Genomic DNA, 57671 nt, shown 5'->3' on the forward strand with positions numbered 1-57671 from the left:
CTAGCATTTCATAGATTCCGAGTTCGGCAGTTGAACCGAAGCGGTTTTTTAATGAACGCAAAATACGATATACATGGTTTCGATCACCTTCAAATTGCAAGACTGTATCGACCATGTGTTCCAAAATTTTGGGTCCGGCGATGGTCCCGTCTTTGGTAATGTGACCAATTAAAATTACGGGAACATTGGTTTCTTTGGCAAATTTAATGAGTTCGGCAGTCGTTTCTCTGATTTGTGAAATGCTTCCAGCAGACGATTCAATAAAATCTGTATGTAAGGTTTGAATGGAGTCGATGATGACAATTTGAGGTTCGATTTCCTGAATTTGTCGGAAGATATTTTGGGTTTTGGTTTCGGTTAAAATGTAGCAACGATCACTGTTGGGGTTGATGCGTTCGGCGCGCATTTTGATTTGCTTTTGTGATTCTTCGCCCGAAACGTACAAGGTTTTATAAGGTAATTTTAGCGAAATTTGAAGCAGTAAAGTACTTTTTCCAATTCCGGGTTCGCCACCTAAAAGAATTAAAGAACCGGGAACGATTCCGCCGCCTAACACCCGATTAAGTTCGCCATCACAAGTATCCATTCGAACTTCTTGAGTAGCGTCAATTTCTTTAATTAATAAAGGTTTGGTAGCTTTTTTTACTGAAGCTGTTTCGGTTTTCCAAGCTACTTTTTCTTCCTTTTGAATGATTTCTTCAACAATAGTATTCCATTCTTTACATGAATTGCATTGACCTTGCCAGCGCGCATATTGGGTTCCGCAATTCTGACAAAAGAACGAAGTTTTGATCTTGGCCATTGTATGATTTTATGCTAAAAGCTGCTGTTTATTTTTTAATTTGTCGACGTAATTCGTCTGCTTTTTCGAGCATCATGTCTTTAGTCAAGTCGCCAATTGGTTCCATAGTAAAGGCATTTTGATACGATTTTGCAGCGCGTTTGAAATCTTCCGTTGCCTCATAGTAACGTGCCATATAATATTCACCCAACATAGTTTTTGGGTAGTATTTGTTGGCAACTTGAGCCAATTGTTCGAATTCATTCATAGCTTTGTTTTTCACAATCGCAGCTTCAATGGCTCTAAAATCGTTGATTCTAACCGGAGTTTTGATGCCAAGAGTTTTTTCAGAAAGTTCGTATTTGTTTCTTAAGTAATCAACATAACCCGATTCGAGTTTGACAATTTTTTCTTGAAATTCGGAAGTTGAAATAGGTTGGTAGGTAGAAAAGAAATGATACAATGCTTTTGGAATAGAATGCAATACCAATGAATAGTGAGATGAGTTTGGCACTTCATCAAATTTGTAGTACAAATGATCGTTTTTAACTTCGCTGATGTTTTGGTTGAGTACTTTGGTGGCTTCTTTCATTTTCTTAACATCTCCATCGGCTACACTTAAATAGTAGAACACGTTTTTTTCCATAGAACTCAGACGATTGGGAACGTTTACTTCCATTCCGACAGGCAATTCAGGACTAATAGAAATGTATCCGTTAAAAAGTGGAGTGTCTTTATAGAGGAAAAAGTTCAAAAATCCAGCGGTTAAATCATGGCCGGCAATGACTTTAAAAGGAGCATATCCGTATTTGTTTTCCATGTAAGGCAAAACATCGCCACCAATGAATTCGAAGAAACTCGCGCCTCTTCCTTCGGGTAAACCGGTTTCTTTTTCAACTGTGCAATCATCAAAACGTTCGTCGTTTTTATTCTGAGAAATACCTACGATAATCATCTCGGGTAAATCATCCCAAAAATTTCCGTAAGAAATTGCACCTTGAAACGGTTGCATTAAATAGTCGCCGTCTAATAAAACCAGTAACGGATAAGTTCGTTTGGAGTTTTTGTCGAATGATTCGGGTAAAGAAATGAGAATTTCTCTTTTTTCTTTTAAGCTTTTCGATGTAATAGTATCGGTTATGATTTGGGAATAGCTAACAGAAGATGCTACTAGCAACAGTATCAGAACTATTTTTTTCATAATTATAGTGGTTGAATGAGTTGAAAAATCCAAGCAATATAATAATTTATTTTCTATTTAAGATGGGAAGTAGTAAATAACAAATTAATCCCAAAACGATGGTAAGTAAAGTTTGTGAAACCCAAACTAAATAACCAAAAGCGGTTCCAACATCTTCTGGGATTCCATAAAGGACAAAAATCAAGGAAACAGCAAGAGGATAAGCGCCAATTCCGCCATTAGTAAAACCAACGGCCAAGCTACCAAATATGAATCCCATTATAACTACATCAAACGGAATGTTTACGGTTTCTTCAAGTGCAAAAATGGCTACATAAAACATTGCTAAATAGCAAATCCAGATCAGAAACGAATGAAGTATATACCACCATTTTTTCTCCATGTGGTACACACTCATAATTCCTTCGGTTAATCCAGAAAGCTTCTTTTTAAGTTTTTTGATAATACTCCATTCGGCATAAATCCAGATTAAAATAAAAACCACAAAAAGAACTATCCCGATGAGGCTAAAATACAAGATGGAATGTAAGGTAATGTCTTTACTAAGTAGGAATTTGTACAAAGTGTCAAATTGCAAAATGAATCCGATTATTACAAATATGAAAAACAGCATTAAATCAACTATTCGCTCGGCAACAATAGTTCCGAAGGCTTTGTCAAATGGAATGTTTTCGTATTTTTTTAATAAGGCAGCACGTGAGATTTCGCCCGAACGCGGTATGCTTAAATTGACCAAATAGGAAATACAAACAGTGAGAAAGTCATTCTTAAATTGTGATTGATAACCCAAATGATTGAGGGCAAATTTCCATCGATAGGCTCTAAACCAATGACCTAAAATAGCGATGACTAGTGAAAGATAAATATAATTGTAATTGGCTTTTTGAAAGCTAATCTTTATTTTATCGATTTGATCGGAAGTTAGGGTTGTATATTGATAATAAATGATGCCAACTCCTATCAACAAAGGAATTAAGAGTGTCAGCCATTTACGAGCACTATTTTTCAAGAGATTATTTCAATAAATTGTTAGTTTCATCTGGAAAAACTAACCAAGGCTTGAACGTTTTAGCTTCTTCAAAATCTAAGGTAGCATAAGAGATGATAATGATAATATCACCAGGATGTACCTTTCGTGCTGCTGGACCATTCAAAGTAACTTCTCCCGAATTTTTGGCGCCTTTGATAGCATAGGTTTCAAACCGTTCTCCGTTATTGATGTTTACAATGGACACTTTTTCTCCTTCAATAAGGTTGGAAGCTTCCATTAAAGCTTCGTCGATAGTAATACTACCGATATAGTTCAAATCTGCGCCAGTTACTTTGACGCGATGAATTTTTGATTTTACAACTTGAATTTGCATGGGGCAAAGTTAAATTAATTTAGTGAAATAGTATCAATCAATCTGATTTTGTTAACAAAAACAGCGATAAAAGCGCGGTATTTTTTGGTTTTACTTTTCCTTTTACAAGGCAATAACGTGGCTTCATCGGCAATTTCAAAATACTCTAACTCAAAAGTTGTATTGTTTTGAAAGGCTTTTGTAACAAATTCAGAAACCTCCTTAGCAGATTTCGTGCCAAAAAGAGATTGGGCTTTTTTAATGGTTTTGTAAATGATTGAAGCTTGGTTTCGTTGTTCTGTGGTTAATCGTTCATTTCGAGAACTCATCGCCAATCCGTTGCCTTCTCTAAAAATAGGACAGCCGATTATAGTTACCGGAATTTTTTCTTTTTCTACTAGTTTTTTTACAATTTGTAATTGCTGAAAATCTTTTTCGCCAAAATACGCATTGTTGGGTTGAACAATTTCAAATAAACGTTTAACCACCGTCCCGACACCATCAAAATGACCAGGTCTGAATTTTCCTTCCATTTGATTCTCTAAACCATCAAAATTATAGTGTTGTGAAGTTGTGTTTCCTTCGTAAATATCCTCAACTGTTGGGGCATAGACTATAATTGAATCTGAGACACTTTTGATTTTTTCAATATCAGTATCGAGTGTTCTTGGGTATTTTAATAAATCATCAGGATTGTTAAATTGGGTTGGATTAACAAAAATACTAATTACAGTGATTTTGTTGTTATCTAATGATTTTTTGAGTAACGATAAATGACCATCGTGTAATGCTCCCATCGTTGGAACAAACCCAATCGAAGTGTTGATTGTGCGTAGGTGCGATAAATGTTGATTCAATTCGGCTTTTTTGCTAAAAATCAGCATGCTTTTTTTATTAAAATAGGGTACAAACTTACTACTTTAGTAAATAACTGCATAAAATTTTGTAATTTTGCCTGTTTTTTATTTCCAATAAACAAAAAAATACAATATGGAAGACAAGAGGATATTATATGTATCATCTGAAGTGGTGCCTTATTTAGCAGAGAACGAAGTTTCTTTAATGTCGTATGAAGTGCCAAAAATGATCAATGACTTAGGCGGACAGATTCGAATTTTTATGCCTAGGTATGGAAATATAAATGAAAGAAGACATCAATTACATGAAGTAATTCGGCTGTCAGGGATGAACTTAGTGGTTAATGATCTTGATATGCCTTTAATCATCAAAGTGGCATCCATTCCGAAAGAGAGAATTCAGGTTTATTTTATTGATAATGATGAATACTTCAAAAGAAAAGCAACATTTTCTGATGAAGACGGAGTTTTGTACCCTGACAACGATGAAAGAGCTATTTTCTTTGCCAAAGGAGTGGTTGAAACGGTGAAAAAACTCAATTGGGTTCCCGATATCATACACGTTCACGGTTGGATGGCAGCTCTATTGCCTATTTACATGAAGCATTATTACAAGAATGAAGCACTATTTTCAGAAACAAAAATTGTGAGTTCGATTTACAGTCAGTCATTCGAAGGAACTTTAGACGCTGAAATGATCAACAAAATTAAATTTGATGGGATTCCGCAAGAAGCCATCAGTGAGATTGAAATCCCGAACTATGAGAATATCTTAAAAACCTCAATTACTCATTCAGACGGAGTTATTATTGCTTCAGAAAACCTTTCGCCAAGTTTAACAAAATTTATAGAATCTTCAGGAAAACCTTTTTTACCTTTCGCCTCTCAAGATGGGTTTGCTCAGGCTTACACATCATTCTATAAAAACATATTATAATAGTAGTTACTAGCATGAAATTTAACGCATTTTTTAAAACAGTTGTTTTGTTATTGACCATAGGTTTTATGGTTTCTTGTGATAAAGATTTTAATGAAATTGGAGCCGACTTAATTGACGACATCCACTATGATTTTGATAAACAAGAGTTTTCTGCTTTGGCTTACAATGTTTCAACTGGTCCAGTTCAAACCAGTAATTTGCCAATCAATTCTTTAGGTTATTATAAGAATACTGTTTTTGGAGCTACAACTGCTTCTTTTTTAACTCAAGTTGAATTAGCTTCTGCCGACCCAAAATTTTATGGGCGATTCAATACAGATGGTGTAACCCCGAATCCGAATTTTAAAGTTGATTCAGTTTATATTCACGTGCCTTATTATTCTAATTTGGTGAGTACAGACGCTACTACAGGAGATAGTACTTATACCTTAGATTCCATTCACGGACAAGACAATGAATTGAAATTAAGCGTATACCGTTCTCAATATTTCTTGCTTGATTTAGATCCTACCACACAGTTGACTGAACCACAACGTTTTTACAGTGATCAGTCTAATATTATGGCCTCTACAGTTTCGAGTTCGAGTAATCTCTTGGGGCAAAACAATGGTTTTAAATTTTCTCCTAATCAAATCAAATTTTTAAAGACCGATTCAAGTGGCAACATCATTACACCAAATGTAGTGAGACAGCGTTTAGCTCCTGGAATTTATATGGATTTGGATGCAGAAAAGTTTAAATCGGCTATTTTTTACGCTCCAGATGGGAAATTAGCAGACAACAATGTTTTTAAAGATTATTTTAAAGGGATTTACTTCAAAGCAGAAAATGTTGCTGAAAAAAATGCTTTAGCTCGTTTGAATTTTGCTCAAGGTAAGATAACAATTGTGTATCATGGTAAAGATTCTGAGTCAGGAACAGAATACAAGCGAAAAACTATGGTTCTTAATTTAGCGGGTAACTCGGTTAATTTATTTGACACTAATTATGTGAATCCAATAACTGCCAATCCTATAACAGGTGATGAAAGACTTTATCTAAAAGGTGGGCAAGGGTCGATGGCAGTGATTAATATTTTCGGTCCTGATTCTGACGGAGATGGTGTTGCAGATGAATTAGAAGACATCAAAACCAAAGGATGGCTTATCAATGAAGCTAATTTGGTTTTTAATATTGATAAAGCAACTATGGAAGGCGTTTATGGGTCAACTGACTCAGATGACAACGTTGAATTTGAACCTAATCGAATTTTGCTGTATGATTTGAACAATAAAAGAGTATTAGTTGATTATTCTTTTGATATCACAACAAACACATTTTATCCAAAATTTAATAAATTTGTTCACGACGGAATTATTAAAATTGAAAATGAACGTGGTTCCCAATACAAAGTTCGACTAACCAATCACATTAGAAATCTTGTGAGTAAAGATTCTACCAATGTAAATCTTGGTTTGGTAGTCACTGAATCAATAAACAATGTTAGTAATGTGAAGCTAAAAAATAGTTTTACTGCTTTTGGAAAAGAAGTGAAGTATATTCCAGCGATGTCTGTAGTAAGTCCGTTAGGAACTATTTTATGGGGGAATAACATTCCTGTGTCTCATCCAGATTACAACAAAAGACTTAAATTAGAGATTTATTATACAAAACCTGATTAATTGATAATACTATGTGTGGAATAGTTGGTTATATTGGTTACAGAGAAGCTTATCCTATTGTAATTAAAGGATTAAAGCGTCTGGAATACAGAGGTTACGATAGTGCCGGAGTGATGCTTTTTGATGGAACTGACTTAAAAGTTTCTAAAACAAAAGGCAAGGTTTCTGATTTGGAAGAAAAATCTTCTAAAGAGATAACTACTAACGGAACTATAGGAATTGGTCATACTCGATGGGCAACTCATGGTGTCCCGAATGATGTCAATTCACATCCACATTTATCAAATTCAGGAAATCTAGCAATCGTTCATAACGGAATTATAGAAAACTATGAACCGTTAAAAAAAGAACTTTTAAAAAGGGGTTATACTTTTACGTCAGACACTGATACTGAAGTATTGGTAAACCTGATTGAAGATGTTCAGAAAAAAGACAATTTAAAACTTGGTAAAGCGGTTCAAGTGGCCTTAAATCAGGTGGTTGGCGCTTATGCTATTTGCGTCTTTGATAAACAAAAACCAGATGAAATTGTTGTGGCTCGCTTAGGAAGTCCGTTGGCTATAGGTGTTGGAGAAGAAGAGTTTTTTATTGCTTCTGACGCTTCACCATTTATAGAATATACCTCTAATGCCATTTATTTAGAGGATGAAGAAATGGCAATTGTGCGTTTACACAAACCGTTAAAAATCAGAAAAATTAAAGATGATTCATTGGTTGATCCTTATGTTCAGGAATTGCAAATGAATTTAGAGCAAATAGAAAAAGGTGGTTACGACCATTTTATGCTAAAAGAAATTTACGAACAACCTAACGTAATAAAAGATACTTACAGAGGAAGACTTCATGCTAATAGCGGTATTATTCAAATGTCAGGAGTTGAAGATAATTTAGAAAAATTCCTTCATGCCGATCGCATTTTAATCATCGCTTGTGGAACTTCTTGGCACGCTGGCTTAGTGGCAGAATATGTTATTGAAGAGTTTGCGCGAATTCCGGTTGAAGTGGAGTATGCTTCTGAATTCCGATACCGAAATCCAATTATTACTAATAAAGATGTGGTAATTGCTATTTCGCAATCAGGTGAAACTGCCGATACTTTGGCTGCAATTAAATTAGCAAAAGAAAAAGGGGCGTTTGTATTTGGAGTTTGTAATGTAGTTGGTTCATCTATTTCAAGAGAAACTCATGCTGGTGCTTATACACACGCTGGTCCCGAAATTGGAGTTGCGTCAACCAAAGCATTTACTACACAAATTACCATATTAACCATGATGGCGCTGCGCTTGGCTAAGGCTAAAGGAACTTTGTCTAATTCTGATTTTTTCCGTTATTTACAAGAATTAGAGTTGATTCCAGAGAAAGTTCAAGAAGCTTTAAATACCAACGATATTGCCAAAACAATTGCGTCTATATACAAAGACGCAACAAATTGTTTGTATTTAGGAAGAGGTTATAATTTCCCAGTAGCATTAGAAGGTGCGTTGAAATTAAAAGAAATATCTTATATCCACGCAGAGGGTTATCCAGCAGCAGAGATGAAGCACGGTCCAATTGCGCTGATTGATGAGAAAATGCCAGTAGTTGTTATTGCTCCTAAGCAAGGACACTATGATAAAGTGGTAAGTAACATACAAGAAATAAAATCGAGAAGCGGAAAAATTATTGCCATAGTTACCAAGGGTGATGTACAAGTAAAAGATTTAGCCGATCACGTAATTGAAATTCCTGAAACTTCGGATGCTTTATCTCCATTAATTACTACAATTCCTCTGCAGTTGTTGTCGTATCATATTGCTGTTATGCGCGGTTGTAATGTAGATCAACCAAGAAATTTGGCAAAATCAGTGACAGTAGAGTAGTTTTTTTACATAAATTATACAAAGGCGAGATTTTTCTCGCCTTTGTTTTTTGTTGAAATATTCTCAACAAAATACTATGTACGCATACTATTTTGTTAAAAATCACCAAATCAATCTATTCTGTTAAATTTTCAATAATTATTGAATATTCATTATTTTGATTGTTCATTAATTATATTGAAAAATTAGGGCAAGTTTCTTATGAATATTAAAAAATATTTGTATTTTGGCTACTTAAACCAACAAAATTATTACCTAATGAAGATTTATTATTTTATTTTGACATTGTTCTTTTGTAGCATATCGTTTGCTCAAACTACAATTTCAGGTTCGGTCAATGATGACAAGGGCCAGCCAGTTCCCGGAGCTAACATCAAAATAGTCGGGGATAGTGCAGGAACAGTATCGGATGGTGATGGAAAATTTAGCTTAAAGACATCCAAAAAACCACCTTTTAAAGTTGAAGTTTCTAGTATCGGATTTGCTACTCAGTCTTTAGACGTATCATCAAGTGGCCAAACTCTAAATGTAGTTTTAAATTCTGAGAATACGCAACTTGATGAGATTGTAATATCCGCATCGCGAGCACCTGAAAGAGTTAGGGAATCTCCAGTTACTATTGAGAGAATGACGCCAAAAGACATCAAAAAAACGGCTTCACCAACTTTTTACGATGGTTTAGAAAATTTAAAAGAAGTACACATGAATACCAGTAGTATGTCTTTTAAATCAATAAATACTCGTGGTTTTGCTACTGTAGCCAATACGCGTTTTTTGCAGTTGGTTGATGGTATGGATAATTCATCTCCATTGTTGAATTTTGTTTTAGGAAACTTAATCGGTGTTTCTGAAATTGATGTTCAAAGTGTTGAATTACTTCCAGGTGCGTCTTCTGCATTGTATGGAGCAAATGCTTTCAACGGAATTTTATTCATGAACAGTCAAAGTCCTTTTACTAAACAAGGTATTTCTGCTTATGTGAAATACGGACAAACCAGTCAAAAAGCCGCTGGTAACAGAGATTACGCAGACTATGGAGTTAGAGTTGCTAAGGCATTTACTCCTCATATTGCCGCTAAAGGTAATTTCACTTACATGAGAGGAACAGATTGGTATGCTACTGATTATCAAGATTTAGCAAATCCAGGAGCAGATAGATCTTTTTATAATTATAATGGAGTGAATGTATATGGAGATGAGGTTTCTACCAATTTAAATGGCGTAGCAGATGGGCTTTTAGCAGCAGGTGCTATTACTCCTGCTCAATTTGCAGTTTTTAACAATATTTTACCTAATTATAATGTAAGTAGAACTGGATATAACGAAGTAGATTTAACGGATAATAAAGTAGCAAATGCTAAAATCGACTTCTCGGTTCATCTAAAACCATGGGCAACTGCAAGTAAAGATTGGGCCAAAGAAATTGAATTCATCTGGCAAAGTAAATTCGGTTTTGGTAATACAGTTTATCAAGGAGCAAATCGCTATTACCTAAACGACTTTTTTATGGAGCAACATAAATTGGAGTTAAAAGGTAATAATTTCTTCCTAAGAGGATATACAACTACAGAAAACGGAGGTAATTCGTATGATATGTTGTTCACGGGTATTAACATTAACAGACAATGGAAATCAGATGCTACTTGGTTTGGTCAATATGCAGGTGCGTATGTCCAGTCAACTTTAGCAGGTCAAACGCCAGAACAAGCTCATGTTACTGCTCGTAACGTAGCGGATACAGGCCGATTAATACCAGGAACAGATGCTTTTAATTCAGCATTTAAAACAGTTACTTCTAATCCAGATGTGCTTTCAGGTTCTAAATTAGTAGATGAGTCTAGAATTTATCATTCAGATGGTAACTACAACTTCAAAAACCTCATCAAATTTGCTGAAATTCAAGTAGGTGGTTCTTACCGTTTATACGAATTGAATTCATTCGGTAGAATTTATACCGATAAAGACAGCCAAATTAATTACACGGATTATGGTGCTTACACACAAGTACAAAAGAAATTAATGGAAGACCGATTGAAATTAACAGGTTCTATTCGTTACGATAAATCTAAAAATTTTGATGGGAATTATTCCCCAAGAATTTCAGCTGTATATTCAGCAGGAGCAAAAAAACAGCACAATTTTAGAGGTTCGTTCCAAACAGGTTTCCGTAATCCAACTACACAAGATCAATATATTGGTTTCAATGTTGGTAATGCAGTGCTTTTAGGGTCAGCTCCAGACAATTTGATTCGTTACTCAGAAGATCTTCCTGTTTCGGCTAATGGCCAAGCGTTCTCTGGTTCTCCAACAGTAACGATGAATGGAAATAACGCGTACTTTAATTCATATACAGCAGCTTCTGCAACAGCTTTTGGTGCAGCAGTAGCAGCAGCAGGACCAACCAATCAAGCTCAGTTATTTGCAGCGATTGAGGCAGCAGCTCCTTTATTAGTTAAGACAAATGTTGATTATGTAAAACCTGAAACGGTGCGCGCAATAGAATTGGGATATCGTGGAGATTTGAAAGGTTTCAACATTGATTTGAATGGATACTACAATACTTACAATGACTTTATCGGTAACTTAACTGTAGTTGCTCCTTATTATGGAACTGCAAGCCAAGGAGGAAGTTTTGCAGCTCCAAATGCTGCTTTCCAATCTGCTTTTGCATTGACTCAAAATGACAGAAGAGCTTATCAATTGTATACAAACACCAATGTTGAGATTAAATCATTAGGTTTTGGTGTTGGAGTTTCAAGAAAAGTGTACAAAAATTTCGAGTTGAGTGCAAATTACAACTACGCTGAATTTGATTTTGATCAAGCCAAAGACCCAAGTTTTGAGGCAGGTTTCAATACTCCTAAACACCGAGTAAAAGCGTCTCTAGGGAATGAAAAATTATTCAAAAACTTCGGATTCAATGTAAGCGGAAGATGGAACAGTGAGTACTTATATCAATCTTCTTTTGCAGACGGTATGATTTCAGAAGCTACTGTAATTGATGCTCAAATCAACTATTCAATTCCAGCTTTAAAATCAATTATTAAACTTGGAGCATCTAATCTAGGAGGGAAAGAGTACAGGCAAATTTTAGGAGCTGGAGCTATTGGTTCACAGTATTTCGCTTCTTTAACAATAAACCCATAATAACAAAAAAATATACGTTATGATAAAAAATATAAAATGGCTATTATTGGTTTCTATGACCTTTGTAGCTTGTAGTGAAGATGATGATGTAGTAGTTCACAATTCATCTGATGGCTTGCCACTTACTGCTGGTACAGCCGATTTTTCCAAATATGTTGCCGTAGGAAATTCATTAACCGCTGGTTTTAGTGATAATGCACTTTTTATTGAAGGACAAAATGCAGGATATACTAATATTTTGTCTCAACAATTTGCCTTAGTTGGCGGTGGAGAATTCAAAATCCCATATATGGCAGACAATGTTGGTGGATTGCTTTTAGGTGGAGTTCAAATCCAAGGGCCAAGATTATTCTTTAACGGTGTTGGACCTGTTCCTGTTGCTGGAACACCAACTACCGAAATCACAAATCATCTTACAGGATCTTACAATAACATGGGAGTTCCCGGAGCAAAAAGTTTCCATTTGTTATCTAATTCTTATGGGAATCCTGCCGGAATTGGTTCTTATGCAAATCCGTATTTTGTGCGTTTTGCTTCGTCAACATCTGCGACCATTTTAGGTGATGCTGTTGCTCAATCTCCAACGTTCTTTTCTTTATGGATTGGTAATAACGATGTTTTATCGTATGCTACTTCAGGAGGAACGGGAGTTAATCAAGCAGGAAATTTGAATCCTGCAACTTATGGGCCAAACGATATCACAGATCCAAACGTGTTTGCAAGCGTTTACAATACGTTATTAGATGGAACAAATGGTTTGACTAAAAATAATGCTAAAGGAGTTGTAGCTAACATTCCGTATGTAACATCTGTTCCTTTCTTTACAACCGTTCCAACCAATCCGATTCCAGGTTTGCCAAGTGCTAATGCGACTTCATTGAATCAATTATTTGGTGGAATTAATGCTGCATTAACCGCAAATGGGTTGCCAACTCGTTATGCTACTTTGGTTGCGGATGATGGTAATCCAGCTACTGTAGAGGCAAATCCTTTGTTAATTGTTGATGAGTCATTAATCGATATTTCAGCTCAAATTACAGCCGCGTTAACTCCAGTATACGGTGCTCCAACCGCTACTTTTTTAGGTAATCTTTACGGAAGAACACGTCACGCAAGTAATGCTGCTGCTACAAGAGATTATATTTTATTAACTGCTAGAGGTGTTATTGGCACAACTACAACTTCAGCTCCAGCACCATTTAATACTGTAGGTGTTTCGTATCCGATGCAAGACGGTACAACTTTAACCGCTGCCGAAACATTAGAAGTTAAAACCGCTACCGATGCTTACAACGCTACTATCTTAGCTTTAGCAAATTCTAAAGGTCTTGCTTTTGTAGATGCCAATGCTATTTTAGCTGATGTTGCTAATTTCGGTATTTCAGCTAATGGGTTTACAGTTACTTCTGCTTTTGTAACTGGTGGAGGTTTCTCTCTTGATGGTGTTCACCCAAGCCCAAGAGGTTATGCTTTAATTGCAAACAAATTCATTGAAGCTATCAATGCTAAATACGGCTCTAACCTTAAAGGAGTGAGTTTAGGAGATTACAGAATATTGTTTCCAGCGTCTTTATAAGTATAAACAATAAATAAATTCATAAAAAACCATGCGTCTAAACGCATGGTTTTTTTGTTAATACAATAACTATTTCTTACAAAAATCAATTCTATTAACAAAAATTCAAAAAAAGTTAAAAAAACTATCCTTTTAGTATTGATTTTCAAATTAGAAAAATTATCTTTGCACACGAAAAAATCGACTAGATTTTAATTACAAAACGCTATTTAATAAATACATAAGCATGTCAAAAGTAATAGGTAAAGTTGCACAGATTATTGGACCAGTTGTTGACGTAGTATTCGATACTAAAGAAGCTGAATTACCAAAAATTTATGATTCATTAGAAATCACCAACTCAAACGGTACAAAATTAATTCTTGAAGTACAATCTCACATCGGTGAAAATACAGTTCGTACGATCTCTATGGACTCTACAGACGGTTTGTCTAGAGGAACAGAAGTAGTCGGAACAGGTGCGCCAATTCAAATGCCAATCGGAGCAGACGTTTACGGTCGTTTATTCAACGTAATCGGTGATGCTATCGATGGTCTTGGAGATTTACCAAAAGACGGTGCAAACGGAATGCCTATTCACAGACAAGCACCAAAATTCGAAGATTTATCAACTTCTTCTGAAGTATTATACACAGGAATCAAAGTAATCGACCTTATCGAGCCTTATGCAAAAGGAGGTAAAATTGGTTTGTTCGGTGGTGCCGGTGTAGGTAAAACAGTATTGATTCAGGAGTTGATCAACAATATTGCAAAAGGTCACGGTGGTCTTTCAGTATTCGCAGGAGTAGGTGAAAGAACTCGTGAAGGAAATGACTTACTTCGTGAGATGTTAGAGTCAGGTATTATCAAATACGGTGAAGAATTCATGCACTCTATGGAAAATGGAGGTTGGGATTTAACCAAAGTGGATAAACTAGGAATGAGAGAATCAAAAGCTACTTTCGTATTCGGTCAGATGAACGAACCACCAGGAGCACGTGCTCGTGTAGCTTTATCAGGTCTTTCTATCGCTGAGTACTTCCGTGATGGCGCTGGTTCTGATCAAGGAAAAGACGTACTTTTCTTCGTAGACAACATCTTCCGTTTTACACAAGCAGGTTCTGAGGTTTCGGCTCTTTTAGGACGTATGCCTTCTGCGGTAGGTTACCAACCAACCCTAGCAACAGAAATGGGTGCGATGCAAGAGCGTATTACATCAACTAAAAAAGGATCTATTACATCAGTACAAGCGGTTTACGTACCTGCGGATGACTTAACCGATCCAGCTCCAGCAACTACGTTTGCTCACTTAGATGCAACTACAGTATTGTCTCGTAAAATTGCTGAGTTAGGTATTTATCCAGCGGTAGATCCACTCGATTCTACTTCTCGTATCTTGACTCCGCTTATCTTAGGTAACGAGCATTACGACTGTGCTCAAAGAGTAAAAGAAATTCTTCAAAAATACAAACAACTTCAAGATATTATTGCTATCCTTGGTATGGAAGAGTTGTCAGAAGAAGATAAATTATCAGTATCTCGCGCACGTCGTGTACAACGTTTCTTGTCTCAACCGTTCCACGTTGCTGAGCAATTTACAGGTATTCCAGGTGTATTAGTTGATATTAAAGATACCATCAAAGGATTCAACATGATCATCGATGGTGAATTAGACCACTTGCCAGAAGCAGCCTTCAACCTTAAAGGAACTATTGAAGACGTAATCGAAGCAGGTCAAAAAATGTTAGCAGAAGCTTAATTCAATTAACAATGGATAATTAACAATTGACAACATTATCAATTATCAATTATCAATTATCAATTAAAACAATGATTTTAGAAATAGTATCACCCGAAGCTACATTATTCAAAGGCGAAGTAAACTCAGTTTCATTGCCAGGTGTAAGTGGTTCGTTTCAACTACTCAATAATCACGCGCCCATCGTTTCTATATTGAAAAAAGGCGAAGTGAAAATTGAAGCCAAAAGTTTCCATTTCGAAAAAGAAGTAGCTCAAAAGTTTACTAAAATAAACGATCAAAACTACACGCTTTCTATCGAATCAGGAACGATTGAAATGAAAGACAATAAAGTAATTGTATTGGCCGACTAATACAATTTAGATAAATCATAAAAAGCTCAACTTTTAGTTGGGCTTTTTTTATGCAGCCATTCCAGCTGTCCATTCCAAGCTTTTTTACCTCAAACTATTTTTATTGTGATCTAAAAGAGCTTCCTTCGGTCGCTTTTTATACCACATAAAAATTAGTTTTCGCTCGCAAAAGGCTTTCCATTACCATCTAGGCTGAACCATCTACTTTCTTTAGAACTTCTCAATTTATCTTAGTGCCTTTGCGTCTTTGCGAGAAAATAATAAAATATATACTCAAAAGCTATAAATTTGCATCATGAAGAAACTCCCGCAATCGTTACACCTAAAACTGCAACTCCGAGAACAAAACAACGCATTACGTCAGTTGCCGGTTGCTAATGATTTAATCGATTTTTCTTCCAACGACTACCTAGGTTTTGCCCGCTCCGAATCCATTTTCAATCAAACACATCAGTACCTTTTAGAGAACGGAATCAAAATAAACGGAGCCACAGGTTCGCGTCTCATCTCTGGAAACCACAATTTGTATTCTATTACAGAAAACCATATTGCCCAATTTCACCAATCCGAATCGGCTTTAATTTTTAATTCTGGTTACGATGCCAACGTTGGGTTTTTTTCTTCCGTTCCGCAACGCAACGACATTATTTTATACGACGAGCTATGCCATGCTTCCATTCGCGATGGCATCCAAATGAGCAAAGCCAAGTCGTATAAATTCCAGCACAATGACTTAGACGATTTAGAAAAGTTAATTCGTAAACTCTCAACCGACAACTCACAACCGAAAACTGTTTATATTACTACAGAAAGCGTCTTCTCTATGGACGGCGATTCGCCCAATCTAGAGCAACTCGTTCAACTTTCCGAAAAGTACCATTGTCTTTTAGTCGTCGATGAAGCTCATTCTTTAGGTGTTTTTGGTGAACAAGGTGAAGGTTTATTTCAAATTTCAAACCTACAAGATGCTGTTTTCGCAAGAATTGTCACTTTCGGAAAAGGATTAGGTTGTCACGGCGCTGCTATTTTAGGTTCATCCGAACTCAAAAACTATTTGGTCAATTTTGCACGAAGTTTTATTTATACTACAGGTTTGTCACCACATTCTGTGGCTACTATTTTAATTGCCTATCAACATTTACAAAGTGAAAAAGAGGCTGTTAATCAACTAAAAAATAACATCCAACTCTTCAACCAACACAAAACCCAACTCGGATTAAAACCGCTTTTTGTCTACAGTAAATCGGCGATTCAATGTGCCATCATTCCGGGCAACGAAAAAGTAAAACACATCGCTACTCAATTACAAGACAACGGTTTTGATGTCAAAGCCATTCTATCACCAACTGTTCCCGAAGCTCAAGAACGACTCCGCTTTTGCATTCACAGCTATAATACAGAAAAAGAAATTTCTGAAGTTTTAAAACTATTGGCTTCTTTAGTGTTTTAATATAAAGTTAAAATCATTGCGAACTTCACGCATTCTTAGCGAACTTTGCGGTTAAATAAAAACTATGAAACTATTCATCACCGGAATCGGAACCGACGTAGGCAAAACCATCGCCTCATCCATTATAACTGAAGCGCTCGAAGCCGACTATTGGAAACCCATACAAGCAGGCGATTTAGACAATTCTGACAGTCATAAAATCCAACGCTATATTTCAAACGATACAACAACAATTCACGAAAACAGCTATAAACTAAACACGCCAGCAAGTCCACATTTAGCAGCGAGTATCGACGGAATCACCATCGACTTAAAAAAGATCTCCGAACCCAAAACCAAAAATCATCTAGTGATTGAAGGCGCAGGCGGACTTTTAGTTCCACTTAATGATAAAGATTGTATCGTCGATTTAATTCAAAAGGATTATAAAGTCATCATTGTTTCTAGGCATTATTTAGGAAGTATCAATCATACGCTACTTACTTTTGAAGCGTTAAAAAGCCGAAACATTAAAGTAGCCGGAATCATTTTTTCGGGTGATGAAAACCAAGCAACAGAATCCATCATTCTCCAAAAAACAGGAGCAAATTTTATAGGTAGAATCGAAAACGAACCGTATTTTGATCAAAATGTTATTAGTTATTACGCCGATAAGTTTAGAGATACTCTTTTGAGTTTGTAAGATGTAAAACAAGAGAAAAGATAATTTCAATGTGTATCTTTGTGTATCAATTTTAGGAAGAGCTAAAGTCTTTTTTCTTTCCTCTTTCTTCTTTTTTCTAAAAAAATGAACCTTTCCCAACGAGATAAAAAACACAACTGGCATCCGTACACGCAACACAAAACAGCACCTGATTTTCCCGCTATAGTCAAAGGAAAAGACGCTTTGCTTTGGGATGAAAACGGGAAAGAATATATTGACGCAATCGCTTCATGGTGGGTGAATCCGTACGGTCATTCCAATCAAGTTATTGCCGATGCGATTTATCAACAATTAACCACGTTAGAACACGTTCTTTTTGGTGGTTTTACACATCAGCCAGCCGTTATTCTAGCTGAAAAATTAATGGAAATTTTACCATCCAATCAGCAAAAAATATTCTACTCGGATAATGGTTCAACCGCAGTAGAAGTGGCCATTAAAGTAGCTTTGCAATACAACTACAACAAAGGAATTAAAAGAACCAAAATTCTTGCTTTTGAAGAGGCGTTTCACGGTGACACTTTTGCCGCAATGGCCGCTAGCGGAATTTCGTTTTTCACCGAAGCCTTTCAAGGTTCACTTTTAGAAGTAACGCGCATTCCGGTTCCAACACATGGAAATGAAAACGCTAGTTTAACCGCATTAGAAAATGCAGTAAAGACTAACGAATATGCGGCTTTTATCTACGAACCAATGGTGCAAGGTGCAGCTGGAATGGTCATGTACACTCCCGAAGTTTTAGAACAATTAATTTCTATTTGTAAACAAAACGACGTTTTCACTATTGCCGATGAAGTCATGACAGGTTTCGGAAAAACTGGAAAAACGTTCGCATCCGATTACCTTTCGATTCAACCTGATATGATGTGTTTGTCAAAAGCACTAACGGGCGGAACCATTCCGATGGCGATTACCACTTTTACGGAAGAAATCTTTGATGGTTTTTATAATGATGATACCAATAAAGCCTTGTTTCACGGGCATACATTCACAGCCAATCCAACCGGTTGCGCTGCCGCTTTAGCCAGTATTCAATTGTTGCAAACGGATGAAATGAAAGCCAATATTCAACGAGTGCACCAAAGCCATTTGGAATTTCAGAAGAAAATAGAAAGCCATTCTAAAGTAAAAACTACTCGTGTTCTTGGAGTCATTTTTGCTCTAGAAATCAAAACCGAATCAGCCGAAAGTTACTACGGAAATCTGCGCAACAAACTCTATAATTTCTTTATCGAAAACGGAATCCTATTACGACCAGTAGGCAACATCGTCTATATTTTACCGCCTTACATTATCACCGAAAATCAATTGCAAAAAGTCTATCAAACCATTGAAAAGGCATTAGAAATAGTGTAATTTTGTAAGCTATCGTAATTAAATCGGTGAGAATCTGCGTTTGAAAATCTGTTTTATCCGCGTTCCAAAAAAATGAAAACCAAAATCGCCATAACCTCTCTTTCTTCCATTTCTCCTTTAGGCAATCAACCCGAAGGAATTTGGAATAATTATCGTAATGACTCTACACTCATTTCATCTAAAGAAATCAATGGTAAAAATCAATTTGTAGCGGTCATACCGAACGAAATCAGAAATCAAATTGATATTCTAAAAAGCGAGGACGCGAAATACAAATCGTTAGACGAAACAGTTTTGCTCGCCATTTTAGTGTCGCGACAAGCCATCAAAAATGCAGGTTGGAAGCAAGGTGATGATTTCGGAATCAACATTGGTTCTTCTCGCGGCGCCACTCAATTATTTGAAAAATACCACAAAGAATTCCTCGAAACGGGTAAAACCGCCACTTTGGCATCGCCGACCACAACGTTAGGTAACATTTCCTCTTGGGTCGCTCACGATTTAAAAAATAATGGTCCCGAAATTTCACATTCGATAACGTGTTCAACGGCTTTACACGCTATTTTAAATGCAGTTGCATGGATGCAATCCGGAATGGCAAACAAGTTTTTAGTAGGCGGAAGTGAAGCTCCGTTAACCGCTTTTACTTTGGCTCAAATGAATGCGCTAAAAATTTATTCTAAAGAAGAAGGTGAATTTCCATGCAGAGCATTCGATTTGAATAAAACTAAAAACAGTATGGTATTGGGCGAAGGCGCAGCAGTTGCTTGTCTCGAGTTGGGTGAACCAAAAAATGCACTTGCCTACATTGAAGGAATTGGCTACGCCACCGATACTTTAGAGCACAATATTTCGATTTCAGACGAAGCCGAATGTTTTCAGAAATCAATGAAAATGGCGCTTCAGAATACTCCTTTACATGATGTTGATGCCATTGTAATGCATGCTCCAGGAACATTAAAAGGAGATATATCCGAATACAAAGCCATTCAAAAAGTTTTTGGAAATAACCTTCCAATGCTTACAACCAACAAATGGAAAGTCGGACATACTTTTGGCGCTTCGGGAATGCTGAATTTGGAATTGGCGATCATGATGATCAATCACAATCACTTCATTTCAGTACCTTTTGCCGAAAAACAAAACCTGCGAAAATCGATTAAAAAAGTGCTCATAAATGCAGTTGGTTTTGGTGGAAACGCTGTCAGTATTTTGATTTCGAAATAACATTGGTACTTAATCTTCTGCTATACAATTATTTACCTTTTTAAATAATTGTTATCGTTTTAAAAAAAACACCAATGTAAACCAACAAAAAATCGTTTAACTGCTCTGATTTTTATTTTTTTATTTGCGATGATGTAGAATTTTACTCCTAGATTTGAGTAAATCAAAACTATATCGTATGAAAAAAATTACCCGAAAACTACTACTTATAGTACTCATTCTCTGTACTTTTTCACAAATTTCTGTTGCTCAAAACCCATGGAATGGCAAAGTGGTTTTGCAAGGATTTTGGTGGGATTATTGGAATAATAATTATCCCAACGGTTGGTCGAATTATATAGCCGATTTGGCGCCGAGACTCCGAGATATGGGAATTGACGCCGTTTGGATTCCGCCGTGTCAAAAAAATGCAGGAACCAACAGTAACGGTTACGGACCATTTGATTTTTATGATTTAGGCGATAAATATCAAAAAGGAAGTACCAAAACACGTTTGGGAAGTAAAGATGAATTGCTACGACTGATTGCGGTTTTACACGCCAACGGAATTGATGTAATTCAAGACGTTGTGCTCAATCATTCGGGTGATGCGGGTTCTGCTACTGGCGCCGGCGGACAAGATCCGAATAGTTATTCGGTGCAAACCAACAGCGGTTACAAAAACTTCCGATTTGTAAGCTACAACACGCCAGCAACTGATGAAACTGCTGCTAATTATCTAGCGAGAAGTGGTCGTTGGTCTAAAAACTGGGAAAATTTCTACCCGAATCAATTCAATGTTGCCAATACCAACGAATGGAATTCTATATTATTCGGACCGGATATCAGTTACGAATCGAATGCCTATGGTACAAGTTCCAACGCAACCTACAATCCAGCCCAGTCCTCTGATTATATGCGAAATGGTGCTCGAAATTGGTTGATTTGGTTCAAAAAACAAACCGGAAGCGATGGATTTCGATTCGATGCCGCCAAACATTATCCGTATTGGGCATTACAGGATTTTATTTATAATCTAAAATACAATGCTGGTTGGGCCAATGGAGGTGCAAATATGTTTGCTGTGGGTGAAAACATCAATAACGCTGGAGCAATGGATTCGTGGATCAACAGCGTGCGAACTAGTAACGGTGGAACGGAAGATTTGGTAGGAACTTTCGATTTTAGTTTAAGAGAAGGAATCAAAGCAATGATTGATGGAAATGGCGGATTTAACATCGGAACCATTCCGGGTTACCAACAAGGAAATCGCTACAGAACAGTGCCTTTTGTAAATAATCACGATACATTTCGTCCTCAAAAAGATGCCAACGGAAATTACATCGGTTGGGATACAGGAAACGAAATTGGTGGTCACATCGATCCGTTTAATGTTCGTTTAGGAGCTGCGTATGCAGTCGCTTTTGCTGTGGATGGCTCGCCTCAAGTGTTTTTTGAAGATTTATTCAACATTGGAAGTACAGGTAAACGCTACTCGCATTTGCCAACAAGTACAGTTGATTTACCCATTCGTGATGATGTGGCCAATGTAATTTGGTGTCATCAAAAACTCAATTTCAAAAAAGGTTCGTATAAAGTGCGTTGGCAAGCAGCCGATTTATTAATCATCGAAAGAGGATACAATGTCGGACCAGAAAACAGTTACGCTATCATTGCTGTGAACGACAATTATTCGTCTTGGCAAAGTGCAACTATTCAAACCGATTTTGGGCCGAACCGACAATTGCACGATTATTCTGGAGCCAATTCGGCTGATATTTGGACTGATGCGACAGGAAAAGCAACCATTTGGGCGCCACCTTGTGATGGAAGTAATATTAGAAGAGGATATTGTATTTGGGGTCCAGCCGGAATTACTGGCGGATTTGCTCCTGCACAACGCAGCACTACACAAGAATGGGAAATGGCTAATGATTTGGGTGATGCGCACGCAAGTTCATTAAAACAAGGTGGAGCAATTCCGGCAAGTTCAACGGCTTTGCGAACTGTTGGAAAAGTTTTTGATGAAGCAGGAAAGACCATCACGGTAAATTTATTTCCAACCAATACGACAAGAAATCTAACAATGAATTTGTACAATAATGCGGGTTCAATAGTTTCAACAGTTAGTGGCTTAGGAAATTTGACATTAACCTACACGCCAACTGCAACTGGATTTTACACCGTTAAGGTTAAAAACACAAGTGGTACAAATCCCGCGCAAAATGTTTTTGTAAAAGTGACGTATACCGCGCCAAAAATTCCGAATACCGCTTCGTATGCCGCTCGTATGATAGGAGAAGAAGAGGATGAAATCGTAAAGAATTCGATTTCTGAAGTAACGGCTTATCCTAATCCATTCACCAATTCAACAACTATTGCTTTTTCATTGAAACAAAAATCAAAGGTTACAATGAACGTATATAATTTATTGGGACAAAAAGTTGCCACTTTAATTGATGGAGAGCTTGAAGAAGGAAATCAGGAGCAAATTTTAGAAGGTAGCAAATTACAATCAGGCACATACATCGTTCATCTTCAAACCGAATCTGAGGATAAACGAATAAAGGTAGTTTTAGTTAATTAATTAAGTTTTTATGCAGTTGAAAACCACTTATCCGAATGGGTGAGTGGTTTTTTATTCGTGTTACTTAAGCTTCTGTAAATGTTTTTCGCCACAGATTCACAGATTAAAATCATTGCTAATCTGTGAATCTGTGGCAAAATTTCATCAATTAATTCGCATAAAATTAAATTTACCAAAAAAATATTTACTTCAAGTCCAGATTGATTTAGTTAGATTCCAATTCTTTCACTTTTTCATAAATCAAATCGCTTTCCCAGCCTTTCCGGAGTAGGTAATCGCAGAATTTCTTTCTCTTTTTTAAAGTGTTTTTTTCAGTTATAGATTCCCAACATTTTTCAGACAACTGGTCAAAAGTGGTTTCGTATTCGTCACTTGGAATTTCATTAAGTGCTTTTGTGATTAAATAATCCGATATTTTTCGGGCTTTTAATTCGATTTTGATGCGGTTTTTCCCCCATTTTTTTTGGTGAAATTTACTGATTGAAAATACAGATGCAAATCTCTCTTCATTCAAAAAATTATGTTCAATTAAGTGAACAATCACTCTATTTCTGTCGTGTTCAGAAATATCAAAAGTCCGTAATTTTTCTTGTACTTCAACATGGCATCGCTCTTGGTAGGAGCAATAATATTCTAGTTTTTGTAAAACTACTTCTACAGAACTGATTGACTTTGAGTTCAAAACGGTTGAAAAGATGAGAGTTTGTTAATAATTTGATAACGCAAATGTATTGAAATTGTGCAAATTAGAAGTAAATTTGTAGGCTGATTTTTGGGGAAAAATCAGTTCAAACAAAAACAAAATTATTATCATTTTTGATATGAAGTTTAAACTACTACTTATTGCACTGATGTGCAGTGTTTTTTCTTGGGGACAAATATTAACTTTTGATTTTGCAGGTTTGGCTGGAAGTGAAGCAACTTCCAATTCCAATTTTAATGACCCTAATATCGGTGTTTCTACGATTTCAAGAGGCGCAGGTTTGACAGCAGGAGCCAATGCAGACCGATTTAACGCAACAGGCTGGGCATTAACCTCCATTGCAAATGCAGTTACAGGAAATGATTACATGGAATTTACCATAACTCCGAATGTAGGTTATGAATTTTCGGTATCTTCTGTTGTTATTCAATTACAAAGATCTGGAACTGGTCCGAGTGCAATAGTTTTAAGAAATTCACTTGACGGCTATGCAGCTAATTTGGATACTCAGTACGCAATTGTTGATAACACAGCTACTCAAACATTTACTTTTACATTTTCTCAAGCTAATTCATCAACAGCAGTAACCTACAGAATGTACATGTATGCTGAAGCTGGAGCAGGAACTGGTGGGCCAGGAGATGGTGTAGGAAACGATATTGTAGTAAATGGTATAGTTACATCAACTGCACCTTGTACCACACCAACCTCACAAGCATCAACGATAACAAATTCCAACACAACTGTTGGCGGAACTGATGTTTCTTGGACGCCTGGTGCTACTGCAACAGGTTCAATTGTGGTAATTCGTCCGTCGGCATCGGCTAATGCTGTTCCTGTAAATGGAACGAATTACATTCCCAATACTGCTTGGGCCAGTGCGGGTCAAATTGATGTAAACAATAGAGTGGTGTACAGAAGTAATGGTTCAACAGTAACAGGAATTACTGGGTTGTTGCCCGAAACACAATATACCATAACCGTTTATGCTTATAATGGTAGCGGAACCAATATCTGTTACAATACCACGACTCCTGAAAGTATCACTTTTATTACTTTAGCGGCTGAGGCTACCGCACATTCTGCTACTTTTACTTGTTCTACTTTTAGTGCTACTCAAATTAATCTGTCGTTCAGTGCTGCGAATACTATTGGTGGTGATGGATATATTATTTTGTACCGAATCGGAGCTGCTCCAACAGGAGTTCCAACTGATGGTGCTATACATCCAGCAGGAACTGTTTTTGGTGATGCTATAGTTCATGGATATACTTCAAATACAGGATTAGCAGTAAATTATAATGCAACGGGTTTAAATACTGGAACGACTTATTATTTTTCCTTAGTTCCGTACAGTGCTTATTTGAGTGATCCTTCAACTCTAAATTACAGAACCTTACCTACAATTCCAGTAACCAATTGTTCTACATTGATTGGTCCAGAAATGAATGTTCGTGGTGTAGTTGGGACTAATCCTACCATTCCAGATAATGATATAACTCCACAAGGAACAGACAATACGCTTTTTGCTACGGTTGTTGTTGGAAATAATCAGGCGAAAAACTTCAGAATTGAGAATACAGGTAATTCGGTGTTGAATATTACTAATATTTTCATGGTGGGAGGAAACACTTCTGAGTTTGTGGTTTCTGGAATTACACTGCCCACTACAATTGCTGCTGGAACTTCATTAGATTTTACGGTGACTTTCACACCAGCGGGTGCAGGTATTAGAAGTACTACACTTCGCATCGACAATAATGATACCAACGAAAATCCGTATAATTTTGTCATTCAAGGAACGGGAACGCTAGTGGCTTTGGTAGAAATGAATGTCAAAGGAAATGGACAAACCATTCCTGATAATAGCATTTATCCTGTAGGAACCAATCATACCGCTTTTGGTATAGCAACTGTAGGTGTAACCACTGTAATTCGTACTTTTACCATCGAAAACATAGGGTCAACAGCTCTGAATTTAACAGGAACACCTTATGTAACAGTAACTGGGCCGCATGCCTCATTATTTACCGTAATTGCGCAACCTTCTTCCAATGCTATTTCAGGCGGAGCATCCTTAACGTTTGATGTTGAGTTCAATCCGAATTCACCAGGAGCCAAAAATGCTACCATAGTTATTGCCAACTCTGATACTGATGAAAATCCGTATAACTTTAACATTAGCGGAACTGCAAAGGGAACTAACAATATTTATACTTATGGTAATGGTAACGACGTCGCAAAAGGATCTACTACTACTGCTTTGACCAATTTAACTAACTTTGGTTCAGTAGCGGTCACAACTGGTGTCAAACAAAATACCTTTGTGGTTAGTAATTTGTCAGGAGTAACCACTTATTTGAGTAATGTTACGCTTTCTGGTGCTGATGCAGCTATGTTTAGTGTGACTGCACAACCAACCAATAATGGTTTAGGAAGCGGAAACAGTACATCATTTACTATTAACTTTACTCCTACTTCTTCTGGAATCAAAAATGCTACGGTTACATTTAATGTTTATACTGATGCAGCTAGAACGGTTGCCGAACCGATTGATCCTGTTTATACTTTCGCAATTTCAGGTAATGGAATAGTGTTTTCTCCTTGTACCAATAATGCAGTTCAAACTTTAGCGGTTCAAGATTTTGAAGTTGTACCGGCTACTCCAACTTATGGATATGCTTATACAACCGATGGGACTGTTAATCTTGCAGGAGGAACGTTTGATAATGGATCTGGACCAAGAAACGCATTTATCGGCGCACGCGCTTTTCAAATGGCAGGCATTGGCACAACGGCATCTGGCAATGTAGTAGAATCGGCTGTTGTTACAATGTCGCCAATAGATGTTAGTCAGTATAATAATATTAATTTATCACTAAAAGTAGGCGCATTCAGAACAGGTACTACTCAAGGTTTGGATGTAAATGAATTCGTCCAGGTTGAGACTAGCGTTGATGGTGGAGTAAATTGGTCGACCGAATCGGTATTGAGAGCGTATTCCAATTCGCGTTGGGATTTTAATGCTACTGGAGTTTTTAATGCTTATTACACAGGAACTAATAATGGCGCTACAGTTGACACACGAAACGGTGGAGCTGAATTGCCTAATGGAATTGCAACGTATTATGTTAGAAATCTTCCTTCGTCAACGAATTTATTAATCAGAATTACCTTAGCAGTTGACCGTGCTGACGAAATTTGGGCAATTGATGATATCAAAATTGAAGGTCAATTACCTGTAATTACTACTTGGGACGGTACGGCGTGGTCGGCTGGTGTGCCAAATGTCAATACGAAAGCGATTTTTGATGGTCCTTACAACACGGCTACAAACGGTAATGTTCAAGCCTGCGAATGTGAGATAAAATCGGGTAGAACGGTTCAAATTACTGCTGGAAATTACATCGAAAGTCAAAGTGATATTATCAACAACGGAACACTTACAGTAGCCAACAATGGTAGTTTGGTTCAAGTGAACGATGATGCTGTGAATACGGGAACCATTTCTTATGAGCGAATAGCGTCTTTGCGAAGAAGCGATTATGTATATTGGTCGTCTCCAATTGAAGGTTATAATGTAGATAATATTTCTCCTGCTACTCCATCCAATTTAATCTGGAGATGGAATACAACCACTAATAATGTCAACGGTGGTTTGGGAACATGGGTAAATGCTGCTGGAAGCACAATGGGCTCGGGAGAAGGATTTATTGTTCGCGGACCTAATACATTTAATGATGCATCACTTCAAAATTTGACGGTTACCTTTTCTGGAGGAAAACAAAATAATGGTATTGTTTCAGTTCCTATTTCGCGTGGGGCAATGACGGCTGCTACTTTAGGAACTTACACGAGTGCCAATGGAATTCCGTTTACTGTTAATGACGATAACTGGAATCTGGTTGGAAACCCATATCCATCAGCTATTCGTGCTTTAGATTTTTTAAATGCCAATACCAATATTGAAGGTGCAGTTCGTTTGTGGACGCATGGAGCATTGCCAGCAGCAATCACCAATCCGTTTTACGGAAGTTATCAGTACAATTATACGGTAAATGATTACATTGTTTATAACGGAACCGGAACCGTAAGCGGACCAGCCGGATTTAATGGCTATATTGCTGGTGGACAAGCGTTTTTTGTGCTAATGAACGAAGGTAATGCAGCAACGAGCACGGTTCAATTTACAAACTTGATGCGAAGCAGAACGTACGATAATAGTCAGTTTTTCCGAACATCAAATCAAACAAATGCGGGTGAAGAGAAAAGTAGAATTTGGTTGGATTTAGTGAATTCAAATCAAAATTCGGTACGAACTTTAATTGGTTATGTTGATGGCGCTACAGTGGGAAGAGACCGGTTGTTTGATGCTTTTGCTCCAACCACATCGTCTCAAAGTATTTATTCTTTGATTGACAATGAACGTATGCACATTCAAGGAAAACCAACACCTTTTGATGAAAATGATAACGTTCTGTTAGGAGTTGTTGTTCCGCAAACGGGCGATTACAAAATAGCAATTGCCGCTACAGATGGAATTTTTACAGAAGATCAAAATGTGTTTTTAGAAGACAAAGAGTTGAATGTGATTCACGATTTGAAATCTGCACCTTATTCGTTCTATTCTGCTTCTGGAACTTTTAATGATCGTTTCGAATTGCGATATACTTCGGATGCGTTAACTACCACCGAATTTGATGCTGCAAACAATGTAATGGTCGTTTCCAATGAGTTGAATGTTGTAGTTCGTTCAATATCTGAAAGCATTAGTCAGGTTGAGGTGTATGATGTATTAGGTAGACAAATTTTAAGTTTTAAAAATACAGATGCTTCGCAAGAAATTACCATTTCAAAAAACAATGTAAAAAATCAAGCGGTTATTGTAAAAGTTCAACTTGAAAGCGGACAAGTAGTAACCAAGAAAATAGTTTTATAATTGAATTTGTTCAATAAAAAAAAGCTCCTTTATTAGGAGCTTTTTTGTTTTTTATAGATTTTTATTTGTGTCGGTAATCGCGCGTTCGTTTTTATAATCAATCCATTTTTGTCCTTTTATTCTTCGCATCAGATTATCAAAATGACGCATGATAAAAACATTGTAAGCTGCTTTCGAAAGATTGCCAATTTTTCTTGGGAAAGCTCTTAAACTCATTGAGAATCCTGGAGTTACATATTTCATATAATGCCAATAACCTTCAGGCATGTACAGCATTTCCCCGTGATTGAGTTCGCAAACCAAACCTTGTGCTTTTTTCAAAGCGGGCCATTTCTCAAAATCGGGATGATCAAAATCGATGTCTTCTCTAGATATTAACGCATGAGGAACTTTGTAGAGAAACGGAGTTTGATTGGGAGCAAAAAGTACGCATCTTTTTTTTCCGTGAAAATGAAAATGAAGAATGTTAGAGTAGTCAATATCATAATGCATGAAAACACGTGAATTTTCTCCGCCAAAAAACAACATTGGCAATTGTTTTACCAATCGTAATCCGATATTAGGCCATTTGAAATCATTTTTGAGAGCCGGAACTTCTTTCATTAAATTATACAGAAAGATGCGGTAATTAGTGGGTTCTCTCAATAACAAATCGATATAATCCGTCATCTTCATTTTGGCGTGTGCTTCGTTGAATCCGTCTTTGTAAGATACAGGACGATCGTCATAGAGCGGAACTATTTTTTCGCCAGCAATTTCTTTGATGTAGTGAAGATTCCATTTTTCAAAAGCAGGCCAATCTTGAGTCAATTGCTCGATAACTAAAGGCTTCTGTTTTTTAACATAATTGTTGTAAAAATCTTCTTTTGAAATTGTTTTTACGCGTTCTATTTCTGTCAGGTTCAAAGACATAGTATTGCGGATATAAAGAATAAAAAAATGCTCCTACTAAATTGTAAGAGCAAAATTAATAAAGCTTTATGAAATTGTAAAACTATTGTGTAGTTATATAAAAGTTAAAAAGTTATTTTCCTTTTACTGAGGCTTCAATATTTTTCTCAATTTTATGCCCAGGTCTAGACCATTTTGGTTTTTCACCTAACGATTGGTATTGTGAATCTTCAGCTTCTACTGTAGTAGGTTGCATCAGTTTTATGAATGGTTTTTGAGGCTGTAATCCTAATAATTCAAACATTTTCATGTCTTCATTTACATCAGGATTAGGAGTTGTAAGTAATTTATCTCCAGCAAAAATCGAATTAGCGCCAGCAAAGAAACACATGGCTTGACCTTCACGAGACATTTCAGTTCTACCTGCAGAAAGGCGCACTTGAGTTTCGGGCATTACAATTCGAGTTGTGGCTACCATTCGAATCATTTCCCAGATTTCAACTGGTTTTTCATTTTCCATAGGAGTTCCTTCCACTGCAACAAGCGCATTGATTGGCACTGATTCAGGTTGCGGACTCAACGTAGAAAGTGCCACTAACATTCCGGCTCTGTCTTCTATGCTTTCTCCCATGCCAATGATTCCACCGCTACAAACAGTTACATTGGTTTTTCGTACGTTTTCGATGGTTTGTATACGATCTTCAAAACCTCGTGTTGAAATGACTTCTTTATAATATTCTTCAGACGTATCTAAATTGTGATTGTAAGCATACAAACCAGCTTCTGCTAATCGTTTGGCTTGATTTTCGGTCAGCATTCCCAATGTACAACATACTTCCATATCCAGTTTGTTAATGGTGCGTACCATTTCTAAAACTTGGTCAAATTCGGGTCCGTCTTTTACATTTCTCCAAGCTGCGCCCATGCAAACACGTGACGAACCGCTTGATTTGGCACGTAAAGCCTGAGCTTTTACTTGACTGACCGACATTAAGTCGTTTCCTTCAATATCGGTATGGTAACGTGCAGCTTGAGGACAATACCCGCAATCTTCTGGGCAAGCTCCTGTTTTTATGGATAGTAATGTAGAAACCTGAACTACATTTGGGTCGTGATGCTCTCTATGGATGCTTGCTGCTTCATACAGTAAATCCATTAAAGGCTTGTTGTATATGTCGATAATTTCTTCTTTCGTCCAGTTATTTCTAATGACACTCATTTGATGAAAATTTAATTCATCAAAATTAAGTATTTAGTTTGTAAGAAACAATAAAGAAGGAAGTTTAAAAATGCCTAATCATTCAAAGCCGTTTTACTTCTCCAATATTGCATGCTGATGAAGACAATTACAATTGCCGAGGCCAATCCTTCAAACAATAAGCCAAAGCAATATTCGGTTACTGTCGGATTTCCGCTGAACAGAAAACCAGGTGATAAACTGTTTAGAAATGATTGTCCGCCGTTAGCATAAATGTATAGAATGAGCCCAATAAAGCTCATTACAACTCCGTTAATGGCTGTAAAACCTGCTGAAACCACATTGTGAATGTAGCCAAATTTGTTTTCGTTGAAGTTTGCTTTTATGGTTCGATATACTCCATAATACACAATAAAAACATTAAAAAACCTCAAGAGGTGATTGTCTGATAAGCCCAAAGCTTGCATTACTAAAAAATAAGCTGATATTCCTAAGAAAATCAGAAAACCGTTGGTGATTTCTTTTGATAGTTTCATTGGAGTAATAATTGAGGTTAATACTAAGATTTTGGACTATCAAAGTTAATTAAAAGATTTTCAGCAATTTAAAATTTAACAATAAATAATAAATTCCTTTAAAAATTTAACATTTGTGTTATTTTATAAATGAAGAAACAAACTGAATGGTGAAAACTTTATCTTTTTCAATTTGTTCTTTTAAATGTTCAAAGGATTCGAATTTTTTTTCTTCACGTATGAATTTCAAGACAGAAACTGTGAGTTTGGTATTGTAAATTTCTTTATCAAAATCTAAAATGTAAACCTCTACAGATTGTTTCGTTCCATCAATAGTGGGTCGAGTTCCGATGTTCATCATTCCAAAAAAATCAGTTCCTTCAATGCATATTTGAACTATATAGACTCCATTTTTTGGAAGCAATTTATACTCTTCTTCAATAGAAATGTTGGCTGTAGGAAAACCAATAGTTCGTCCTAACTGATTTCCTTTTACAACGATTCCTGTAAAATTGTAATGATAACCTAAGTAACTATTTGCAGTTTCGATGTCTCCATCATGCAATGAATTTCTTATTTTGGTTGAACTAACAGCGTTGTTGTTAATTTCTTCTGCAGATATTTGCTCTACTTCAAAATGGTATTTGATTCCAAATCCGATTAAATCATCAAGATTGGCCGAACGGTTTTTACCAAATCGATGGTCGTATCCGATGACAATCTTTTGAACGTTCAATTGATCAACTAATATTTTTTTTACAAAATCTTCGGCAGAAAGTTTTGAGAATTCCTCATCGAAAGGATGGATAATTAAATGGTCAATTCCGATAGTTTCAAACAATTTTTCCTTTTCAGATATGGTATTTAAGAGTTTAATGGAATTGTCTTGTTGAAGCACCATTCTTGGGTGTGGAAAAAAGGTCAACACTACACTTTCATAATTTTCTTCATTTGCGATTTGTGTAATTTTCTTTAAAATTTTTTGATGACCTATGTGTACACCATCAAAAGTCCCAATCGTTACGATGGTTTTGTTTTTTGAAGTAAAAGAAGCAGTAGAAAGATGAGTTTTCAAAAGTTGATTTTTTACAAAAGTAATTTTTATTTTAAAAAAAAGAGGATTGAAAATGAATTCAATCCTCTTTTTATAATTGTTAGAATAAATTATTCTTTGATAAAGCGTAATGTTTTGCTTTCTGAACCATTTGAAACAGTGATTAAATAAACACCACTGCTATAGTTAGAAGTATTTACAGTTAAATCATCAGCTGAAACAATACTTTTTTGACCAACTATTTGTCCTAAATAATTGTATACTGTAACCTCTTTAATTAATTCAATTCCATTAGGAACAGCAATGTTCAAGATGTCTTTAGTTGGGTTAGGGAAAACGTATACATCATTTAATGTTTCGAAAGTTTCATTTCCTAATGCATTAACTGTAAAGAATTTGCTTTCAGTTGTTCCAAAAGACGCTCCACTAGCAACAATAGTTGCTCCATCAGTAGATTTAATATCGTAAAAACCAGCTCCATAAGTACAGCAGATACCATCACCATAAGAATCATTGATTGTAAATGTATAACAACCTCCACTAGCTAATGTCCAGTTTTGAGTAAACAAAGCAGGTAAGCCAGTTGTGTTAGCAGTAGCGTTACCACTATAAAGTGTTGTTCCTGCTTGGTTTTTTAAGTTCCAAGTAGTTTCTGAACCGTATTGATCTCTTTGAAGTCTAAATACAAAGTTGTTAAAAGTATAGTTAGCTGGACCAGTAGGAATCTCATAGTAAGTGGTAACTTCGTTATTAGTAGCTCTTTGATCGGCAACACCATTTGCAGTTGTGATAGCAGCAGTCAAAACTCCATTTGCAGCATTTACAATAGGCATATCAAAAGTTGCAAATTTGTTAGGTGCTAAACTTCCAGACCAATTGTAGTTGTTACTTGCACCACCATCAATACTGTAAGCAATAACAGCTGAAGTTAATGTAGCAGTTCCTCTGTTGTAAATAGTAACTTTTAATGTTGCTCCTGAACCTGTTGCACAACCAGAAGAGCCAGAAGCAGAACAAACAGTCTCAAGTTTTAATTCAGCATCATTGGCAAACAAAGGGATTGGTAAGTCTTTAGTTGATGTTTTTAAAGTTACTCTTCTAGGCGCATTATTCATTATAACAGTAAAACGATCTTTTTGATTGATTGTAAAGATGTTCATACAACTATCATCAGTGTAGTCCATGTAGTTTTGAACCATTTCGTTTCCGGTGTTTGAGCAGTTTGCTACAGTTGGACACCCAAAGTTGGCAGTATGAGCAGTAGGAGTATCAGCACAATAGTCGGTTCCACAGTTAGAATCTCCCCAAATATGGCGTAATCCTAAAAAGTGTCCAACTTCGTGAGTCATTGTTCTTCCTTTGTCATAAGTAGTGTCTCCGTATAGACCAGTTGGGAAAAGAGTTCTAGAACCAAAATAAGAATAATTAGCAACAACACCATCTGTGTTTGCAGCTCCTCCAGAAGCATTTAATCCTTGTAATCCAGAGGCATTTGGAAATTGAGCATAGCCTAATAATGATCCGTCAGCAAATTGAACACTCCACATGTTCATGTATTGTGTTGGATCCCAGATAGTGGTTGGTTTTACTGTTGAGTTGATAGCATCAGTAGTCCAAGATGCTTGACAAAGATTTTGTCTGTCAATACCATTAGTTGGATTACCGTTTGGATCTACTTTTGCTAAAGCAAACTGAATCATTGTGTCAGCGCCAACTGCACTGTTGTTAAAACCTGGAGTTCCAGCCATACGTCTGAAATCTTGATTCATTACAGTGATTTGCGATTCTACTTGACCATCAGCAATATTTGGAGCAGTTCCAACGGCTTGACCATTGTGAATAACGTGAACCACAACAGGAATTGTAATAACTCCACCGCTTTCAGAACTCACGGCCTGCATCGATTTATAATGTTCAATTAAAGGAGCTAACCACTCTTCGAATTGAGCGTCAGTCATTCTTTTAGGGTCATTTTGTTGAAGGTATTGCTCGTACTCTGTAGAAGCACATCGTACTAAACCTTCAGGTGAAACATTGGTAATTTGTTTCCCGAAAACGGTTTTTGGTTTAGCTTCTTGACTATATCCTACCGATAGGAAAAGTAAAGAAAGCAAAGAAAATAAAGTAATTTTTTTCATGATTTTAGTTTGTGATAATAAAGTAAAACTTGTTATAGCTTGTAAAAATATAAAAAAAAAGCATTTAGTAAAATATAATAAGAACAAATTTTATGTTTGTCGGTTTGTTTTGATTTTTTCATCTAATTGAAAATCAGTCGTTAAATAATGATGTTATTTCTCTAATAGGGATATGAAATTGGATGTAAAATTTAAGTTTGACATTATACAAGGATAAGCAGCTTAAGTTTTGTCGTATCATTTTTTGTAATTATTTATAATTGAGGTATATTTGTTTAACTAAAAATTGAAGTAAATGAAAAAAACTATTTTTTATGCTCTCTTTTTGATTTTGATTTTTTCTACAAGTTTTGGACAAAATTCATTGTGGACAAAAACGACCGATGAAAGAGTAAATGTGTTGGAAAAGATGGATAGAATGTCAATTCCAACTAAGTACGATTTGTATGCACTTGATTTCGCTACAATGAAAAGTCAATTGTTACAAGCGCCGTTAGAAAATCTATCAGGAACATCAAATGTAATTGTAAGTTTTCCTAACGCAGATGGAGAATTGGAACGATTCAAAATTTTTGAAGCTCCAATTATGGATCAAGCTCTAGCTAATCGTTATCCAGATATAAAATCCTATTATGGTAAAGGCGTTGATGATCCATTGTCAACCATACGTTTTAGCACAACGATTTTTGGATTACACGTTATGTCTTTGTCCGGAAAATCAGGCTCTTATTTTATTGATACCTACACCAAGGACTTGAACAACTACATTGTCTATAAAAAATCAGATGTAGTAAGAACAACGGCTCATTTTAATTGTTTGGTTCAGGATGATTATGATGTGATTGCTGATAAAACTTTAGAAAATAATGCCGTTTTTGCTAGTGACGGACAGTTTAGAGTGTATCGTTTAGCAATGGCATGTACAATTGAATATGCAGCATATCATGTTACTGCTGCTGGTTTAGGCGCTGGAACTGATGCTCAAAAAAGAGCTGCAGTTTTAGCAGCAATGAATGTTACAATGACTCGTGTAAATGGTCTTTATGAACGTGACATGTCATTGCGAATGAATTTAATTGCAAATAATGACGCTATTATTTTCTTAACTACTGACAGTTTTGATAATAATAATGCTAATGTTCTTATCAATCAAAGTCAAACCGTAATTGATGGTGCTATTGGCTCCGCTAATTATGATATTGGACATACCGTTAGTACTGGTGGTGGAGGTTTAGCGCAGTTGAATTCTCCTTGTACAGCTAACAAAGCAAGAGGAATTACTGGTTCGCCTGCTCCAGTTGGAGATCCTTTTGATATTGACTATGTGGCTCACGAAATGGGACACCAATTTGGTGCTACTCACACGTTCAATAATTCTTGTGGCGGAAATATTTCGACAAGTACTTCTGTTGAGCCAGGTTCAGGAAGTACAATTATGGCGTATGCCGGAATCTGTCCTCCAAATGTTCAGTCCAATTCAGATGCTCATTTTCACGCCGTAAGTTTAGCTCAAATGGCAACTTTTGTGGCTGGAACTGGGAATTGTGCTCCAAACAATCCTAACGGAAACAATGCTCCAGTAGCTTTAGCTGGTTTGGATTATACCATTCCTTACGGAACAGCATTTATTTTAAAAGGTAATGCAACTGATGCCAATGGTGACTCGTTAACGTATTGTTGGGAACAAACTAATACACCCGTTTCTACTCAACCACCATTAGCAACCAATACTTCTGGACCAAATTTTAAATCCAATCCGCCATCACCTTCTCCTGATCGATACATGCCTGTGTTTTCTGAAGTGTTGAATGGAAATTTAACTCCAACTTGGGAAGTGGTTCCGAGTGTTCAAAGAACACTTGCTTTTGCATTGACTGTAAGGGATAATCGAACTCCAAATGGAGGTCAAACGGGTAGAGACAATATGAATGTTATTTTTGCTAACAGTGGACCATTTAGAATTTCATCACCAAGTGCAGCTAACGCATCATGGGCAATAGGTTCTACTCAAACTATTACATGGGATTTAGCCGGAACCAATGCTGCTCCAATCAACACAGCCAATGTTAAAATCTCTTATTCTACAGATGGAGGAGCTACTTTTACTACTTTAATTGCAAGTACTCCAAATGATGGTTCTGAAACAATCACGGTTCCGAATGTATCTACTACTACAGGTAGAATCATGATCGAAGCCATTGGAAATATTTACTACTGCGTTTCAAAAAATATTCTTTTTGGATATTCTTGTGATACCGCTACTGAATCGCCTGGAACAGCAATTGCAGATGGTTTAGGGGCAAATAACCCTGGAGTTGCAACTGTTAGAACATTGAATGTTTCTTCTTCTGCTACCATTAATAATATGAAAGCGATGTTCAGTTCCAATCATACTTGGATTGGTGATTTAGTGGTGAAATTAAAACACCCAGATAATACTGAAATTATTTTATGGAACAGAGGTTGTAATAATCCACAAAGAACTGGTATTAATGTAACCTTCCAAGATGGTGCTCCAGCTCCAGTTTGTGCTAGTCCAACTGTTGGAACTTGTAGTTCAAGCCAAGCGTTGAGTGCTTTTAACGGAAAACCAGCAGGTGGAGTTTGGACATTAACGGTTCAGGATTTCTATAATGGTGATACTGGAGTTGTTTCGTCTTGGGGAGTTGATTTTGGATGTACTTTGGCAAGCGAAGAGTTTGTGTCCAATGATTTCAACATCTATCCTAATCCAAATAACGGAAGCTTCTCAGTTCAGTTTAATTCTTCTACTGGTAATGATATCAAAATCAATGTTCACGATATCAGAGGTAGAGAAGTTTTCAGCCAAACCTATGCCAACACCGGATTGATTCAACAAAACCTAGAGTTGAAAAATGTTTCAAGCGGAGTGTATATGGTTACTGTTTTGGATGGAGAAACCAAAATGGTTAAGAAAATTATTGTAGAGTAATTTTAATTTTAAATAAAAGAAAAGTCCTGCTCAATCGGCAGGACTTTTTTATTGTATCGAAGCTTGAATCGTTTTGATAATTTGTGGAACTTCGTTAACTGTAAAGCTTAAATTGAAGGTGATGCTTTTATCTTTTTGAGTCAGATTAAGATTCCCATCAGTTACTTTGTAATATCCGGTTTGTCCTCGGCAAAAACAAAAACGCCCAAACAACATTTTGCTTTGTTGTAAATCATTTCCAGAGATAACTAGATTACTGTCGCTATTTTTAATTTCAAAAATGATTTCTTCTCTGTAATTACCATCTTGTAAACCCTCAGGAACGTCTCGGTTGTATTGATAAACAATGACAGAAGTTTCTTTAGAATCTACTAATTGATTGTACATTGCGCCCGTTCCATCGGTTTGGATGTTCATGCTTTTGTTTGGAAAAATTTCAATAGTGCATTTTCCATCGGTTGGACAATCGGATAGTAATGTAGTGGTTTTTGTCATTGTGCCAGCTTGATTGTCAACGGTACTTTTTTTACAACTACAAGAGTTTAAAAAAAGCGAAAGCGAAAAAAGTAATACTGTTTTCATAATACTCGATTTTAGTGAATGCAATCAAAAAGGTTGCCAATTATTTTCCGTTGAATTCATTCATGGTGTTGTTCAATCCAGCCAAAGCAAACGAATTGATGATTTCTACAGCCTTATCCAATCGTTCGGGTAGTTTGGCTTTCTCTTCTTCGTCCCATTCGCCTAAAACATAATCGACTTGTCTTCCTTTTTTGAAGTCGTCGCTGATGCCAAAACGAAAGCGAGGATATTCAGTTGAGTTCAACAAAAGCTGAATGTTTTTTAATCCGTTATGTCCGCCATCACTGCCTTTTGATTTTATACGAATGGTTCCAAAAGCCAAATTTAAATCGTCGGTAATGACTAATATATTTTCCTTGGCAATTTTTTCTTTTTCCATCCAATAGTGAACGGCTTTTCCGCTGAGGTTCATGTACGTGTTGGGTTTCAAAAGAATCAAGGTTCGCCCTTTGATTTTGTATTCGGCTACGTCGCCTAATTTGGCAGTTTGAAAAGATAAACTTTCTTTTTTGGCCAAGTGATCGAGTACTTTAAAACCAATATTGTGGCGTGTATTGACATAGTCGGCGCCGATGTTGCCCAAACCAACAATGAGAAACTTCTTCATAGGATCGATGATTTCTTTTTCTTCTTTTTTAAATAATGATGAAAACCAGTTCATGATGCAAAAGTAGTATAATTGTTAGAAATCTTAACTTTTGTGTACGACGTTTCTGTTTCTAACCCCGATTGAAGGAAATGCCGCGCATGACGGAAAGCGGGAATACGGATTACAAGAAAGCCCAAGCCTTTCGTTACAAAATAAAAAAAGCACCAGTAACAACTGATGCTTTTGTATTTGAAAAAAAATTGAATTATTTTTTCTTTTTTGCTCCTTTTTCTGCTTTTGCAGCTTCTTGAGCCGCTTTCATTGCAGCACGTGAAATTCTCACTTGAGCAACAACAGTGTTGTCTGGGTGCATTAATTTGAAATTGTTCGTTTCGATTTTCGTAACGTACAATTTGTTACCCATTTGCAATTCAGAAATGTTAGCTTCAACAAAATCAGGTAAGTTTTTAGGTAACGCTTTAACTTTAAGTCTACGTTGGTTCAAACGTAAAACACCTCCTAAAAGTACACCTGGCGATGTTCCAACCACGCTCACAGGAACTTCCATGATGATTTCTTTGTCATCACTTAATTGGAAGAAATCGATGTGATTAATTCGGTCTGAAACTGGGTGAAACTGAATGTCTTGTAAAATTGCATTGTACTTTTTACCTGCTAAAACCACTTCAACTGTGTGTGCGTTTGGAGTGTAAACCAAGTTTTTAAATGCTCTTTCATCTGCTGCAAAATGTACTGGTTGACTTCCTCCGTAAATAACGCAAGGAACCATTCCAGCATCACGTAAGGCTTTCGTTGCCTTTTTGCCTACGCTTTCTCTTTCTGATCCTTCAATCGTAATTGATTTCATTGTAAAAATATATAGTTAATAATAAAAAATTCTTCTTTTTTGCTTGTCTTTCTTCTTTCAGCGAAGCGGTCTTTCTTCTTTCTTCTACATCAAAAACTTCCCACTGATCGAGTTGTTGTTCTGTACCATGTGCATTACTTCTGCAAACAAAGGCGCACAACTCACCACTCTTATTTTTTTCGACTCTTTTTTCAACGGAATCGAATCGGTTACGATTAATTCGCTCAATTTAGAGTTTTCAATTTTTTCGTACGCATCACCCGATAAAATCGCGTGAGTACAAATGGCTCGAACACTTAAAGCGCCTTTTTCAATCATCAAATCGGCTGCTTTGGCTAAGGTTCCGCCTGTGTCAATCATGTCGTCTACCAATACCACATTTCTTCCTTTTACCTCACCAATCAACTCCATTGTGTCAATCACATTGGCTGCTTTGCGTTGTTTGTAGCAAATTACCACATCCGATTCTAAAAACTTAGAATACGCATACGCTCTTTTTGATCCACCCATATCCGGCGATGCAATGGTTAAATTTTCTAAATTCAAACTCTTAACATACGGCAAGAAAATGGTAGAAGCAAACAAGTGATCAACTGGTTTTTCGAAGAAACCTTGAATCTGATCGGCGTGTAAATCCATCGTCATGATTCGGGTTGCTCCAGCTGTTTCTAGTAGTTTTGCTACTAGTTTAGCTCCAATCGGAACACGTGGTTTGTCTTTTCGGTCTTGTCTAGCGTATCCAAAATACGGAATTACCGGAGTTATGTGTCGCGCTGATGCTCTTTTTGCCGCATCAATCATCAACAGTAGTTCCATTAAATTGTCGGCCGACGGAAACGTAGAGCAAACAATAAAAACGCGTAATCCTCGAATGGATTCTTCAAACGAAGGCTGAAATTCGCCATCACTAAATTTAGAGAACGTAACTTTACCTAGCGGAACGCCGTACTTTTCAGCAATTTGTTCGGCTAAGTGGACACTTTGGGAACAAGCAAATATTTTTGCTTCTGGTTCTTGATGTGACATTGTGTGTGTTGTTTAATCCCGATTGGTTCATCACAATTTGCTCCAGTTTTTACTCTGAAACCCGCTGTTGTAAACGTCTCGGTTGTAGTTAGTTAGTTGTGTGTCGTATTAACGAGGTGCAAATTTAGGAATAAAATCCAAGTACGAAAGGAAAATTTGTAGTATTTTTTTATGAAATGAGAAAAATTTATATAAATTTGCAGTCCTTTAAAATACCAAATGACCGGATGGCAACTATTTTAATTAATTTTTTCTAAAAATTAGCTAAATAATCATCAGGCAAAACGCCCGGATGGCGGAATTGGTAGACGCGCACGACTCAAACTCGTGTTCTTAGGAGTGTGGGTTCGATTCCCACTCCGGGTACTTTAAAAATCCTTAACAAGCTAAAATACTGCTAGTTAAGGATTTTTTGTTTTTAGAATTGTACGGTAATTGTATTGTTGGTTATTAGTCAGTTAAATTAAGTAGTTGTTTATACTCTTTTTTTAAAGTAAATTTTGAGCTTGCAATAATTAAAGCAATATTAGGAAAGGGCAAAATGCATAATACTATTAATATGCTCCATATCATCAAGTCATATTTTGAGACAAGTGAGCATAAAACTAAAGCCAAAGCTACATTAAAGATATTTAGAAAAAGAATGTAGTTATCATATTTACTCTCAATAGATAGTATTTTATAGTATCTTTTGTCTTGTAACCTCTGCTCTAAGTTTTGAGAATAAGGATTGTAGTTTTTGCTTAAGCTTTCTATTTGTGATTCAGCAGTATTTTTAAAATGGTTCTTTAAATTGTAATTTATTAGTAACATAAACGCTCCAATATATAGGCATAAGTTTTTCCTATTTTTTATTCTCTTCTTTAAATCGAGGTTATTGTTCACATCTGATTTGATGATGTTTGGAGTATTTATATTCTCTTCTTTATTTTCAGAATTTTTCATAATAAATAGTAGTTAAATAATAATATTTAAGTTATCACACGTGATAACCAACATAGCAAAAATAACACAAATTTTGAGTTGTCGTATATGATAATTTAAAATTGGAAAAAGCTCTAAGATATAAAGTAGGTAAACGCATTAAGCAAATCAGAAATGAGAAGAATATTTCTCAACAGGATTTGGCTGCTAAGTGCAACTTTGAAAAGAGCAATTTATCAAGATTGGAAGCAGGAAGGACAGACCCTAAACTTTCTACTTTAGAGAAAGTAGCTATTGGTTTAGGTGTACCAATGTATGAGTTATTTATGTTTCAAAAAGGCAAATCTGAATAATTATTATCTTCCCTAAATTCTCCATCATCTACATCATCATCATTTTCAACATTAATATCCATATTGTATAAAAGAATGTTACTCATAATATCATTATTGATAACTTTTTCATCAATTAAGAATTTGATGTAACCATATATATAAGGACTTAAGCAGTTAACTTTCTTCTTTATCATTTTTGTTCTGTCATACTCTGAATTACAATACTTCTTCATGTTGCAGTACTCTAATTCTTTGTAGCATGTACATCTTGGTTTTTCAATGTTGACTTTTTCAGGATATAGTAAACCTAAATTTACCTCTTTACAAACTATGGGATTGTTTTCAATTTCTGACCAATCCCATTTTTCTAAATTTTTTTCTACAATCTCTACACTCCAATCTATATATTGGTTTTTAGAAATAATCTTAAAATCAATATAGCTCTCAAAATCTTGAAAATCCTCTATTGTAAAAGGATAAAGTTCAAAAAGAGTATCTCTGACAAACTTTGATTTAATCTCGTGATTTAGGTCTTTAAATTTCAATTATTGATAGATTAAAGTTTAATATATAGGTTTACCAAATTAAAAAAATATCTATTAATATAATTGTTTACTATTCTATTTTTTAGGTTTACATCATAAAAGAGGTTATTTACACAAGCACACTCTTTTAATAATCTCCATTATCTGATAAACTATAAAATCCATTCTTGGTAATAATCAAGTGGTCAAGTAGCTGTATGTCTAGGATTAAAGAAGCAGATTTAATTTTCTTTGTTATTGTAATGTCTTGAAAACTTGGTTTCAACTTCCCTGATGGGTGATTGTGAGCTAAAATTATTCCTGTGGCATTACATTTTAAAGCAACTGCAAATATTAATCTTACATCTACTATGCAACCTGTTATACCTCCTTTGCTCAGAGGATATATTCCTAATATCTCATTAGAATTGTTTAAGAGAATAACTTTAAATTCTTCTTGAAGTTCAATAGTTTTCTTTGACCATGAACTTAAGATGATTTCATAAGCTTTTTGACTTGATGTTATTTTATGCTTTTGATTGTTCTTTGTTGAATAGGAAACTCTAATTTCTGCTAGTTCATTCATAAAATATAATTTTAAGTTAAGAAGTAAAAATAAGCCCATAACTCTGTAAAAGTCATGGGCAGTTTAGTTACTCTTGATGCGCAAAATGACCATTGGTTGAAAATGCATTTCCTGTAGGTGCTTTGCTCATGAAATCATCAATAGTAGTTTTACTTTTGTCTACATATTGATTAGTTGAACTCTCCTCAACAAATTCAAATCTGTGAGTAAGAGTAATGATTTCTCCAGTTTCCTTAATGGTATATTCATAAGGATCACAATTGATTTTTTCAATTTTGCCTGGCAATTCACTGCCAATTAGTGATTGGCAAGTTAATTCGTCAAAAGTTGAGGATATTGTGGCTTTCCTTGCTGTTACATAGAATTTTCCTGTTTCAGCGGATTTTACCATTTCAATTCCTCCTTGAAGTTCTAAAACAAAGAATACTTTTCCTTGTTCTGTTTGTCTTTGTTGATAGTTTACAATTCTTACCATCTTTTTAAGTTTTTGAGTTAAACATTAAAACTTTGTAAGTACAATCATAAACCTAAAGAAAACTATAACTATCACCTTATGTTTTCTCAGGCTATAAAATTTTACTTGCTAGTGATGGGTGGGGGTATTGAGATTGAGTTTTAGGTGGGGGTGTATTTGGATAGGGTAGCTAAAGCTTTTATTAAAGCACTAAAAAAAAATTTTTTGTGGATTTTTTTTAAATACCTTTACTGAAACCTCTATTAAATGAATGTAAAAAGAACTGCATATTGTCCATGTGGCAGTGGTAAAATATATAAAAAATGTTGTGCTAATATTCCTAAAAAAGACAGAGTATTTGAAGACGAACTTGTTAATTATATAAGAAATTCAAATGCTATAAGGCTTTTAGAATTTGTTTCTCATTTACAGTTAATACCTGAGAATAGCACTAAAATAATTAGATTAGAAAGGATACAACATAAGATTATTGAAAATCTCCACAATAAAAATTTTCACATCGATAATGATTATAATGTTTTCAAAAAGATTGTTGACAAATATTATCCTGACGATTACAATGAAGACCCATCAGAAAGTTGTTTTTCAGAAAACTTAATGTTTTTCAATGGAAACAATATAGTTTTTCCTGGTATAACGAGTAATGCAACAGAGGTAAATCAATTAATAATAAACACAGTATATCATAGAGAAAATGATATTTCGCAGGATTGTAAAAACCACATCAATATTGGTTGTGATTTTTCTTTACAAGTTCATGATAACATTGCAAAAAAGCTAAATATAAAGAGGTATATGTTTATTGATGATTATAGAGGTAAGATTACTTTTCCTCAAAAGCATGAGATGGATAAGCATATTGGACTTTTTACCTTTTCGAAGATAGAAATAGAGCAAAGAGCTTCAGAAATGAATTTAAAATTTAATCCAATTTTGGATTTTGTAATAAATCAAGAAGCATTGAAAAACGTGAAGCCTCATGATACTGAATTTTTAAAACATCCTTTTATTGACTTTGATGACAATTATTATTTGGCTCTTCCTTCATCTCAAATGTATAGTTTAAACGTTTTTTTAAAAGAAAGGTTTGTTCAATATAATAAAGTTGATGAATTCAAAAGAGCTCTAACTGCTATTAGTAAAGGAGAAGGCGAGCTTGTGTTTACAAAGATGGGATGGAAACATGCAATGAACTATCAAAAATTGATTGATGCTGAATTTGAAGTTTGGAAATTTGATGAAGACAAGTATGCGATAGTTAATTATATAATTGGTTCAGATAATTTGGGTAAAACTCAAAAAATTGAAAACTTTATAGATGAGAATGGAGGTGACAATCAATTCATGGTAATTACTATACACTCACCATTTGATTTAGAGAGTCCTTATGGTGTAAGGCAAGAGATAGTTAAAAATGCAAAATATCAAATGATTGTCGGATTGCAAGATTTGAAAAGAGCAATGGTTATTTGGAAATTGAAGCAACTTGATTTATGGAAGTACCTTAAGGCGAAAGAAAGGGCTGAAAGTAAAAATTTAAACCTTTCACCGGCTTTTTCTTTACTAACATATATGTCGTACTATAAGAGAAATGAAAACTCTTTTTTTCATAGCGATGACAAAAAAGTTGACTATTTGCATTTTACATTTGATATTCAAGGAAACAAGGTTATAGAATCTTTACAAAAAGAGGATAGACATCTAGCATTAATTTTTACTGATGATGGTTTGATGTATACTCCAGTTAGTAAATATGATGTACTTGCACATGCGCCAATTTATTTTTCAGATACAGTTGTAAACGGAGAATTAAAACTAATTATAGAAAAGTATGAGTTTCCAATATGGATTGTTAATAATATTGCCTATGATTGGGAGTGTAAAAATTTCTTGGATGCTATTGCTTATTGGCTAAATGAATTTTCACCAACTTTAAATTCTTTCTTTATAGGTTTACCAAACATGCCATTGACTATTAGTATATCTCTAGACGAAGGGTTTAATAATTACACTTCTGAAGATTTTTTAAAAAATAAAAAATCAAAAGTTAATTTTCAATTTACACTAAATGAAAAAATTAATCAACTTTCTATTCTTATCCCATCTGTATTAAATAATTTGATAAAAGAAAACAATAACAATGGTGAAAAAATGCTTATGCAAACTGTTTTAAAAGGTTTAACGGAGTTAATAAATGAAAACTTTAATGTAAAAATAGAAGTAGATATACAGAATATTATTGATAAACATATGTCTTCAGAAATGGCTAAAATGATTGTTGCAGGTAATACCGCTGAAAATATTAAATTAGACAATAGGTTTATTCCTAGTAGAACTTTTTTTCTTGATAAGGCCGATACATCAATTGTTTTAGAGGAAATGGTAGAGTGGATGCAAGTTGATATCCCTGAAAAAATACAAACTAGAAAAGAGAAAATTGATGTTTGTGTATTTGGGATAAATACCTTAATTGAAAAAGTAAGAGAAATTATTTCAAAGTTTGACTCCATAAGTCTATTGGAATTTGTTGCTCTTAGAAACGAGGTTTTGTTAAACGGGACATCATTCAAAAAAATTAGAACAGTGACATTTTATGAATGTTTTAAAAACTATTTGGATACATTGAATGAGTTTGTTGAAGAGGATGCAAAAAACATTAGAACAGGTTTGTGTTTGAGATGTTTGATTGAGTTTATAGTTGCAGAACCTCATTATGGAAATAGTGTTCCGAACAATGATGATGTAGATATGCTAGTTGCTCTAGTAGATGAAATAATTTTTTTAGGTACTACTAAAGATATATTGTTTTTTGAATTAGATGATCCTGAAATGGGTAAATTACCTTCAGGAAGGTTAGGGATTCAAAAAGATTATTTCAGTAAGTTAAATGAATTTTCTCTTGAGCATAAAAAAGATGAGCATTTTGAATATACTGAATCATTTACTTTTACAAAAATTATGGATGATAACCTACAAGAGGATGAGCAATACTATGAAAAAGTTGATGAAATTTTTAATATCGAATTTGGAATAGGGATTTTTAAAATTAAAGTTCTTCTTGATGAACTTGCCAAATACTGTTTTGAAGAAAAAAAATCTATATTAACCATAAAAGAGAAAGATTTTCTTAAACTTTTGAAAAGTGAATTTAAACTAACAATAGCAGAAACCGAATCTTTAATAAATAATTTTATTTTAAATTCCAGAGGAAATATAAGCATTCCGCCAAAAGGATATGATTATACAGATATTTTCCCTTGGAGATACAATAGGTCATTGTCGTATTTATTGAGACCAATAATAAAAATTAAGAATGTTGAAGGCTCAAACATGTTCATTCTTAGTGCTAGACATTTAGCTGCTGCATCTGAAAACTTCATGGCGGTATTTTTTGATGGGAGTTTAAAAGTAAATAAGGATTTAAAAAAGATTAATTCTTTGTTGGCAGAAAGAAACAACATAAAAGGAAAACACTTTAGAAACGAGGTTTGCAATTGGATGAAAGATTATACTTCTTTAGAGGTTGTACCTTATGAGTTTAAAATACCCGTTAAGGGTAATGAAAAAAACTATGGAGATGTAGATATTTTAGCTTTTGACAAGACTAAAAAAATTATTTATTCTATAGAATGCAAAAACACTAAACAAGCAAAAATCATATATGAATTTCAAAGAGATGCTAAAAACTACATAAATAAGCAACTACCTAAACATATAACTAGAAGTATTTGGTTAGAAAAAAATCTTGCTTTTTTAGGTTCAAGATTTCAATACGATTTTTTGGAGTTTAGGGTTGAATCATTATTAATATCATCTTATCAATTACCAGTTAAAATAACTGAGAATATTGAAGGAATAAAGATTATTTCATTTAATGAGATTAAAAGAAAAAAATATTTTAAGTAATATCTAAACACTAACTTGAGTTGGCGCAGAAAATTTTTGTATTAAATCTTTCAGTCTATCTAAAAGTATAGGTTTTGTTAATATATCGATGAAGTCTAACCCTTTATTTTTCAAGTTCTCTTTTACCATATTTCCAGTAAGGACAATTATCTTTTTATAATTATTTTTTAATAAGTCATCAATAACACCATACCCATCCTTATCACTATTTGAAGAGAGTTCTATATCCACAAACACTACATTGTACTGACTAACATTTTTAAAATCAGTAAAATTTTGAGATTTTTCTACATATTTTATGTCTAATTTATTATTAAAATCAAGCATGTTGACATCATTAAAGGCATCTTTAATACCTGATATTTCGTTTTCAAAAATTAGTATTTTCATCTTGATTTAAATTTAATTGTATTCTTAATGTAAAAGTTTGTTCTTCTTTATTGATTATTACCTTATTATTAATGTTTTTCCTCCTTAGCAATAACCTAATGAAATTAAGACCATGTGTCTTTCTAGCGTATATCTGATCATTATCTTTTAAATTATATAATTGCTCTATTTCCAATAATTCTGATATTTTTTTGTCGTAATCTTTTATCTTATTAGTAAAGTCTATTACTAATATATTATTAACGATAGTTATACCTACTTTATTTTTACCTTCCTCCGAATACTTACTAATATTTTCAGTTATATCTGAGAAAACAAATTCAAATAGCATTTGATTGTATTTTATTTTTTTGTTTTCAAAATTTTCAATTTCAATTACAACGTTATCAGTATTTTGAAAATGATAAACCCAATTTTTCCTTAAATCATCAATAATATCTTTTACAGAAAATGTGACGTCTTCTTGACTAATTATATTATCTACTCCTTTAATTAATACTTCTGCTTTACCAAGTATTATTTCAATCTGCTTACTATTGATATTGTTCCTCAGCCTATTTTCTATGTATTTTATTTTCTCGGGGGTATTATATTCTTCCCTTTGATTGAAATATCTATGAATTAAATCTAATGACGCTGTTATTGGACTTAATTTATTTTTAACAAAATGTAAAGCATTTTGCGCATCCAGAACGTAAGTAATTTTTTGTTTAAAAATTTTAGTTGTTTGAGTGTTGTATTCTAACAATGTATTAGAAACGTAAAACACTCTTGTTATATATTCAAAAATTGGTCTAAGTTTAGTGAGAGCAAATTCACCCAGAAATTTATTTTTACCATTCAAGGATATTAAAAAAAAATATTCTTTATCTCTTATGATATGTTTGGTCCAAAAACATGATTCGTATAAAACATTATCAATTAATACCTTGTCTTCAATTAGTGTACAAACTTTTTCAGACAATTTTTCTTGTAATTTAATGAATCCTGCTTCAGATACAATATTTTGATTTATCACAAATTTCGACCCTTTGACTAAAACTAACCTATTGTTGGACTTAATGAATAAAAATAACTCTTTGATATTCAGAAAACTTAAAGCCCTTGACTTATTGATTCCTTTTACTGCATCGTTTAAAATTCTGTGGCTAATGTTTTCATTAAAAGTATCAACATATGTCTCACCAATTGAATTAATAATTTGCTCATTAAGACGAAGAAAACTGTTTCGAATTGTGTAGATAAAGTTAAATAAATAAAATAATAATGGAATCAGTTGGTGAGTTAAATTAAATTTAAAATTATCAAGAATTAACAAATCTAAATGAAAGAAAAATATGAAATATAAAATGTTCCCATTTTTATTAGAATGATTCTGAATGTTAGATAATAAAAGTATGAATGGCAGATAATTTAATAAAATTCCTATATTCTTTCCCTGTAAGCAAATTGTTATTAAAGTCAAGTCAAAAACCAGTCTTAATATACCTCTATACTTTATCCAACAATATTTGTAATTTATAATTTGTATTACTATGTAGCCCAAAAAGAATAGAAAATAAGTCTCCTTAGTATATAAATTTTTATTAAAAAACAGTATTATGATTAAACAAAGCACAAGAACCAATCTTAACACAAACGAGTTAATCTTTCTTATATCGTAATCAATATCACTTATTGTCATATCATGAAAGTTTAATTTTATTTAATAATTCCTTTATCAAAACATTAACCAATATTAAAACAAAGAAAACCTTCAATATTACGAGTAGGAGAACTCCAAAAAAATTATATGGCTTAATATCCATCTTATTGTCAAAGTCAAACAAGTAAAGCAGTATGTTACCTATCTCATTCCAAAATTTTGAAGAACTTATTGTAATTCTTTTTATTTCTAGTAATTGAAAGCAATCAAAATAAGCAGGAAGGAATATGAGATAACAAATGAATAAGTAGGAAAGTATTGAAAGTATTAATGTATATAAATTGTATGAGGTAGCTTTATAGAGTAATTTAAAAAAATGATATATAACTCTTTTAAGCTTTTTAATAGATTCTAAACAACATTTCATTTCTAGAATAGCTAATTCTTGTAGCCATTTTTTAGCTTCATCTTCATTTCCTTTTTTCGCAAGTGTCTTAATCAAATATTGTATAAGTTCTCTTTGTTGGAAACAATCAAATCCGCTAATTATAGTTGAAACTGTTTCAATTGATAAACTATTATAATTATATCCTTTTAAGTGAAATGTTTCCGAATACAGTTCAAATATTATTTTTAGATCTTTAAAGCCATCTGAATTGAGATAATTAGGATTCAACCTTTTATTTCTCTGAAAAGCAGTAAACAAAGAGTTAAATTGGGCATCTACCACCTCTATTCTCTCTCTAATTTCATTTCTATTTGAAGTAGTGCTGTTTGTCATAATGTAAATTATTGTTAAAAATAATAATTTTATCCTTAAATAAGATACTAAGACTAAAAATAGTATTTGTAGATTAACTTTAATTAAAAAGCCCAGACTTAGGTTAGTCTGAGCTTTTATTAACTCAAAAACCAAGCATAGTCAGAATTACTATCACTCAGTGCTTTTGAAACACCTTTAGCAAGTTCAAAGGCATTAACTCCTCTGTTAAGGAATGTATCTAGGTATGAAGACTTATTTGAACCTGTAAGAAGATTGTAAAACTCCCACATGCTGATTTGACCATTGGCATCTCTACAGAAGCTTTCATCTTGATAATAGTCTTTGGCTATGGTTGAGAAATGGCTATCATTTAGTAGTAATTCTGGCAGTAATGATTTTTCATTTTTAGGTAGGTACTGATATAGCCTTCCTTTACCAATTAATTGAGCAAAATCTCTCTCACTAAGGGAATAGTTCAATAGTTCTTTCATAGCTTCAAGGTGCTTTGCCGCATTGTAATTTCTGATTACAGACATTATTTTATCCTCTAGGTCTGTGCAGTTCATTGCTCTAATTTCACTCTGAAAACCATCTGTATTGATGCACAGGTTACAGCATACCATATTTTGAAAACCTACAAAAAACTTGAACTTTTCATAGGTTTTTTTGTTGTAGAGGTTTTCCAAATTATAGGCTCTAACTCCACCTACAGTTAATGATAGCCTATTACCATTGATGTTTTCCGAAATACTAGGAATCCTGATAATAAAAGCCATCCTTTCATAGTAGGTTGTCCTTTGATGGTCTTGCAAATCTTTAGCAGGAATATGTAAAGCATCAGGAGTTCTACCTTTAATTTGATGACTAACCCTTATTTCAGGAGAATCAAACTGTTCATTACCAAAGATTGTTTTTAAGCTTGATAAAGCTGTTTCAATAAACTCTTGATGAGAAATTGTTATTTCATTGTCTTTGGTAAATACAGGAATAACACATTGCTCTTTTAAATAAGAAAGGCTAATCTCTTCTGAGTTAGCCTGTATAAAAGGAGTCTTTGATGTATTTGTGTTTGATTCGTGAATACCTATAGGTATAAAGTTATTATTATCTATAGGTATATGCGTTTCTTGCTCATTTTTAATGGGGATAAGTGCCATTTCCATTGGTTGATATATTAGAGGTTAATTTATTTAGGAGGTCTCTTTTTGAAACAAAATCTTGCTCAATTGTTTTAGCTAAATCCAAGTTTGTGTTATACAAATCAGTAAGCTCCTTGATGTTATTACATTCAGAAATCTTAATCTGAAGTTCTCCTCTTGTCATAGTACTATTACACCAATCTAAGATTTTCTTTCCTGTATTGGAGTTGATAATGAATTGAGGTTTACCTTCAAACAATAAAGTTCTATCTTTAGATGATACAGCAAAATGTTTACTGTCTATATCAAAAACTATAGTAAACTCATAGCTGATTTCATCTCTCTGAATAGCTTTTAAGCCAACTTTTTCAGGAACCATTTTACCATTTCTTTCACTCAATACATAATCTTGTTTTACTCGCATTGTAGCTATGAAGTGTACCTCGCTTTGTAAAATCTTATCTACAAAAGCTTTTTCCAAAGGTTTTATCTTAGCCCAATTTGTGAAAGAGTTTCCTTGAAGGCTAGCGTGGTAGTCTAACAGGTAATCCCAGCAGTGGGAGATACTGTCTAAAATAATGACTTCCATACCTGCTTTCATACATACATCAATTGCTTCAATGTATCTTTCAGGTGAATGTGGATTGTCAAGTTTAAGAACATTGTAATTACCTAAATGGGAATAGAGGTTGCTACTTCCACTTTCACTATCTATAATAGCTACTTTTGACAAATTTCCATTTGTCAAACCTTGTGCTAATAATAAAGCACTCATTGTTTTTCCTGAACCACTTGGTCCTTGAAGTGCCATTTTAATCTTGGCTTTTTTTCTTTCTGATTTTTTTAATTCCATATTGATTTTTCTTTTTTAGGTTTTTAATAATTTTTGAAAGCCATCAATGGAAATCCCCTAATAAAAGAGAAACACTTTTGTAATTATTTTTTTATATTCATATAAGATTATATGTATATTATACAATTATCAGCGGATTTCCTCCTATGTAAAAAGGGAGTGAAAAACTCCCTTTTTACAGTATGCATTTATTTTTTTATCTATTATTGACTTCTTCATTTTCTAAAGCGGGTTTGAGATACTCTGAAATTTTCTCTGTCATATCTAAGACAAACTCTGTTTTGAAAATTTCGGGTATAACTTCAACTATTTTTTTTGCTTTCATTTTGTAAAAAGTAACTTGTGAAGGACCAGTTTTTATAGAGCTTGTTATTATCTCGGTTTCCAAAAACCCCATACTGTTGAACTTTTTGATTATGGATTTTGCCCTGTCTTTACTTATTCCGAGTTCTTGTTGAAGCTCACTAAAGGAATAAAAAAATTTTTTATAGCCAAACCGCCTAAACTTGATTATCAAGGTTTCAAAAAACACTCTCTCATCACAATTAATTTTGGTGCTATCATACTTCTGAAATGTCAAAAGGCGTAACCCGAAAATTGGGTCATAATCAAATACTAAATAGTTTAAGGCCTCACTATAATCTGTCATTTCATAATTTTTATTCATGATGACTTTTGCGCCAGCATTTAGTAAAGGAGTATAGTCTTGACCATCTCTAGGTTTTTTGTAAATAGGAAGAAGAGCATATTTTACAGTACTACCATCTTCAAAGTTTTCACTAAATGTTAGATTGAGGTCATAAAGAGGTATGTCATCCCCAAATTCATATTCTTCCTCTTCTTCCTCTTCCTCCTCCAAATAGGGTTGGTTTAAAGTTTCTTCATCACTTTCACTAATTTTACTTTTATTGGTGTTATGCTTTACCATTTCATCATCAGATGTAAATCCGTAGTTTAATAGTTCATCCATGATTAGTTTTTTAATAGGGTTAAACACTCCAAAACTTCACTCTTTTTATAGTATCTTTTATTACCAATACCATAGCATTTAAGTTTGCCTTCTTTTGTCCAATACCATAAAGTAGTTGAATCAATTTTTAGAAAGCGAAATGTTTCTTCTCGGGTTAGAAGAGTTTCATCATCTTTCTTTTTTAGAGCTTCATAGATACCATCTAATTGTTCTTTGATTATTGACACAATAATATCCTTGAATTGATTTATGTCAATATTTTGTACATTAACTGTATTCATGTTTATAATTTTTTAAATTTTAAACAAAATTCTTGATGCAGTCATTGACTTAGCTCTACGATATTGAAGAGTTTACTCTACGAAGTTTATTTTTTTTTAAAAGTTAATTCAAAAAGGGAGTTAAAGTTTGTTTCCCTAAGTGGGGATTTTGATAAATTATAGGTTTTTAAACTACTATTTATTTCTAGGTGTAATGGATATTCTGAAATATAAGTTTTAAAATTTTCAGGTTTTATGTGCTGATGGATGAGCTTCATATCATACATTTTTCTGTAAATAAAGCTAACTTCTACAAGTTTGTTTTTTGTTGATGCAATGTACTCATCATAGTATCTCATAAACAATTCTTGAGCTTTTTCGCATATAAAGACGTGAGTTTCATTTTTTGTTATTAAGTAATCAGGTTTCAAACTAACTTTTTCATTTAAGAATTTAGTTTTTTCTTTTTCTTGATTTAATATGATCCTCTTAAGTTCAGGGTGAATTAGATCAAGAAGGTTAGAATTAGAATTTGATTTAATTGAATTTAAGTTTAGTCCTAAGAAATCTGAAATTGACTTATCAACATCATCATAGTTATTTAAAAACTCTTCGCTTCTATCATTAAAAGTGTTTATAAACACCCTAGCACTACAGAAACCCCAATAGTAATTTTCTTGCTTACTAGTTTGATATAGTTCTGAAAAGAGTAGCTTAATATTAAGTCTAATTTCTTCTAGGATAATCTCTTTATGTTTTTCATCATTGAAATAATTCATATGAGAAGTATCACTACTTTTAAACTCTTTAGAATTCCTGTAAACAAATAAGCCAGAAGTTATTTCAGAATACTTTTCAAATTCTTCAAATAATTCTTTCTCTAATACTTTTGACTTCATTTCAATAAAAATAATTTGATAATGACTTAGCTCTATCTGTTTGACTCTTTCCAATATAGTTTAAAAACATCTTTTCAGATTGATGTCCTGTAGCACTCATTATTAGAGGTGTTGGGATGATACCATAAAAATTTGTAGCAAATGACCTTCTACCAATGTGAGAAGTAATAAGCTCATATTTTGGATATACTTTTTTTACTTTTCTATTAATTTTTGCCTCTAATTTTGAACCATTAACTGATTCTGTTATACCAGCCTTTTGTACTACAAGTTTAATGTATTTATTGTACTTTACATCTGAAATTCCTCTTGGGAAATCACCATTTCTCTTATTGAGAATTTTAATTACCTCTGGATGCAAAGGTAACGCAATATTTTGGTTTGTCTTTTTTTGAGTGAACTCTATGTAAGTAACTGTTTTTTCTCCTTCTTCAATTTCACTTCTTGTTTTAGTCTTATCAAACAACATAAAGTCAGAAACTCTTTGACCTGTATAGCAGCTTATAACTAACCAATCTCTAGCATTGTCTAAGAAGTCAGGTAAATTTTCAAGTTCAGATATTTTTTTTATTTCTTCAAAGTTCAGATAGATAATGCTGTTTTTCTCTTTTTTTAGTGACCAGTTAAAGATTTCTTCGTTAACATTTAATGAAGTTTTAGCATGTCTGCAAATGGTCTTTATGTTGGTAAAATCCACCAAAATAGTATTTTGATTATACTTTAGGTCTATAAGAAATCTTTTAAACAGGTTTAACTCAGTATTGTCTATAGATTCAATAGCTAATTTTCTTTTTAAACTTTCTTCGTATTTCGCAATTTTATTTTTTGTTGTAACCAACTTCTTTTTAGTGTTCCTGTTAGTTATGAGTAATTCAATATAATAGTCAAAGTATTCAGTTATGAAAATAGGTGTTTTGGGTTTGGATTCAATAGGATTGTAAAATGTTTCAATTTGGTATTCAAGCCAATCTTTAGTTATTAGCTCAATATTTGTAGAGTTAAATTTGTTTAGAACATGTGAAGTTAAGTCATTCATTGCCTTTCTTAACCTTGATTGTTCATTTAGTAGATTTATATCCTTTAGGTTTTTATGGTTTAGGTGTTTAGTCCAAAACAATTTCTCAATCATAATTTTTGAGTTAGCACCTATTACAATGTCTTTACCCATATACCTAAACAATAGTCTTATGTTTAATTCTGCATTATTCTTGGTTGACCTGTATAGAAAATTAATTGTAGCCATAAGTAATTTGTATTAATCAATACAAAGCTAATTTCTGTACAGTTCTTGTACGGCAGTGTTCAAATCAGTTAAATCTAGTTCAAAAGCTAAAGGGTAAAATAAGTAGTCTTAGACCTTATGAAGTATTGAAAATATTGAAAGTTTCATTACTTTTAGAGGTTTCACGTCAAGTTGCTTTTTGTATAGAAAAGATTCCCACTCCGGGTACAAAACCTCTCAGAAATGTGAGGTTTTTTTATTTCAAAATTCAAAATTCATCGTTTGTTGTTCAACATTTTTTTGAATGCTGAAGTTTTCATCACAACACAAACTCCACTCGTGTTCCGACAGCATTTTTATTCTCGTCGTACAAATCAATAAAAGTAAATTGGTAATTGGAATGGTTTTTTTGGTTGAAGTGACTGATGCGCTCGTTGGTGAATTGCAGTCCGAGTGATTCTCTTTTGTATGATTTTTTGGCAACATTTTCTTGAGCACGTTTACGCCCGATGCCATTGTCAGTGATCGATAATTTGGTGGTATTTTTTTCTTGCGAAACGTCAATAGTAATGGTTTTTTCACCTTCTTTCAACATCAATCCGTGCCACAATGCATTTTCAATAAACGGTTGTAAAATCAGCGCCGGAACCTTAATTGACGCTAAATTCAAATTATTTCGATTCACAGTGAAATCAATTTTTTGATCAAAACGGATGTTTTCAATGCTCATGTAGAGTTCAATGATTTCGAGTTCTTCTTCCAATGAAATGCTATCAGTACGTGAACTTTCAAGTATTTTTCGAATCAATTTAGAAAATTTGTTCAAATAGTACACCGCTTTTTCTTTATCGTTTTCAATCAGATACACTTTAATCGAATTCAGCGCATTGAAAATAAAATGCGGATTCATCTGACTGCGCAGCGATTCTAATTTTAAAAGCGAAATTTCGTTTTCAAAACTCAGTCGCAATGAGTTCAACTTTTCATCTTCTGATTTTTGTAAAGCCAGTTTTAGCTCGCCTACTTTTTCGGCCAATTCTTTTTCTAATTCTTTTTGATGATTTTCTCTAAGTAATTGGTTCTCTCTTTGCTCTTCAATAATACGTTGCTGGGCGTTCATTTTTTCATCGTAAATCAATTTCACTTTATAACCCAAACCTAAAATAAACACGATCGATTCGAGTATGATTCCGATGTAAAAGAAATTCAAAGGTTCGGTTCCACTCGCATGAGCATACGAATCATAAAGAGAATAGTAAGCGAAGAAATTGTAAAAAATAACACCAACCACAATAAAATAACCCAATTTGTTAGGGATTTTTAACGAGATGTACAACGCATAAATCACAAAAACCGACATCGACGGAATAAAAACGAAGAAAAAATAATGGTTAAAAACAGGATGATTTTGGGTGAATATGGTGTAGGCGAAAAGCACCGAAGCAATCGAAACTTGGATGATCAGAAAACGATGAAGGAGTTTGTCGAATTTTGGAAAATGCACTTTCATATCAAGAAAGGCGCGGTAAAACATAAACAACATTGAGTTGTAAATAACTTGCGAAAACCAATTGTAAGAAGCAAACGGACTGTTGGTTAATGGTTTTACGATTTCTTCAATATGAAAAGGAGTTTTGGTAAAAACATACGTCAATAAAAAGAAATTATACAATCCGTAATACAAAAAACTTTTTTGTTTCGATTGCATATAAATCAACATACAGAGCAAAAAATAAATTGCCAATCCCGAAGTCACAAAACTCCACAGCATGTAATATGTTTTGCTTAAAATTACCATTAAAGTTGATCTAAGAAATTGGATTTTTTGTTGCGCGAAACGGGTAATTTAACATGGTTGGACAACACCACAAAATCGTCACTTTTATGAAATTCTTTTACTTTATTTAAATTGATTAAATAAGAATTATGAATTCGGAAGAAATACAAATCCTGTAGTTTTTCCTCCATGAATTTTAGTTTTTGAGTGATGAAAATTTTCTCTTTGTTTTCGAGAAAAATGCTACAGTAATTCCCATCGCTTTCACAATAAACAATGTCATCCGGGTTCAAGAAAATAATTTTTCCATCGCACGATACACTGATTTTTTTGATTTGATTGTGGTTTTTCTGCACCATTGTTTCCAAAGTACGCTCTAAGCGATCGTGAATGGAGTGTTCTTCTTTGTGTTGGCGAATTTTTTCAATACAACTTTTCAAATCGTCTGAATCGATGGGTTTTAACAAATAATCCAACGCTTTTTCCTTAATCGCTTTGATGGCATATTGATCGTAAGCTGTAGTAATCACCACCGAAAAATGGCGGTTTTTGAACGAATCTAAAAACTGAAAACCATCCATTTCAGGCATTTCAATATCCAAAAAAACACAATCAACTACATTTTCGTTTAAGAATTTTTTAGCTTCCAAAGCATTCGAAAAACTGCCCAAAATAATAACATCATCACAAAAATTAGCAATTTCCCATTGCATGCTTTTGAGTGCGCTTTGTTCATCGTCGATAATAATAACTGAAATCATAATCCGTAAATCAATACCCTAAATGTAA

The 57671-nt window shown here is 34.2% G+C and carries 46 protein-coding genes and 1 tRNA gene (1 of these 47 cut by a window edge); 17 read left to right on the plus strand and 30 right to left on the minus strand.

Annotation, left to right across the window (positions count from 1 at the left end; translation table 11 throughout):
• The 5 genes in view from radA to panC are tightly spaced (at most 46 nt apart) and all read right to left on the minus strand, a layout consistent with a single transcriptional unit that may run on beyond the window.
• A protein-coding gene (gene radA, locus VK161_RS06945) for a DNA repair protein RadA (protein WP_324214042.1) crosses the window boundary here: on the minus strand, positions 1–802 show its 5' portion. The gene continues 560 nt to the left of window position 1, outside the view; only the first 802 of its 1362 coding nucleotides appear in the window; its start codon is at positions 800–802; its stop codon lies beyond the left edge, outside the window.
• A gap of 28 nt (positions 803–830) precedes the next feature.
• The gene (locus tag VK161_RS06950; protein WP_324214043.1) at positions 831–1982 is read right to left on the minus strand and encodes an alpha/beta hydrolase; all 1152 of its coding nucleotides are present in this window, start codon (positions 1980–1982) and stop codon (positions 831–833) included.
• Between the two features lie 46 nt (positions 1983–2028).
• Entirely contained in the window at positions 2029–2991 is a 963-nt protein-coding gene (locus VK161_RS06955) for a lysylphosphatidylglycerol synthase transmembrane domain-containing protein (RefSeq protein WP_324214044.1), read from the minus strand.
• A 4-nt stretch (positions 2992–2995) separates the two neighbouring features.
• Positions 2996–3346 (minus strand): aspartate 1-decarboxylase, encoded by a 351-nt coding sequence (gene panD, locus VK161_RS06960; RefSeq protein ID WP_324214045.1) that lies wholly within the window; start codon positions 3344–3346, stop codon positions 2996–2998.
• Positions 3347–3360: 14 nt separating this feature from the next.
• Entirely contained in the window at positions 3361–4209 is an 849-nt protein-coding gene (panC, locus tag VK161_RS06965; protein WP_324214046.1) for a pantoate--beta-alanine ligase, read from the minus strand.
• Positions 4210–4315: 106 nt separating this feature from the next.
• On the opposite strand from panC, the gene VK161_RS06970 reads away from it, so the two are divergent.
• The 12 genes from VK161_RS06970 (at position 4316) to VK161_RS07025 (ending at position 22758) form a co-directional block, all read left to right on the plus strand.
• Positions 4316–5119 carry a glycogen/starch synthase gene (locus tag VK161_RS06970; RefSeq protein ID WP_324214047.1) on the plus strand — a complete coding sequence of 268 codons (804 nt, stop codon included), beginning with the start codon at positions 4316–4318 and terminating at the stop codon, positions 5117–5119.
• Positions 5120–5133: 14 nt separating this feature from the next.
• A complete protein-coding gene (locus VK161_RS06975) occupies positions 5134–6783 on the plus strand; it encodes a DUF4270 domain-containing protein (protein ID WP_324214048.1) in 1650 nt (549 codons plus the stop codon).
• An 11-nt stretch (positions 6784–6794) separates the two neighbouring features.
• A complete protein-coding gene (gene glmS, locus VK161_RS06980; RefSeq protein ID WP_324214049.1) occupies positions 6795–8642 on the plus strand; it encodes a glutamine--fructose-6-phosphate transaminase (isomerizing) in 1848 nt (615 codons plus the stop codon).
• Positions 8643–8900: 258 nt separating this feature from the next.
• Positions 8901–11789: a TonB-dependent receptor domain-containing protein gene (locus tag VK161_RS06985; protein WP_324214050.1), complete on the plus strand. Its 2889-nt coding sequence runs from the start codon at positions 8901–8903 to the stop codon at positions 11787–11789.
• A gap of 19 nt (positions 11790–11808) precedes the next feature.
• Positions 11809–13365 carry a G-D-S-L family lipolytic protein gene (locus VK161_RS06990; RefSeq protein ID WP_324214051.1) on the plus strand — a complete coding sequence of 519 codons (1557 nt, stop codon included), beginning with the start codon at positions 11809–11811 and terminating at the stop codon, positions 13363–13365.
• Positions 13366–13591: 226 nt separating this feature from the next.
• Positions 13592–15103 carry a F0F1 ATP synthase subunit beta gene (gene atpD, locus VK161_RS06995; RefSeq protein WP_324214052.1) on the plus strand — a complete coding sequence of 504 codons (1512 nt, stop codon included), beginning with the start codon at positions 13592–13594 and terminating at the stop codon, positions 15101–15103.
• Between the two features lie 71 nt (positions 15104–15174).
• Positions 15175–15456 (plus strand): F0F1 ATP synthase subunit epsilon, encoded by a 282-nt coding sequence (locus VK161_RS07000; RefSeq protein WP_324214053.1) that lies wholly within the window; start codon positions 15175–15177, stop codon positions 15454–15456.
• A 295-nt stretch (positions 15457–15751) separates the two neighbouring features.
• Entirely contained in the window at positions 15752–16906 is a 1155-nt protein-coding gene (locus VK161_RS07005; RefSeq protein ID WP_324214054.1) for a pyridoxal phosphate-dependent aminotransferase family protein, read from the plus strand.
• Positions 16907–16970: 64 nt separating this feature from the next.
• On the plus strand, positions 16971–17588 hold the full coding sequence (gene bioD / locus VK161_RS07010) for a dethiobiotin synthase (RefSeq protein ID WP_324214055.1): 618 nt from the start codon (positions 16971–16973) through the stop codon (positions 17586–17588).
• A 105-nt stretch (positions 17589–17693) separates the two neighbouring features.
• The gene (gene bioA / locus VK161_RS07015) at positions 17694–18965 is read left to right on the plus strand and encodes an adenosylmethionine--8-amino-7-oxononanoate transaminase (RefSeq protein WP_324214056.1); all 1272 of its coding nucleotides are present in this window, start codon (positions 17694–17696) and stop codon (positions 18963–18965) included.
• Positions 18966–19037: 72 nt separating this feature from the next.
• A complete protein-coding gene (locus VK161_RS07020) occupies positions 19038–20192 on the plus strand; it encodes a beta-ketoacyl synthase N-terminal-like domain-containing protein (protein WP_324214057.1) in 1155 nt (384 codons plus the stop codon).
• A gap of 178 nt (positions 20193–20370) precedes the next feature.
• On the plus strand, positions 20371–22758 hold the full coding sequence (locus tag VK161_RS07025; RefSeq protein WP_324214058.1) for an alpha-amylase domain-containing protein: 2388 nt from the start codon (positions 20371–20373) through the stop codon (positions 22756–22758).
• A gap of 205 nt (positions 22759–22963) precedes the next feature.
• Here VK161_RS07025 and VK161_RS07030 read toward each other — a convergent pair whose 3' ends face one another.
• A complete protein-coding gene (locus VK161_RS07030) occupies positions 22964–23440 on the minus strand; it encodes a regulatory protein RecX (protein ID WP_324214059.1) in 477 nt (158 codons plus the stop codon).
• A 139-nt stretch (positions 23441–23579) separates the two neighbouring features.
• Here VK161_RS07030 and VK161_RS07035 point away from each other — a divergent pair, with 139 nt between their 5' ends.
• On the plus strand, positions 23580–28400 hold the full coding sequence (locus VK161_RS07035) for a choice-of-anchor D domain-containing protein (RefSeq protein ID WP_324214060.1): 4821 nt from the start codon (positions 23580–23582) through the stop codon (positions 28398–28400).
• Positions 28401–28451: 51 nt separating this feature from the next.
• Here VK161_RS07035 and VK161_RS07040 read toward each other — a convergent pair whose 3' ends face one another.
• The 5 genes from VK161_RS07040 to VK161_RS07060 form a co-directional block, all read right to left on the minus strand.
• A complete protein-coding gene (locus tag VK161_RS07040; protein ID WP_324214061.1) occupies positions 28452–29312 on the minus strand; it encodes a cupin-like domain-containing protein in 861 nt (286 codons plus the stop codon).
• Positions 29313–29424: 112 nt separating this feature from the next.
• A complete protein-coding gene (gene bioB, locus VK161_RS07045; RefSeq protein ID WP_324214062.1) occupies positions 29425–30510 on the minus strand; it encodes a biotin synthase BioB in 1086 nt (361 codons plus the stop codon).
• Positions 30511–30584: 74 nt separating this feature from the next.
• Positions 30585–31025, minus strand: coding sequence for a hypothetical protein (locus VK161_RS07050; protein ID WP_324214063.1), 441 nt, complete (start codon positions 31023–31025; stop codon positions 30585–30587).
• 118 nt (positions 31026–31143) lie between these two features.
• Entirely contained in the window at positions 31144–32079 is a 936-nt protein-coding gene (locus VK161_RS07055; RefSeq protein ID WP_324214064.1) for a bifunctional riboflavin kinase/FAD synthetase, read from the minus strand.
• A gap of 89 nt (positions 32080–32168) precedes the next feature.
• Positions 32169–34196 carry a M43 family zinc metalloprotease gene (locus VK161_RS07060; RefSeq protein ID WP_324214065.1) on the minus strand — a complete coding sequence of 676 codons (2028 nt, stop codon included), beginning with the start codon at positions 34194–34196 and terminating at the stop codon, positions 32169–32171.
• A 295-nt stretch (positions 34197–34491) separates the two neighbouring features.
• On the opposite strand from VK161_RS07060, the gene VK161_RS07065 reads away from it, so the two are divergent.
• Positions 34492–37149 (plus strand): reprolysin-like metallopeptidase, encoded by a 2658-nt coding sequence (locus tag VK161_RS07065; protein ID WP_324214066.1) that lies wholly within the window; start codon positions 34492–34494, stop codon positions 37147–37149.
• Between the two features lie 48 nt (positions 37150–37197).
• On the opposite strand, the gene VK161_RS07070 is transcribed toward VK161_RS07065, so the two are convergent.
• The 4 genes from VK161_RS07070 to VK161_RS07085 form a co-directional block, all read right to left on the minus strand.
• Positions 37198–37731: a hypothetical protein gene (locus VK161_RS07070; RefSeq protein ID WP_324214067.1), complete on the minus strand. Its 534-nt coding sequence runs from the start codon at positions 37729–37731 to the stop codon at positions 37198–37200.
• A 40-nt stretch (positions 37732–37771) separates the two neighbouring features.
• Positions 37772–38392 carry an aminoacyl-tRNA hydrolase gene (gene pth, locus VK161_RS07075; protein ID WP_324214068.1) on the minus strand — a complete coding sequence of 207 codons (621 nt, stop codon included), beginning with the start codon at positions 38390–38392 and terminating at the stop codon, positions 37772–37774.
• 193 nt (positions 38393–38585) lie between these two features.
• A complete protein-coding gene (locus VK161_RS07080) occupies positions 38586–39188 on the minus strand; it encodes a 50S ribosomal protein L25/general stress protein Ctc (RefSeq protein ID WP_324214069.1) in 603 nt (200 codons plus the stop codon).
• Between the two features lie 84 nt (positions 39189–39272).
• Positions 39273–40214, minus strand: a complete 942-nt coding sequence (locus VK161_RS07085; RefSeq protein ID WP_324214070.1) for a ribose-phosphate pyrophosphokinase — start codon at positions 40212–40214, stop codon at positions 39273–39275.
• A gap of 286 nt (positions 40215–40500) precedes the next feature.
• Between VK161_RS07085 and VK161_RS07090 the strand changes: the two genes are divergently transcribed.
• A tRNA-Leu gene (locus VK161_RS07090) sits at positions 40501–40580 on the plus strand.
• Between the two features lie 84 nt (positions 40581–40664).
• On the opposite strand, the gene VK161_RS07095 is transcribed toward VK161_RS07090, so the two are convergent.
• On the minus strand, positions 40665–41159 hold the full coding sequence (locus tag VK161_RS07095; protein ID WP_324214071.1) for a hypothetical protein: 495 nt from the start codon (positions 41157–41159) through the stop codon (positions 40665–40667).
• Positions 41160–41260: 101 nt separating this feature from the next.
• Here VK161_RS07095 and VK161_RS07100 point away from each other — a divergent pair, with 101 nt between their 5' ends.
• On the plus strand, positions 41261–41491 hold the full coding sequence (locus VK161_RS07100) for a helix-turn-helix transcriptional regulator (protein ID WP_324214072.1): 231 nt from the start codon (positions 41261–41263) through the stop codon (positions 41489–41491).
• Here the strand turns inward: VK161_RS07100 and VK161_RS07105 are convergent.
• The 3 genes from VK161_RS07105 to VK161_RS07115 form a co-directional block, all read right to left on the minus strand.
• A complete protein-coding gene (locus tag VK161_RS07105) occupies positions 41470–42018 on the minus strand; it encodes a hypothetical protein (RefSeq protein WP_324214073.1) in 549 nt (182 codons plus the stop codon). The genes VK161_RS07100 and VK161_RS07105 overlap by 22 nt on opposite strands.
• A 127-nt stretch (positions 42019–42145) precedes the next feature.
• Entirely contained in the window at positions 42146–42583 is a 438-nt protein-coding gene (locus VK161_RS07110; protein ID WP_324214074.1) for a JAB domain-containing protein, read from the minus strand.
• A 67-nt stretch (positions 42584–42650) separates the two neighbouring features.
• Positions 42651–43058, minus strand: coding sequence for a hypothetical protein (locus VK161_RS07115; RefSeq protein WP_324214075.1), 408 nt, complete (start codon positions 43056–43058; stop codon positions 42651–42653).
• Between the two features lie 246 nt (positions 43059–43304).
• Here VK161_RS07115 and VK161_RS07120 point away from each other — a divergent pair, with 246 nt between their 5' ends.
• The gene (locus tag VK161_RS07120) at positions 43305–46964 is read left to right on the plus strand and encodes an SEC-C domain-containing protein (RefSeq protein ID WP_324214076.1); all 3660 of its coding nucleotides are present in this window, start codon (positions 43305–43307) and stop codon (positions 46962–46964) included.
• A gap of 3 nt (positions 46965–46967) precedes the next feature.
• Here VK161_RS07120 and VK161_RS07125 read toward each other — a convergent pair whose 3' ends face one another.
• The 11 genes from VK161_RS07125 to VK161_RS07175 form a co-directional block, all read right to left on the minus strand.
• Complete coding sequence (locus tag VK161_RS07125; RefSeq protein ID WP_324214077.1) at positions 46968–47354, minus strand: hypothetical protein; 387 nt, start codon at positions 47352–47354, stop codon at positions 46968–46970.
• Positions 47335–49038: a hypothetical protein gene (locus VK161_RS07130; protein WP_324214078.1), complete on the minus strand. Its 1704-nt coding sequence runs from the start codon at positions 49036–49038 to the stop codon at positions 47335–47337. The genes VK161_RS07125 and VK161_RS07130 overlap by 20 nt, the downstream gene beginning before the upstream one ends.
• Position 49039: 1 nt before the next feature.
• Positions 49040–49780, minus strand: coding sequence for a hypothetical protein (locus tag VK161_RS07135; RefSeq protein WP_324214079.1), 741 nt, complete (start codon positions 49778–49780; stop codon positions 49040–49042).
• A 119-nt stretch (positions 49781–49899) separates the two neighbouring features.
• Entirely contained in the window at positions 49900–50925 is a 1026-nt protein-coding gene (locus tag VK161_RS07140; RefSeq protein WP_324214080.1) for a DUF3871 family protein, read from the minus strand.
• A complete protein-coding gene (locus tag VK161_RS07145) occupies positions 50900–51754 on the minus strand; it encodes an AAA family ATPase (protein ID WP_324214081.1) in 855 nt (284 codons plus the stop codon). Before VK161_RS07145 ends, VK161_RS07140 begins: the two co-directional genes overlap by 26 nt.
• A gap of 196 nt (positions 51755–51950) precedes the next feature.
• A complete protein-coding gene (locus VK161_RS07150; protein ID WP_324214082.1) occupies positions 51951–52724 on the minus strand; it encodes a hypothetical protein in 774 nt (257 codons plus the stop codon).
• A 2-nt stretch (positions 52725–52726) separates the two neighbouring features.
• Positions 52727–53005, minus strand: a complete 279-nt coding sequence (locus VK161_RS07155; RefSeq protein WP_324214083.1) for a helix-turn-helix domain-containing protein — start codon at positions 53003–53005, stop codon at positions 52727–52729.
• Positions 53006–53091: 86 nt separating this feature from the next.
• Positions 53092–53883, minus strand: a complete 792-nt coding sequence (locus VK161_RS07160; RefSeq protein WP_324214084.1) for a hypothetical protein — start codon at positions 53881–53883, stop codon at positions 53092–53094.
• 1 nt (position 53884) lies between these two features.
• Positions 53885–55126 (minus strand): phage integrase SAM-like domain-containing protein, encoded by a 1242-nt coding sequence (locus tag VK161_RS07165; protein WP_324214085.1) that lies wholly within the window; start codon positions 55124–55126, stop codon positions 53885–53887.
• Between the two features lie 298 nt (positions 55127–55424).
• Positions 55425–56876, minus strand: a complete 1452-nt coding sequence (locus tag VK161_RS07170) for a sensor histidine kinase (protein WP_324214086.1) — start codon at positions 56874–56876, stop codon at positions 55425–55427.
• A gap of 26 nt (positions 56877–56902) precedes the next feature.
• Positions 56903–57643 (minus strand): LytTR family DNA-binding domain-containing protein, encoded by a 741-nt coding sequence (locus VK161_RS07175; protein ID WP_324214087.1) that lies wholly within the window; start codon positions 57641–57643, stop codon positions 56903–56905.
• Positions 57644–57671: the final 28 nt, after the last annotated feature.

This window comes from Flavobacterium sp., assembly GCF_035299245.1.
Taxonomy (GTDB): domain Bacteria; phylum Bacteroidota; class Bacteroidia; order Flavobacteriales; family Flavobacteriaceae; genus Flavobacterium.

Bases quoted from the DNA above. Each gene is read 5' to 3' on its own strand.
- VK161_RS07025 (WP_324214058.1), top strand. From the start codon at position 20,371: ATGAAAAAAATTACCCGAAAACTACTACTTATAGTACTCATTCTCTGT.
- VK161_RS07035 (WP_324214060.1), top strand. From the start codon at position 23,580: ATGAAGTTTAAACTACTACTTATTGCACTGATGTGCAGTGTTTTTTCT.
- VK161_RS06970 (WP_324214047.1), top strand. From the start codon at position 4,316: ATGGAAGACAAGAGGATATTATATGTATCATCTGAAGTGGTGCCTTAT.
- VK161_RS07115 (WP_324214075.1), bottom strand. From the start codon at position 43,058: ATGGTAAGAATTGTAAACTATCAACAAAGACAAACAGAACAAGGAAAA.
- VK161_RS07065 (WP_324214066.1), top strand. From the start codon at position 34,492: ATGAAAAAAACTATTTTTTATGCTCTCTTTTTGATTTTGATTTTTTCT.
- VK161_RS06950 (WP_324214043.1), bottom strand. From the start codon at position 1,982: ATGAAAAAAATAGTTCTGATACTGTTGCTAGTAGCATCTTCTGTTAGC.
- VK161_RS07160 (WP_324214084.1), bottom strand. From the start codon at position 53,883: ATGAAGTCAAAAGTATTAGAGAAAGAATTATTTGAAGAATTTGAAAAG.
- VK161_RS07080 (WP_324214069.1), bottom strand. From the start codon at position 39,188: ATGAAATCAATTACGATTGAAGGATCAGAAAGAGAAAGCGTAGGCAAA.
- VK161_RS07175 (WP_324214087.1), bottom strand. From the start codon at position 57,643: ATGATTTCAGTTATTATTATCGACGATGAACAAAGCGCACTCAAAAGC.
- pth (WP_324214068.1), bottom strand. From the start codon at position 38,392: ATGAACTGGTTTTCATCATTATTTAAAAAAGAAGAAAAAGAAATCATC.
- VK161_RS07145 (WP_324214081.1), bottom strand. From the start codon at position 51,754: ATGGAATTAAAAAAATCAGAAAGAAAAAAAGCCAAGATTAAAATGGCA.
- bioB (WP_324214062.1), bottom strand. From the start codon at position 30,510: ATGAGTGTCATTAGAAATAACTGGACGAAAGAAGAAATTATCGACATA.
- VK161_RS07135 (WP_324214079.1), bottom strand. From the start codon at position 49,780: ATGACAAACAGCACTACTTCAAATAGAAATGAAATTAGAGAGAGAATA.
- VK161_RS07085 (WP_324214070.1), bottom strand. From the start codon at position 40,214: ATGTCACATCAAGAACCAGAAGCAAAAATATTTGCTTGTTCCCAAAGT.
- VK161_RS07140 (WP_324214080.1), bottom strand. From the start codon at position 50,925: ATGGAAATGGCACTTATCCCCATTAAAAATGAGCAAGAAACGCATATA.
- VK161_RS07165 (WP_324214085.1), bottom strand. From the start codon at position 55,126: ATGGCTACAATTAATTTTCTATACAGGTCAACCAAGAATAATGCAGAA.
- VK161_RS07000 (WP_324214053.1), top strand. From the start codon at position 15,175: ATGATTTTAGAAATAGTATCACCCGAAGCTACATTATTCAAAGGCGAA.
- panD (WP_324214045.1), bottom strand. From the start codon at position 3,346: ATGCAAATTCAAGTTGTAAAATCAAAAATTCATCGCGTCAAAGTAACT.
- VK161_RS07110 (WP_324214074.1), bottom strand. From the start codon at position 42,583: ATGAATGAACTAGCAGAAATTAGAGTTTCCTATTCAACAAAGAACAAT.
- VK161_RS07005 (WP_324214054.1), top strand. From the start codon at position 15,752: ATGAAGAAACTCCCGCAATCGTTACACCTAAAACTGCAACTCCGAGAA.
- glmS (WP_324214049.1), top strand. From the start codon at position 6,795: ATGTGTGGAATAGTTGGTTATATTGGTTACAGAGAAGCTTATCCTATT.
- VK161_RS07060 (WP_324214065.1), bottom strand. From the start codon at position 34,196: ATGAAAAAAATTACTTTATTTTCTTTGCTTTCTTTACTTTTCCTATCG.
- VK161_RS07120 (WP_324214076.1), top strand. From the start codon at position 43,305: ATGAATGTAAAAAGAACTGCATATTGTCCATGTGGCAGTGGTAAAATA.
- VK161_RS07150 (WP_324214082.1), bottom strand. From the start codon at position 52,724: ATGGATGAACTATTAAACTACGGATTTACATCTGATGATGAAATGGTA.
- VK161_RS07050 (WP_324214063.1), bottom strand. From the start codon at position 31,025: ATGAAACTATCAAAAGAAATCACCAACGGTTTTCTGATTTTCTTAGGA.
- VK161_RS07125 (WP_324214077.1), bottom strand. From the start codon at position 47,354: ATGAAAATACTAATTTTTGAAAACGAAATATCAGGTATTAAAGATGCC.
- VK161_RS06975 (WP_324214048.1), top strand. From the start codon at position 5,134: ATGAAATTTAACGCATTTTTTAAAACAGTTGTTTTGTTATTGACCATA.
- VK161_RS07155 (WP_324214083.1), bottom strand. From the start codon at position 53,005: ATGAATACAGTTAATGTACAAAATATTGACATAAATCAATTCAAGGAT.
- VK161_RS07020 (WP_324214057.1), top strand. From the start codon at position 19,038: ATGAAAACCAAAATCGCCATAACCTCTCTTTCTTCCATTTCTCCTTTA.
- VK161_RS07130 (WP_324214078.1), bottom strand. From the start codon at position 49,038: ATGACAATAAGTGATATTGATTACGATATAAGAAAGATTAACTCGTTT.
- VK161_RS07070 (WP_324214067.1), bottom strand. From the start codon at position 37,731: ATGAAAACAGTATTACTTTTTTCGCTTTCGCTTTTTTTAAACTCTTGT.
- panC (WP_324214046.1), bottom strand. From the start codon at position 4,209: ATGCTGATTTTTAGCAAAAAAGCCGAATTGAATCAACATTTATCGCAC.
- bioD (WP_324214055.1), top strand. From the start codon at position 16,971: ATGAAACTATTCATCACCGGAATCGGAACCGACGTAGGCAAAACCATC.
- bioA (WP_324214056.1), top strand. From the start codon at position 17,694: ATGAACCTTTCCCAACGAGATAAAAAACACAACTGGCATCCGTACACG.
- VK161_RS07040 (WP_324214061.1), bottom strand. From the start codon at position 29,312: ATGTCTTTGAACCTGACAGAAATAGAACGCGTAAAAACAATTTCAAAA.
- atpD (WP_324214052.1), top strand. From the start codon at position 13,592: ATGTCAAAAGTAATAGGTAAAGTTGCACAGATTATTGGACCAGTTGTT.
- VK161_RS07170 (WP_324214086.1), bottom strand. From the start codon at position 56,876: ATGCTGTGGAGTTTTGTGACTTCGGGATTGGCAATTTATTTTTTGCTC.
- VK161_RS06990 (WP_324214051.1), top strand. From the start codon at position 11,809: ATGATAAAAAATATAAAATGGCTATTATTGGTTTCTATGACCTTTGTA.
- VK161_RS06985 (WP_324214050.1), top strand. From the start codon at position 8,901: ATGAAGATTTATTATTTTATTTTGACATTGTTCTTTTGTAGCATATCG.
- VK161_RS07095 (WP_324214071.1), bottom strand. From the start codon at position 41,159: ATGAAAAATTCTGAAAATAAAGAAGAGAATATAAATACTCCAAACATC.